At 67.9% G+C, this 57,487-nt stretch carries 48 protein-coding genes and 1 pseudogene (1 of these 49 running past the window's edge); 19 read left to right on the top strand and 30 right to left on the bottom strand.

Annotated features, from left to right (window positions below):
• Together ACIA49_RS05435 and ACIA49_RS05440 are read left to right on the top strand one after the other, a co-directional pair.
• On the top strand, positions 1-1,142 hold the 3' portion of the coding sequence (locus ACIA49_RS05435) for an MMPL family transporter (RefSeq protein WP_396375880.1). The gene continues 1,015 nt to the left of window position 1, outside the view; only the last 1,142 of its 2,157 coding nucleotides appear in the window; the start codon falls outside the window, past its left edge; the stop codon is at positions 1,140-1,142.
• 95 nt (positions 1,143-1,237) lie between these two features.
• A complete protein-coding gene (locus ACIA49_RS05440) occupies positions 1,238-1,693 on the top strand; it encodes a YdeI/OmpD-associated family protein (RefSeq protein WP_396375881.1) in 456 nt (151 codons plus the stop codon).
• On the opposite strand, the gene ACIA49_RS05445 is transcribed toward ACIA49_RS05440, so the two are convergent.
• Positions 1,655-2,128 carry an SRPBCC family protein gene (locus ACIA49_RS05445; RefSeq protein ID WP_396375882.1) on the bottom strand — a complete coding sequence of 158 codons (474 nt, stop codon included), beginning with the start codon at positions 2,126-2,128 and terminating at the stop codon, positions 1,655-1,657. The genes ACIA49_RS05440 and ACIA49_RS05445 overlap by 39 nt on opposite strands.
• Before the next feature lie 10 nt (positions 2,129-2,138).
• Complete coding sequence (locus tag ACIA49_RS05450; protein WP_396375883.1) at positions 2,139-2,579, bottom strand: hypothetical protein; 441 nt, start codon at positions 2,577-2,579, stop codon at positions 2,139-2,141.
• A gap of 246 nt (positions 2,580-2,825) precedes the next feature.
• Here ACIA49_RS05450 and ACIA49_RS05455 point away from each other — a divergent pair, with 246 nt between their 5' ends.
• Positions 2,826-4,262, top strand: a complete 1,437-nt coding sequence (locus tag ACIA49_RS05455; RefSeq protein ID WP_396375884.1) for an Nramp family divalent metal transporter — start codon at positions 2,826-2,828, stop codon at positions 4,260-4,262.
• A gap of 1,443 nt (positions 4,263-5,705) precedes the next feature.
• Here the strand turns inward: ACIA49_RS05455 and ACIA49_RS05460 are convergent.
• From ACIA49_RS05460 to ACIA49_RS05485, 6 genes and pseudogenes are all read right to left on the bottom strand, one after another.
• Positions 5,706-6,611, bottom strand: a pseudogene (locus ACIA49_RS05460) (helix-turn-helix domain-containing protein); the annotation flags it as partial.
• Positions 6,565-8,871: an ATP-binding protein gene (locus ACIA49_RS05465; RefSeq protein WP_396375885.1), complete on the bottom strand. Its 2,307-nt coding sequence runs from the start codon at positions 8,869-8,871 to the stop codon at positions 6,565-6,567. The gene ACIA49_RS05465 and the pseudogene ACIA49_RS05460, both read right to left, overlap by 47 nt.
• On the bottom strand, positions 8,864-11,164 hold the full coding sequence (locus ACIA49_RS05470; protein WP_396375886.1) for an ATP-binding protein: 2,301 nt from the start codon (positions 11,162-11,164) through the stop codon (positions 8,864-8,866). The genes ACIA49_RS05465 and ACIA49_RS05470 overlap by 8 nt, the downstream gene beginning before the upstream one ends.
• The gene (locus tag ACIA49_RS05475; protein WP_396375887.1) at positions 11,157-13,481 is read right to left on the bottom strand and encodes an ATP-binding protein; all 2,325 of its coding nucleotides are present in this window, start codon (positions 13,479-13,481) and stop codon (positions 11,157-11,159) included. The genes ACIA49_RS05470 and ACIA49_RS05475 overlap by 8 nt, the downstream gene beginning before the upstream one ends.
• On the bottom strand, positions 13,474-15,822 hold the full coding sequence (locus ACIA49_RS05480) for a helix-turn-helix domain-containing protein (RefSeq protein WP_396375888.1): 2,349 nt from the start codon (positions 15,820-15,822) through the stop codon (positions 13,474-13,476). The genes ACIA49_RS05475 and ACIA49_RS05480 overlap by 8 nt, the downstream gene beginning before the upstream one ends.
• On the bottom strand, positions 15,812-16,732 hold the full coding sequence (locus ACIA49_RS05485) for an SMP-30/gluconolactonase/LRE family protein (protein ID WP_396375889.1): 921 nt from the start codon (positions 16,730-16,732) through the stop codon (positions 15,812-15,814). Before ACIA49_RS05485 ends, ACIA49_RS05480 begins: the two co-directional genes overlap by 11 nt.
• 243 nt (positions 16,733-16,975) lie before the next feature.
• Here ACIA49_RS05485 and ACIA49_RS05490 point away from each other — a divergent pair, with 243 nt between their 5' ends.
• Complete coding sequence (locus ACIA49_RS05490) at positions 16,976-18,745, top strand: acetyl/propionyl/methylcrotonyl-CoA carboxylase subunit alpha (protein ID WP_396376036.1); 1,770 nt, start codon at positions 16,976-16,978, stop codon at positions 18,743-18,745.
• Here ACIA49_RS05490 and ACIA49_RS05495 read toward each other — a convergent pair.
• Positions 18,742-19,128, bottom strand: coding sequence for a hypothetical protein (locus tag ACIA49_RS05495; RefSeq protein WP_396375890.1), 387 nt, complete (start codon positions 19,126-19,128; stop codon positions 18,742-18,744). The genes ACIA49_RS05490 and ACIA49_RS05495 overlap by 4 nt on opposite strands.
• Before the next feature lie 151 nt (positions 19,129-19,279).
• On the opposite strand from ACIA49_RS05495, the gene ACIA49_RS05500 reads away from it, so the two are divergent.
• The gene (locus tag ACIA49_RS05500) at positions 19,280-20,629 is read left to right on the top strand and encodes a serine hydrolase domain-containing protein (protein ID WP_396375891.1); all 1,350 of its coding nucleotides are present in this window, start codon (positions 19,280-19,282) and stop codon (positions 20,627-20,629) included.
• On the opposite strand, the gene ACIA49_RS05505 is transcribed toward ACIA49_RS05500, so the two are convergent.
• Both ACIA49_RS05505 and ACIA49_RS05510 read right to left on the bottom strand, forming a co-directional pair.
• The gene (locus tag ACIA49_RS05505) at positions 20,619-21,299 is read right to left on the bottom strand and encodes a hypothetical protein (protein ID WP_396375892.1); all 681 of its coding nucleotides are present in this window, start codon (positions 21,297-21,299) and stop codon (positions 20,619-20,621) included. The genes ACIA49_RS05500 and ACIA49_RS05505 overlap by 11 nt on opposite strands.
• A 147-nt stretch (positions 21,300-21,446) precedes the next feature.
• A complete protein-coding gene (locus tag ACIA49_RS05510) occupies positions 21,447-21,605 on the bottom strand; it encodes a hypothetical protein (protein ID WP_396375893.1) in 159 nt (52 codons plus the stop codon).
• A gap of 183 nt (positions 21,606-21,788) precedes the next feature.
• Between ACIA49_RS05510 and ACIA49_RS05515 the strand changes: the two genes are divergently transcribed.
• Positions 21,789-22,655: a peptidylprolyl isomerase gene (locus tag ACIA49_RS05515; protein WP_396375894.1), complete on the top strand. Its 867-nt coding sequence runs from the start codon at positions 21,789-21,791 to the stop codon at positions 22,653-22,655.
• 75 nt (positions 22,656-22,730) lie between these two features.
• On the opposite strand, the gene ACIA49_RS05520 is transcribed toward ACIA49_RS05515, so the two are convergent.
• From ACIA49_RS05520 to ACIA49_RS05530, 3 genes are all read right to left on the bottom strand, one after another.
• Positions 22,731-23,849, bottom strand: a complete 1,119-nt coding sequence (locus ACIA49_RS05520) for a glycoside hydrolase family 76 protein (RefSeq protein WP_396375895.1) — start codon at positions 23,847-23,849, stop codon at positions 22,731-22,733.
• 111 nt (positions 23,850-23,960) lie between these two features.
• A complete protein-coding gene (locus ACIA49_RS05525; protein WP_396375896.1) occupies positions 23,961-25,181 on the bottom strand; it encodes a SpoIID/LytB domain-containing protein in 1,221 nt (406 codons plus the stop codon).
• Positions 25,178-26,728 (bottom strand): N-acetylmuramoyl-L-alanine amidase, encoded by a 1,551-nt coding sequence (locus ACIA49_RS05530; RefSeq protein WP_396375897.1) that lies wholly within the window; start codon positions 26,726-26,728, stop codon positions 25,178-25,180. Before ACIA49_RS05530 ends, ACIA49_RS05525 begins: the two co-directional genes overlap by 4 nt.
• Positions 26,729-26,891: 163 nt before the next feature.
• Here ACIA49_RS05530 and ACIA49_RS05535 point away from each other — a divergent pair, with 163 nt between their 5' ends.
• The 3 genes from ACIA49_RS05535 (at position 26,892) to ACIA49_RS05545 (ending at position 29,609) form a co-directional block, all read left to right on the top strand.
• Complete coding sequence (locus ACIA49_RS05535; RefSeq protein ID WP_396375898.1) at positions 26,892-27,746, top strand: hypothetical protein; 855 nt, start codon at positions 26,892-26,894, stop codon at positions 27,744-27,746.
• 482 nt (positions 27,747-28,228) lie between these two features.
• On the top strand, positions 28,229-28,924 hold the full coding sequence (locus ACIA49_RS05540) for a hypothetical protein (RefSeq protein ID WP_396375899.1): 696 nt from the start codon (positions 28,229-28,231) through the stop codon (positions 28,922-28,924).
• A gap of 1 nt (position 28,925) precedes the next feature.
• Positions 28,926-29,609 carry a hypothetical protein gene (locus ACIA49_RS05545; RefSeq protein ID WP_396375900.1) on the top strand — a complete coding sequence of 228 codons (684 nt, stop codon included), beginning with the start codon at positions 28,926-28,928 and terminating at the stop codon, positions 29,607-29,609.
• 41 nt (positions 29,610-29,650) lie between these two features.
• Here the strand turns inward: ACIA49_RS05545 and ACIA49_RS05550 are convergent, their stop codons facing one another.
• Positions 29,651-33,742 carry a S8 family serine peptidase gene (locus ACIA49_RS05550; RefSeq protein WP_396375901.1) on the bottom strand — a complete coding sequence of 1,364 codons (4,092 nt, stop codon included), beginning with the start codon at positions 33,740-33,742 and terminating at the stop codon, positions 29,651-29,653.
• Between the two features lie 247 nt (positions 33,743-33,989).
• Positions 33,990-35,369 (bottom strand): NAD(P)H-quinone dehydrogenase, encoded by a 1,380-nt coding sequence (locus ACIA49_RS05555; protein ID WP_396375902.1) that lies wholly within the window; start codon positions 35,367-35,369, stop codon positions 33,990-33,992.
• Positions 35,370-35,400: 31 nt separating this feature from the next.
• Here ACIA49_RS05555 and ACIA49_RS05560 point away from each other — a divergent pair, with 31 nt between their 5' ends.
• On the top strand, positions 35,401-35,862 hold the full coding sequence (locus tag ACIA49_RS05560; protein ID WP_396375903.1) for a gamma-glutamylcyclotransferase: 462 nt from the start codon (positions 35,401-35,403) through the stop codon (positions 35,860-35,862).
• Between the two features lie 120 nt (positions 35,863-35,982).
• The gene (locus tag ACIA49_RS05565) at positions 35,983-37,611 is read left to right on the top strand and encodes a phospho-sugar mutase (RefSeq protein ID WP_396375904.1); all 1,629 of its coding nucleotides are present in this window, start codon (positions 35,983-35,985) and stop codon (positions 37,609-37,611) included.
• 12 nt (positions 37,612-37,623) lie between these two features.
• On the opposite strand, the gene ACIA49_RS05570 is transcribed toward ACIA49_RS05565, so the two are convergent.
• The 4 genes from ACIA49_RS05570 to ACIA49_RS05585 form a co-directional block, all read right to left on the bottom strand.
• Positions 37,624-38,070, bottom strand: a complete 447-nt coding sequence (locus ACIA49_RS05570) for a hypothetical protein (RefSeq protein ID WP_396375905.1) — start codon at positions 38,068-38,070, stop codon at positions 37,624-37,626.
• 168 nt (positions 38,071-38,238) lie between these two features.
• The gene (locus ACIA49_RS05575) at positions 38,239-39,162 is read right to left on the bottom strand and encodes a neutral zinc metallopeptidase (protein WP_396375906.1); all 924 of its coding nucleotides are present in this window, start codon (positions 39,160-39,162) and stop codon (positions 38,239-38,241) included.
• A 123-nt stretch (positions 39,163-39,285) separates the two neighbouring features.
• Positions 39,286-40,158, bottom strand: coding sequence for an alpha/beta hydrolase (locus ACIA49_RS05580; RefSeq protein WP_396375907.1), 873 nt, complete (start codon positions 40,156-40,158; stop codon positions 39,286-39,288).
• The gene (locus ACIA49_RS05585) at positions 40,155-40,715 is read right to left on the bottom strand and encodes a PH domain-containing protein (protein WP_396375908.1); all 561 of its coding nucleotides are present in this window, start codon (positions 40,713-40,715) and stop codon (positions 40,155-40,157) included. The genes ACIA49_RS05580 and ACIA49_RS05585 overlap by 4 nt, the downstream gene beginning before the upstream one ends.
• A gap of 34 nt (positions 40,716-40,749) precedes the next feature.
• On the opposite strand from ACIA49_RS05585, the gene deoC reads away from it, so the two are divergent.
• The 3 genes from deoC to ACIA49_RS05600 are packed head-to-tail and all read left to right on the top strand — an operon-like array spanning position 40,750 to position 44,023.
• Positions 40,750-41,718, top strand: coding sequence for a deoxyribose-phosphate aldolase (deoC, locus tag ACIA49_RS05590; RefSeq protein ID WP_396375909.1), 969 nt, complete (start codon positions 40,750-40,752; stop codon positions 41,716-41,718).
• A gap of 3 nt (positions 41,719-41,721) precedes the next feature.
• On the top strand, positions 41,722-43,158 hold the full coding sequence (locus tag ACIA49_RS05595; RefSeq protein ID WP_396375910.1) for an aldehyde dehydrogenase family protein: 1,437 nt from the start codon (positions 41,722-41,724) through the stop codon (positions 43,156-43,158).
• A 19-nt stretch (positions 43,159-43,177) separates the two neighbouring features.
• Positions 43,178-44,023 (top strand): aldehyde dehydrogenase family protein, encoded by an 846-nt coding sequence (locus ACIA49_RS05600; RefSeq protein ID WP_396375912.1) that lies wholly within the window; start codon positions 43,178-43,180, stop codon positions 44,021-44,023.
• 90 nt (positions 44,024-44,113) lie between these two features.
• On the opposite strand, the gene ACIA49_RS05605 is transcribed toward ACIA49_RS05600, so the two are convergent.
• Both ACIA49_RS05605 and ACIA49_RS05610 read right to left on the bottom strand, forming a co-directional pair.
• A complete protein-coding gene (locus ACIA49_RS05605; protein WP_396375913.1) occupies positions 44,114-44,731 on the bottom strand; it encodes a hypothetical protein in 618 nt (205 codons plus the stop codon).
• A 44-nt stretch (positions 44,732-44,775) separates the two neighbouring features.
• A complete protein-coding gene (locus ACIA49_RS05610) occupies positions 44,776-45,795 on the bottom strand; it encodes a serine/threonine-protein kinase (RefSeq protein WP_396375914.1) in 1,020 nt (339 codons plus the stop codon).
• Between the two features lie 60 nt (positions 45,796-45,855).
• Between ACIA49_RS05610 and ACIA49_RS05615 the strand changes: the two genes are divergently transcribed.
• On the top strand, positions 45,856-46,392 hold the full coding sequence (locus ACIA49_RS05615) for an RNA polymerase sigma factor (RefSeq protein WP_396375915.1): 537 nt from the start codon (positions 45,856-45,858) through the stop codon (positions 46,390-46,392).
• Here ACIA49_RS05615 and ACIA49_RS05620 read toward each other — a convergent pair.
• The 4 genes from ACIA49_RS05620 to ACIA49_RS05635 are packed head-to-tail and all read right to left on the bottom strand — an operon-like array spanning position 46,379 to position 51,615.
• Positions 46,379-47,659, bottom strand: coding sequence for a S28 family serine protease (locus ACIA49_RS05620; RefSeq protein WP_396375916.1), 1,281 nt, complete (start codon positions 47,657-47,659; stop codon positions 46,379-46,381). The two genes, ACIA49_RS05615 and ACIA49_RS05620, sit on opposite strands and share 14 nt — an antisense overlap.
• Before the next feature lie 43 nt (positions 47,660-47,702).
• Complete coding sequence (pepN, locus tag ACIA49_RS05625) at positions 47,703-50,144, bottom strand: aminopeptidase N (RefSeq protein ID WP_396375917.1); 2,442 nt, start codon at positions 50,142-50,144, stop codon at positions 47,703-47,705.
• 10 nt (positions 50,145-50,154) lie between these two features.
• Complete coding sequence (locus tag ACIA49_RS05630) at positions 50,155-50,520, bottom strand: hypothetical protein (RefSeq protein ID WP_396375918.1); 366 nt, start codon at positions 50,518-50,520, stop codon at positions 50,155-50,157.
• A 9-nt stretch (positions 50,521-50,529) separates the two neighbouring features.
• A complete protein-coding gene (locus tag ACIA49_RS05635; protein ID WP_396375919.1) occupies positions 50,530-51,615 on the bottom strand; it encodes an FAD-dependent oxidoreductase in 1,086 nt (361 codons plus the stop codon).
• Positions 51,616-51,698: 83 nt separating this feature from the next.
• On the opposite strand from ACIA49_RS05635, the gene ACIA49_RS05640 reads away from it, so the two are divergent.
• Positions 51,699-52,394 carry a TetR/AcrR family transcriptional regulator gene (locus ACIA49_RS05640; protein WP_396375921.1) on the top strand — a complete coding sequence of 232 codons (696 nt, stop codon included), beginning with the start codon at positions 51,699-51,701 and terminating at the stop codon, positions 52,392-52,394.
• On the opposite strand, the gene ACIA49_RS05645 is transcribed toward ACIA49_RS05640, so the two are convergent.
• The gene (locus ACIA49_RS05645) at positions 52,391-53,266 is read right to left on the bottom strand and encodes a LysR family transcriptional regulator (RefSeq protein WP_396375922.1); all 876 of its coding nucleotides are present in this window, start codon (positions 53,264-53,266) and stop codon (positions 52,391-52,393) included. The genes ACIA49_RS05640 and ACIA49_RS05645 overlap by 4 nt on opposite strands.
• Before the next feature lie 88 nt (positions 53,267-53,354).
• Here ACIA49_RS05645 and ACIA49_RS05650 point away from each other — a divergent pair, with 88 nt between their 5' ends.
• Together ACIA49_RS05650 and ACIA49_RS05655 are read left to right on the top strand one after the other, a co-directional pair.
• Complete coding sequence (locus tag ACIA49_RS05650) at positions 53,355-54,092, top strand: sulfite exporter TauE/SafE family protein (RefSeq protein ID WP_396376037.1); 738 nt, start codon at positions 53,355-53,357, stop codon at positions 54,090-54,092.
• Positions 54,089-54,346 carry a hypothetical protein gene (locus ACIA49_RS05655; protein ID WP_396375923.1) on the top strand — a complete coding sequence of 86 codons (258 nt, stop codon included), beginning with the start codon at positions 54,089-54,091 and terminating at the stop codon, positions 54,344-54,346. Before ACIA49_RS05650 ends, ACIA49_RS05655 begins: the two co-directional genes overlap by 4 nt.
• On the opposite strand, the gene ACIA49_RS05660 is transcribed toward ACIA49_RS05655, so the two are convergent.
• Positions 54,336-55,169, bottom strand: coding sequence for an aldo/keto reductase (locus ACIA49_RS05660; RefSeq protein ID WP_396375924.1), 834 nt, complete (start codon positions 55,167-55,169; stop codon positions 54,336-54,338). The two genes, ACIA49_RS05655 and ACIA49_RS05660, sit on opposite strands and share 11 nt — an antisense overlap.
• Positions 55,170-55,247: 78 nt before the next feature.
• Here ACIA49_RS05660 and ACIA49_RS05665 point away from each other — a divergent pair, with 78 nt between their 5' ends.
• The gene (locus ACIA49_RS05665) at positions 55,248-56,309 is read left to right on the top strand and encodes a DUF5937 family protein (protein ID WP_396375925.1); all 1,062 of its coding nucleotides are present in this window, start codon (positions 55,248-55,250) and stop codon (positions 56,307-56,309) included.
• Here ACIA49_RS05665 and ACIA49_RS05670 read toward each other — a convergent pair.
• Positions 56,291-56,764 (bottom strand): YkvA family protein, encoded by a 474-nt coding sequence (locus ACIA49_RS05670; RefSeq protein WP_396375926.1) that lies wholly within the window; start codon positions 56,762-56,764, stop codon positions 56,291-56,293. The genes ACIA49_RS05665 and ACIA49_RS05670 overlap by 19 nt on opposite strands.
• A gap of 59 nt (positions 56,765-56,823) precedes the next feature.
• Positions 56,824-57,465, bottom strand: a complete 642-nt coding sequence (locus ACIA49_RS05675) for a S1C family serine protease (protein ID WP_396375927.1) — start codon at positions 57,463-57,465, stop codon at positions 56,824-56,826.
• Positions 57,466-57,487: the final 22 nt, after the last annotated feature.

The raw sequence follows: 57,487 nt of genomic DNA on the forward strand, positions 1-57,487 counted from the left end.
TGCCGGCGATCCTGCTGGCGTTCGGGCGGCGGATCTTCTGGCCGTCGATTCCGCACGTCGATCACGTGCACGCGCGCGACCAGGTCGGCGGACGCCGGCTGTGGGGTCGCGTGTCCGGGCTGGTCGGGCGGCACCCGCGCCGGGTCTGGGTGATCAGCGCGCTGGCGTTGCTGGCCTGCGGCGCGTTCCTGCCGACGTTCAAGGCGAGCGGGATCTCACAGGAAGACCTGTTCCTGAACAAGGTCGAGTCGGTCACCGGGACCGAGGAGCTGGGCAAGCACTTCGACGCAGGAGCCGGTACGCCGGTCCAGATCCTCACGCCGTCTTCCCAGGCCGATGCCGTGGTCGCGATCGCCACCAAGGTGGACGGGGTCGCGGCGGCCTCCGCGTCGGTGGCTCCCGACGTACCGCCGAAGGTTGTCGACGGCAAGGTTCTGGTTCAGGCGACGCTGAAGGTGAAGGCCGACTCGCCGGAGGCGACCAAGGTCGTCAAGCACCTGCGGACCGAGCTCGACAAGGTCAGCCCGGACGTCCTGGTCGGCGGCAACACGGCGATCAACCTCGACGTCCTCGACGCGAGCCAACGCGACCTGCGGGTGATCATCCCGACCATCCTCGCGGTCATCTTCCTCGTGCTGATGTTGTTGCTGCGCTCGGTTCTGGCCGCGATCCTGCTCGTCGTCGCCAACGTCATCTCGTTCGCCGCCACCCTCGGCGTCAGCGCCGTCTTCTTCAACCACGTCTTCGACTTCCCCGGCGCCGACCCCGCCATCCCGCTCTACGGCTTCGTCTTCCTGGTTGCCCTAGGCATCGACTACTCGATCTTCCTGATGACCCGCGTCCGGGAGGAATCGGCCGACCAAGGCACCCGCCCCGGCATCCTCACCGGCCTCGCCGTCACCGGCGGCGTCATCACCTCCGCCGGCGTCGTCCTCGCCGCCACCTTCTCGGCGTTGGCCGTCCTCCCGATCCTCTTCCTCGTCCAGACCGCGTTCCTGGTCGCCTTCGGCGTCCTCCTCGACACCACGATCGTCCGCTCCCTGCTGGTCCCTTCCCTCGCCCACGACATCGGCGCAAGAATCTGGTGGCCCAGCAAACTCTCCCGCGAGCAGGCGAACACCGGCGTACCGAAGAACGGGTAGAGGTCGGCGAAGCCCCGCACCCGGAGGCGGGGCAAGGCGGCGCGGCCCGGAATTGTGGACTACGACCTGTCCTTCGGTACGGCTAGCCTCGGGGGATGGAGACGTTTGACGGTGTGATCGTGGTGGAGGACGGGGGCGGGGCTTGGGTTGAGGTTCCGGGTGAAGTGATCGCCGGCTTGGGTGGGGGCGGCCGGATTCCGGTGCTGGCGACCTTTGACGGGGTTGAGTACCGCGGGTCGATCGCGTCCATGGGCGGGTGCATGGCGCTCGGCGTACTGAAGGGAATCCGGGCCGAGCTGGGCAAGGGCGGAGGCGACACCGTCGCCGTGACCGTTGAGCGGGACACGGCTGAGCGGACGGTCGACGTACCGGATGACTTCGCAGAAGCCTTAGCCGCTGCCGACCTGCGCAACAGCTTCGACAAGCTCAGTTACAGCCATCGCCGGGAACACGTGCAGGCGGTCCTTGACGCGAACAAGCCGGAGACCCGCGCGCGGCGGATCGCCAAGGCGTTAGAGATGCTTCTCGACCGTGCGGGCCAGAATTCCTAGCGTGGCGCGGAGGCCGGCTTCGGGGATGATCGGGAAGTTGACGCGGCCGCGGTAGCGCTCCTCGATCTGGCTCCAGTCGTAGTACGACGTCACCAGGGTACCGATGTCGCTCGGCTCGAGGCGGTAGCCGTAGAGGTGCTTGATCGGCGGCTGGATCGTGCCGGAGATGGTCCATTCGAGCTCGGCGTCCTCGGCGTACCGGGTGATGATCACCGTGACGTCGTACTTGCCCATCGGCAGATCGTTCAGCGACTCCCGATCCATGTGGACGACGAACTCGTCGCCGACGGCGCCGACCGGCTGCCCGTCGGCGGACTGCAGCATGCCGGAGCTGTCGATGGCGACGTGGCCGCGCGGATCCCGCAGTACGGCGAAGATCTCGGCGGGCGTGGCGGCGATCTCACGCTGGACTTCGAACCGCTCCTCGTTGGTCACGCCGCCGAGCCTACTTGGTGTGCTTCCGCCGGTACGCCGTCCAGTTCGTGGGCTGCAGTTCGGGCGGATCGGGAAGGAGCTCGCGGATCTTCGTGGCATCCGGACCGTAGGCAGCCTCAGGGAGACCGCCCAGAACCTCGGCATAGACAGAACGGACCACCTCAGCCTGAGCAGCCCACGAGAAGTGGTGCAGCACGCCGAAGATCGGCCGGTTCGCCTCGATCAGGACATGGGTGTAGTTCTGCACGACATGGTGATAGAACTCCAGCTGCCACCGACGGTGCCGGCGGTAGGTGCTCGCCGAGACGCGGTAGTCGACCGGATAGTCGAGAACTCCGTTGGCGAAGGCGAACGCGGTCACCTTCGTGGTGGGCACCTGTTCCTCCAGCACACGGGCCCACCGAGTGCCCTGCCCGGCGAAGTTGACCGGCCCGATCAGTAACCGCCGCATCGAGCCGGGCCGGCATCCCGGCCGCCGGTGTGTCTGTTGTCTGAACCACGGTGTCGTCTTCCGCCCCTCACAACCTCGGTCGGCCGGGCATGGGGGCGATTGCCGGCCGATCAGTGAATGAATCCGCTCACGTAAGACTCAAAACAGTCCAGACCACAAGAACGGTTGCCTGGGCCTGAGAAGTGGTTCAGGGCACTCCGCAACCGCTAACCTCCCGGAAAGAGTCGACGATGTGAGGAGCCCGGAATGGCTGACAGCACGGCGACGGACCACGGCACGTTCGCGCTGCCGACGAAGAATCTGCCCGCCCCGCAGGTCCGCGACCTGCCCGAGCCACCGAGTCAGACCTGGAAAGTCGTCGGACCCGGCATGGTCGGCGCGGGGGTGGGACTGGCCTCGGGTGAGTTCATCCTGTGGCCGTACATCTCCAGCCAGGTCGGGCTGGTGTTCCTCTGGGGCGCGCTGGTCGGGGTGGTGATCCAGTGGTTCCTGAACATGGAGATCGAGCGGTACACGCTGGCCACTGGTGAGACAGCGCTGACCGGCTTCAACCGTTTCGGCAAGCACTGGGGGCTGTTCTTCGCGATCATGACCTACTTCGCGAACATGTGGCCCGGCTGGGCGACCAGCTCGGCGTCGATGCTGACCTATCTGTTCGGCGGCGGCGATCCACGCTGGATCGCGATCGGCATCCTGCTCGCGATCGGCCTCATCCTGACCTTCGCGCCGGTCGTCTACGTGATGCTCGAGCGGCTCATCCTGGTCAAGATCCTCGCGGTCGGACTCCTCGTCGTACTGGCGCTGATCTTCGCGATCCGGGCCAAGACGTACGACGCCCTCGGCCACGCGGTCACGCATCCGCAGTTCCCCGTCGAGCAGCTCGGGTTCGCGTTGATGATGGGTGCGATCGCGTACGCCGGAGCCGGTGGCGGCCAGAATCTCGTGCAGAGCAACTGGATCCGCGACAAGGGCTTCGGCCAGGGTCTGCACGTCCCCCGCCTGACCTCACCGGTGACCGGCGAGACCGAGGCCGACCCGACGGCCAACGGCTACGTCTTCACCCCGAACGACGCCAACCTGGCCCGCTGGAAGCGCTGGTGGAAGTTCGCCAACATCGAGCAGGCCGCGACCTTCGTCGCGATCACCGTGCTGACCATCGCGTTCACCTCGATGCTCGCGCACGCCACCCTGTTCGGCGACAGCAACGTCAAGAACAACATCAGCTTCCTCAAGATCGAGGGCACCACCCTGCAGACCCTGGTCGGCGGCTGGTTCGGCTACCTGTTCTGGGCGATCGGCGCCTTCTCCCTGTTCGCCGCCGCGGCCGGCATCGTCGACTACACCTCGCGCCTGACCGCCGACATGATCAAAGCCCGCTACCTGCGGACCTCGACCGTCACCGAATCCAAACTGTACTTCGGCCTCGTCTGGGGACTCGTTGCCTTCGGCATCATCGTCCTGCTGGCCGGCCTCACCCAGCCCCTGGTCCTACTCGTCATCTCCGCCTGCACCGCCGGCACCATGATGTTCGTCTACTCCGGCCTCCTCTGGTGGATGAACTCCCGAGCCCTCCCCCGAGCCATCCGCATCACCCCGGTCCGCACCGCCGTACTGGCCTTCTCCTTCCTGGCCTTCGGCTTCCTCGCCGTCTTCACCATCATCGACCAACTCAAGAAGCTCTGAAATCTCCGGCAGCCCATAGCGCCGGCACAACTCCAACGCCAGCCGCCACTGCTCCTGAGCGGACTCGGCCTCCCCGAGTCCGCTCAGCGCCGTACCGAGAGAGTGCCTGATGCGAGCCTCGAGGTCGCCGCTGTCGCGGCCAACCATCGTCAGGGCCTCGCGCAGACTGCTCGCCGCCGCCTCGTACGACCCCAGCTCCACCTCAGCCGCGCCCAGGACGTGCAAATGGTCGGCAACCGCGAAGCGACTGGCGGAGGCTCGTACTCCGGCGAGCTCGGCCAGTATCGAGTCCCGGGCGCTCTTCGGCCGGTCACAGCGGCAGTAGGCATCGGCGATGTCGCGGGTCATCCACTTGAGCGCGCCTGGGTCGTTCGCACGAAGAAGCGCCGCGGCCTGCCTGAACTCGAGATCCTGCTCGGTAGAACGGCCCAGACGGCCGGCAAGGACTCCGAGGGTGAACCGCGCATATCCCTCGGCCGACTTGTCGGCAGCGGCGACGGCAAGCTCCAGGCCGGACTTCGCAGTGGCGCTGGCTTCCTCCAAGAATCCCAGTCGTTCCAGGAATCGGGCCAGGTCGATCAAGCTGTGCAGCCACAAATGTTCGTACCCGTGTACCCTCGACACCTCCACTGCAGCGCGCATATGGGAGGCTGCCCGCTCGAAGTCCGACATCCCCTCGTAGAACTGGGCAAGGTAGAGCCTGAGCTGGGCCACCGCATGTGGGTGGAAACCGGCTGGATCGTTCCGCAGTGCTGTGACCGCCAGCTCGCCCAGTCGTACGGCTTCGGTCGCGCGCCTGCGATCGGCCCAAAACGACGTCATACCCACCGCAAGTCCGACGATCTTGACGGTGTGAAGCCGTTTCGCCTTCATCATGCGGCCGGCCGCCGCCAGTACCTCTTCCGCCTCGGCATCCAGCCAGGCCATGGCCTCCTCGCGCCCTACCTCTTCGGCCTCAGCTAGCCATCCCTCGTCGAGCCACTCTCGCGATACCGATGCAATACGTATCCGACTCGCCCACGCCATCGCGATGTACAGCGCCACAACACGATCCTGAGCAGCCGCCCTTTCGAGTTTACTGGCCCGAGCCATTGCGAGCTCCCGCGCGTACGAGCGCACCAGGTCGTGGAACTGGTAGCGCCGCGGACTGACAGCCTCCAGCAGATGAAGGTCGACCAGGTGTTCCAGCAGCGGCTCGATCTCAGCCTCCGGACGATCCACCAACCGGGCAGCGACCTTCAAGTCCAGCTCGTTGCCTTCGTGGAGACCGAGCAAGCCGAAAATCTCGGTCGCCGCCACATCAGCTGCCGACGTGCCGTTGAGCGACAATGCGATCGACGCCCGTACGCCGTACTCCGCTTCGTCGAGCACATCCAACCGAGCCGCCTCGTCGGCCAAGCGGCTGGCGAGGTCGGTCACTGTCCAATCGGGTTCGGCCGCCAGGCGCGTGCCGGCGATGCCCAGCGCCAGCGGTAATGCTCCGCACAAGGAGACGACCTCGCGTGCTGCCGCGAGGTCGGCTTCGATCCGCTCGTGCCCGGCCGCGGAGATCAGCAACATCAGAACGTCGTCTTGTGGCAGTACGGACAGCTCCAGCGACCGTGCGCCCGGCAGTCCAACCAGCGCTCGGCGACTGGTCACGATCACCGCGCACGTCGACGCACCGGGCAGCAACGGCAGGACCTGGTCGACGGTCGCCGCGTTGTCCAGTACGACGAGGAGCCTGCGACTGGCGCATGCCGTACGGAACAGACCGACGGCCTCCTCGACAGACTCGGGTGGACGCTTCAGAGCGAAGCCGAGCTGTTGCAGAAGGGTGTTGAGTGCCTCCAGCGGAATCATTGGCTCGCCCCCGCCGAAGCCGCGCAGGTTGACGTACAGCAGCCCGTCGGCGAACCAACCCGAAAGCCCACGCGCGACGTGCACAGCGAGTGCGGTCTTCCCAGCCCCGCCCATGCCCGCGATCGCCGAGATCACCACAACCCCAGGTCCCTGTCCATCTCGAGTCAGCAACGCCGTAACAGCGGAGATCTCCTCGGCACGCCCAACGAAGCCGGGCGCGTCTGCCGGCAAGCGGTCGGGACCCGGTTTGGGGCGCGCTGCGGCGGCCTTCAGTTCGGCGTGTTCATCGTCGTTCAGGGCGAGACCCTTGGCCAGCAGGTCTACAGTCTGGCGCCACGGATACCGCCGACGGCCGGTCTCCAGTGCCTTGATGGCTTGGGTGCTGACTCCGGAGACCTCCGCCAGCCGCTCCTGCGACAGCCCGGCCGCTTTGCGGAAGCTCCGTAGTACCGGCCCGATCTCAGCCATCCAGGAGTCCTCGCACCTCGTCGGCCTGCGGCAGGCCATAGCGCTCGTACAGGTCCAGGGCGTGCCGCCATTGCGCACGCGCGGGCTCGGTCTCGCCGAGCGCGCTCAATGCTGTGCCGAGAGCGTGGCGGATCTTGGCTTCCATCTCGTCGTTGCTGCCTTGGAGCAGGTCGAGTGCTTCGGTGAGGGCGACGCGCGCCGCGTCGTACCCCGAGAGTGCAGTCTCGGCGGCCGCTAGGTGACGGAGGTGCTCGGCAATGGCGGACTTATCGCCGATACGCCTGATCTCCGGGAGGTGATCGCGGAGCCAGGTGCGGGCGGCCTCGGGACGGCCGGAGCGCAGGTAGCTGGCGCCGACTTGGGGGTGGAGGAGATGGAGCATTTGTGGATGGTCGCGGCCGAGGATGGCTGTGGCCAGGCCGAATTCGTGGTCTTGCTCCGCGAAGCGGCCGAGGCGGCCGGCCAGACTGCCCATCGCGAGGTGGGCGTCTGTCTCGAGGAACTCGTTGGCGATGCTCATCGCACCGGCCATTCCAGCTCTGACGAGCTCCACGGCTTCGTCCAGTTGGCCGAGTTGTTCCAGGTCCTGAGCGAGCGTGATCGTGCACACGAAATGGTGGTACGGATCGGTCTCCACCGGGGCCGCCGCGATCGCGCCGCGCATGAGTTCAACTGCGGTCTCGACGTCCGATCTGGCCGAATAGTGCAGGGCCACGTGGAAAGCAATTCGGCTCAGGCCGAGTTCAGAGGCGCACTTGGGGTCTTCGCTGAGCGCGGCCAGGGCGAGTTCGCCGAGCTGGGTGCCTTCCGTGTGCCGGCGACGGGCGTGCCAGAACCGCATCATGCCGCCGGCCAGAACGACCAGGGTTCCGCGGTCGGTCGTTGGCCGGGCGGCCGCGGCGAGGATCTGGTCTGCTTCCACGTCAAGCCAGCTCATGACCTCGTCGAACTCGAGGTGCTCGACGCCGGCGACCCATCGGTCGTCGAACCACGTGCGCCGCGCGCCTTCCTTGACTCGTGCTTGCCAGGCCATGGCGATGTAGAGCGCGAGCACCCGTTCGCGGGCCGCCGTGCGGTCCTCTTCGGGGGCGAGCTCTTGGGCGTAGGCGCGGACCAGGTCGTGGAACTGGTAGCGGCGGGGGCTGAGTGACTCCAGGAGGTGCAGGTCGACAAGGTGTTCGAGGAGTGGTTCGACCTCCGCCTCGGGGCGATCGACTAGGCGGGCGGCAACCTTCAGATCCAGTACGTCACCCTCAAAAAGTCCAAGCAGCCCAAAGATCTCGTACGCCGCCACGTCGCCCACCGAGGTGCCCTTCAGCGACAACGCGACAGAAGCCCGTACGCCGGACTCTGAGTCGCCGAGCAGGTCCAGGCGAGCTGACTCGTCCGCCAGCCGTCGGGCCAGGTCAGCCACCGTCCACGAAGATTCAGCCGCGAGCCGCGAACCCGCAATCCTGAGCGCCAACGGCAACGACCCGCACAGCGCCACAACTTCCAGCGCCGCCTGTGGATCGCCCTCGACTCGCTCCCGGCCAGCAGCCGAGGTGAGCAAGGCCAACGCCTCGTCCTCCGACAGGACACCGAGCGCCACCGGCCTCGCACCCGGCAGACCGACCAGAGCACGCCGACTCGTGACGATCACCGCGCAATTCGCCGTACCGGGAAGCAGCGGCATCACCTGTTCGACGGTTGCTGCGTTGTCGAGTACGACGAGCAGCTTCCGCGTCGCGCAGGCGGTTCGGAAGATGCCGGCGGCCTCTTCCGCGGACTCCGGAGGGCGTTGGAGAGCGAAGCCGAGTTGCTGAAGCAGCGTATTGAGAGCTTCCAGTGGTGTCGACGGATCGCCAGTCCCGAAACCACGCAGATTCACGTACAGCACACCGTCAGCGAACCGACCCGCCAACTGACGCGCGACGCGCACCGCCAGTGCGGTCTTGCCTACACCGCCCATGCCGGCAATGGCCGAGATCACGACCACGCCAGGCACCTGCCCACCACCAGTCAGCAGGTCGGAAACAGCGGCGATCTGCTCGGTACGACCGACGAAGTCCGCCACATCCGTCGGCAGGCGACCGGTCGAGGGCCGTGCGGCGGCGGCCTTCAACTCGGCTCGCTCGTCCGCGGTGAGCCTCAGGCCCTTGCTGAGCAGGTCGACGGTCTGCACCCACGGATAGCGGCGACGGCCGTTCTCCAGCGTGTTGATTGCACCGACACTGACCCCGGACGCTGCGGCGAGCTGCTCCTGCGACAATCCAGCCGCTGTGCGGAACTTTCGGAGTACCGGACCGAACTCAGCCATCCAGCAATCCCTGCACTTCGGCTGCCTGGGGCGATCCGCCGCGGCGGTACAGGTCCAACGCGACCAGCCACTGCTCGCGAGCGAGCTCGTCCTCGCCGAGCTCGCTCAGCGCCGTACCGAGGGCGTGGCGGATCTGGGCTTCCATCTCGTCGTTGCTGCCTTGGATGACGTCGAGTGCTTCGGTGAGGGCAGTGCGGGCCTCGTGGTGTGCGGCGAGTGCTGTTTCGGCGACGCCGAGCCAGCGGAGGTGTTCGGCGATGGCGGACTTGTCACCGGAGAGCCTGATTTCGGCCAGGTGATCGCGGAGCCAGGTTCGGGCGGATTCGGGGCGGCCTGAGCGTAGGTAGCTGGCGCCGATGTCGGGGAGGAGTAGGTGGAGGATCTCTGGGCGGCTTCGACGCAGGGCAGCGGCCGCGAGGTCGAAGGCCTCGTCCTGCTCGGCGAAGCGGCCGAGGCGGCCGGCCAGGGAGCCGATGCTGAAGCGTGCATCGCTCTCGATGATCTCGTTGCCGAGCCGGAGCGCACCCTCCAACCCGGATCGGGCCAGCTCCGCTGCCTCGTCCAGTTGGTCGAGTCGCTCCAGATCCTGCGCGAGAGTGATCGTGCACACGACGTGGTTCAACGGATCGGTATCCAGCGGTGCCGCTGCGATGGCGACCCGCAGGTGAGCTACCGCGGTCTCGGAGTCCGACCTGGCCGAGTAGTGCGCTGCCACGTGATAACTGATCCGGCTCAGCGCGAAGACCGAGGCACAGGTCGGATCGTCGCGGAGTGCGGCCAGGGCAAGTTCGCCGAGTTCTGCGCCCTCGGCGTGCCGGCGGCGGATGATCCAGTAGCGCATCATGCCGCCCGCGAGGACGACGAGGGTTCCACGGCCGGTCGTCGGTCGGCGGGCCGCGGCGAGGATCTCGGTCGCCTCGGTATCCAGCCACGCCATGACTTCGTCGTACTCCAGATGCTCGACACCGGCGACCCACTGCTCGTCGTACCAGAAGGCCTGTGAGACGCCGAGCTTCGCCCGCGCCTGCCAGGCCATCGCTACGTAGAGCGCCAGCACCCGCTCGCGGGCCGCCGCCGCACCATCATCGGGTGCGAGCTCCCGGGCGTACGTGCGCACCAGGTCGTGGAACTGGTAGCGGCGTGGGCTGGTCGACTCCAGGAGATGCAGGTCGACGAGGTGTTCCAGCAGCGGTTCGATCTCCGACTCCGGGCGATCGACCAGACGAGCAGCGACCTTCAAGTCGAGTTCATTGCCTTCGTACAGACCCAGCAGCCCGAAGATCTCCGCGGCCGCCACGTCGATGGCCGACGTACCGGCCAGTGACAGCGCGATCGACGCCCGGACGCCGTCCCCGAACAGGTCGAGACGGGCACTCTCGTCGGCCAGGCGGCGGGCCAGGTCGGTAATCGTCCAGGACGGCTCGGCGGCTAGGCGGCTGCCGGCGATTCTGATTGCCAGTGGCAACGACCCGCAGCGGGCCACGACTTCGCGGGCTGCCTGCGAGTCGGTTTCGATCCGCCCCGGTCCGGCTGCTGCGATCAGCAGCGCCAGTGCCTCGTCGTCCGGCAGGACCGCGAGCTCGAGCGATCGCGCACCCGGCAGACCGACCAGGGCGCGTCGGCTGGTGACGATGACGGCGCAGGTCGACGTACCGGGAAGCAGCGGAAGAACCTGGTCGACGCCGGCCGCGTCGTCCAGTACGACGAGCAGCTGGCGGGTGGCACACGCCGTCCGGAACAGGCCCGCGGCCTCCTCGGTGGACTCGGGTGGTCGTTGCAGGGCGAAGCCCAGTTGCTGGAGAAGCGTGTTCAGCGCCTCCAGCGGCGTCATCGGTTCACCGATGCCGAAGCCGCGAAGGTTCACGTAAAGCACACCGTCAGCGAACCGAACCGTCAGCCCCCGCGCGACGTGCACGGCCAGTGCGGTCTTCCCCACACCGCCCATTCCCGCGATCGCCGAAATCACCACCACCCCAGGCGCCTGTCCACCACCAGTCAGCAGCTCGGACACCGCAGCGATCTGCTCGACCCGACCGACGAAGTCCGCCACATCGTTCGGTAGCCGCCCCCTCGACGGCCGCGCAGCCGCAGCCTGCAGCTCAGCCCGCGCGTCCGCGTCGAGCCGCAGCCCGTCGCTCAGCAACTCGACAGTCTTCGCCCGCGGCGACCGCCGACGCCCCGCCTCCAACGTCTTGATGGCCTCAACACTGACCCCCGAGGCCTCCGCCAACTGCTCCTGCGACAACCCAGCCGCCTTACGGAACCTCCGCAGTACCGGACCGAACTCAACCATTCAGCAACTCCCTGACTTCGGCTGTCTGCGGCAGGCCGTAGCGCTGGTACAGCTCCAACGCCAGCAACCACTGCTCCCGAGCGGGCTCGGTCTCGCCGAGTCCAACCAGCGCCGAACCCAGGGCATGCCGGATGGCCGCTTCGAGCTCGCCCTGGCTATCGACAATCAAGGCAAGGGCATTCTCCAGGGTTTCCCGCGCGTCGTCGTACGCCGCCAACTCGACCTCAACAGCGCCCAGGATCTGGAGGTGATCAGCGAGGGCGAATTTCTCCCCGCTGGCGCGTACTTCGGCAAGCTCGGTGCAAAGCCAGCTGCGGGCACTCTCATTGCGTCCGCAGCGGCTGTAGACGTCCCCAATGCTGCGGATCAACCAGCTGAGGGAGGACGCGTCGTTGCTCCGCACGAGCTCGACCGCTCGAGCGAACCCACGGTCCTGCTCATCTGCCCGGCCGAGCCGTCCGTCCATGACGGCCACCGTGAAGCGCGCCCAGCCCTCAACGGTCCCGTCCCCAGTGGCCAAGGCGAGCTCCAATCCGGCCCGTGCGTGGATCAAGGCCTCGTCCAGCTGATCCAGTCGCTCGAGGAACCGCGCGAGGTCCAGCTCGCAGTACTCCAGCAATGGGTGATAGTCGTGGCCCCTGGCGACCTCGACCCCGGCACGCATGTGCGCAGCCGCCAACTCGACGTTCGACGTGATGGCGTAGTGGTGTGCCAGCCGGTATCTGATCTGTCCGATTCCGAACGGGTGGTGCGGTCCTGGCTCACTCTCCAGTACCGCCACCGCGAGTTCCAGCATTTTGACCGCTTCTGCGTTGCGCCGGCGGTCGGCCCAGAACACGGACATGCCCACCGCCAGCAACAGAATCGTCGCGGCGTCGACCGACCTCCGGATCGCCACGGCAAGAATCTCGATAGCCTCGCCATCCAGCCAAGCCAGCGCCTCGTCAGGCACGATCTCGTCGGCCTCGGCGAGCCGCCGTTCGCCAAGCCAGGCCTGGCCATTCCCACCGATGTCAGGCCACGCCCCCCAAGCCATCGTGATGTAGAGCTCCATGACGCGCTTTCGGGCAGCAGCTCGGTCAGTGGCATCGGTCCGTGTCGATGCGAGCTCGCGTGCATAAGCGCGGACCAGGTCGTGGAACTGGTAGCGGCGTGGGCTGGTCGACTCCAGGAGATGCAGGTCGACGAGGTGCTCGAGCAGCGGTTCGATCTCCGACTCCGGGCGATCGACCAGGCGAGCAGCGACCTTCAAGTCGAGTTCGTTGCCTTCGTACAGACCCAGCAGCCCGAAGATCTCCGCGGCCGCCACGTCGGCGGCCGACGTACCGGCCAGTGACAGCGCGATCGATGCCCGGACACCATCTCCGAGCAGGTCCAGGCGGGCGCCGTCATCGGCCAACCGGCGGGCCAGGTCGGCGACCGTCCAGGACGGCTCGGCGGCCAGGCGGCTGCCCGCGATTCTGATTGCCAGCGGCAACGACCCGCAGCGGGCCACGACCTCGCGCGCTGCCTGCAGGTCGGTTTCGACTCGTCGTGCTCCGGCTACCGTGGTCAGGAGCGCCAGCGCCTCGCCGTCCGGCAAGACATCGAGATCAAGCGACCCCGCGCCCGGCAGACCAACCAAGGCGCGGCGGCTGGTGACGATGACGGCACACGTTGACGTACCGGGAAGCAGGGGCAAGACCTGCTCGACGGTGGCCACGTTGTCCAGTACGACGAGCAGCCTCCGAGCGGCGCACGCCGATCGGAACAGGCCTGCGGCCTCCTCGGTGGATCCGGGTGCGCGGTGGAGGGCGAACCCGAGTTGCTGAAGCAGGGCATTCAACGCCTCCGCCGGCGTCATCGGTTCACCGGCACCGAAACCGCGCAGGTTCAGGTACAAGACGCCGTCGGCGAATCGGTCTGTCAGCTCGCGCGCGACGCGGACAGTCAAGGCGGTCTTCCCCACGCCGCCCATGCCGGCAATCGCCGAGATGACCACTACGCCCGGGGCGTGCCGATCACCGGTCAGCAGATCCGACACCGTGGCGATCTGCTCCGCGCGACCCACAAAGTCGGTCACATCTGCTGGGAATCCGTGAGCGCCGGTGATCGCCTTGGGCCGCGCAGCTGCGGCGCTCAACTCGGCGCGCTGATCAGCGTGCAACTCCAAGGCATTGGCCAGCAGATCGACCGTCTGTCGCCATGGATAACGGCGGCGACCAGTCTCCAAGGCGTTGACGGCTTGGAGACTTACGCCGGATTCGTCGGCCAGGCGCTGCTGTGACCAGCCGGTTTCCTGGCGGAGCTTTCGGAGGACCGGGCCGAAGTCAGGCATTGGTGCTCAGGAGGTCGTGGAGCTTACTGGCTTGGGGGGAGCCGTGGCGGGTTAGGAGGTCTAGGGCGGATTGCCATTGGGTGGTGGCTTCGGTGGGGCGGGCGGCGGCGAGGAGGACGTGGCCGAGGCGTTCGCGGACGCGGGCCTCGGCTTGCCAGGTTCCTTGGACTACTTGGAGGGAGGCGCGGAGGTGGTGTTCGGCGAGGTCGAGGTGGTCGCGGGCCAGCTCGACGCGGCCGAGGCCTTCGAGGGCTTCGGCGACGGCGAACTCGTCGCCGTCCTCCAGTGCCGCGGTCCGGGCTTCTTCGAGGTACGACGAGGCTTCGTCGAGCCGGCCGGTTTCGCGATAGGACAGGCCGGCGAGGCAGAGCAGCCAGTAGCGCTCGTGGGGCGTGCCCAGGCGTCGCATCAGTTCGACGGCGCGGTCGAGCTCGCGGTCCTGGGTGGCGGTGTCGCCTTGTTTGCCTGCGGCCAGGCCGAGGATGAGGCGGCCTTCGGCTTCGGCAACCTCGTCGCCGCTGCGGAGGGCGACGGCGACGCCGCGGGAGGCGGAGGCGATTGCTTCGTCGAGGCGGCCGAGATCGACGAGGTAGTGGCCGAGGAAGACCTCGGCCTCGATGTAGGCGCGGTCGTACGAGCGGATCTTGGGCGCCGCCAGCGCCATGGTCATGTAGTCGACCGCTCGTTGGTGCAAACCGGCTGAGGCGCACTGCTGGGCGACCTCGAAGGGCAACAGGGCGGCGGCGAACGGATCGGCGAGTGACTCCGGTACGCCGAGCGCCAGCGTGCCCAGCAGCACACCGTCGGAGTGCCGCCGGCGGACGTAGCAGTACGGCAACAGCCCCAGTACGACGCGCGCCAGCACCGCGCGAGACGCGGTCGCGGTAGCACGTCGTACGGCGCCGATGGTCTCGTCGATCTCCTCGTCGAACCACGCGAAGATCTCGTCGAGGGTGAACTGCTCCGCGCCGGCCGTCCAGCTGTCGTCGTACCAGGCCTGGGAGAGGTCGTCGGCGAACCGGGCCATCCGGGTGCGCCAGCCCATCGCGAGGCACAGCTGGAGGACTCGCAGTTGTGCGGCCTCACGGGCCGGGGCGTCGGTCAGGGCGGCGGTCGTCTCCTTGACGTAGCTGCGGACGAGGTCGTGCATGCGGTACCGATGCGGGCCGACGGACTCGATCAGGTACAGATCGACCAGGCGCTCCAACCGGCGGCTCACGTCGTCGACGGGTAGGTCGAGCAGCGCCGCGGCGACGCGCACGTTGAGTTCGTCGCCCTCGTGCAGTCCGAGAAGCTTGAACGCGGCAACGGCGTCGGTGTCGCGCTCGGTCGCCGCGGCCAGGGAGAACTCGATGCTCGCCCGTACGTCGCGGTCAGCGGTCGCCAGCTCGTCCAACCGGTTCCGGCTGGTCTCCAATCGCCGTACCAGGTCGGCGACCGCCCAGGTGGGTTCGTCCGCGAGCCGGGCGCCGGCCAGGTGGAGGGCGAGCGGAAGGCCACCGCACAACCGGACGATCGCCAGTGCGTTGACCGGATCGCGCGCGATCCGGTCGTCGCCGGAGATCTGGGTCAGCATCTCGATGCCGTCCTGATCCGGCAGGACGTCGAGCATCACGTGGACGACACCGGGCAGCGCGGTCATCGCCCGGCGGCTGGTGATCAGCACCGCGCAAGTCGATGCCCCCGGCAACAATGGTGCCACCTGGGCGGCATCGGCCGCGTTGTCGAGAACCACCAGGACGCGACGACCGGACAGCGCCGACCGATAGCGAGAGGCGGCTTCGTGAGCGTCGCCTGGATCATCCGGACCCTGTACGCCGAGGCTGTCCATCAACCGGCTGAGAGCCTCCGACACCGTCATCGGCCGACCCGGTCCGAAGCCACCGAGGTTGAGGTACAGCTGGCCATCGGGGTATCGATCGGCCACCAGGTGGGCCATGTGGATAGCCAAAGCGGTCTTGCCGACACCGCCCATCCCACCGATGGCGGAGGTCACCACGACACCTGGTCGCGACTCCTGCGCGGTGAAGGTCTTCTCGAGCTCAGCCACCTGGTCCTCGCGGCCGACGAAGGCATAGACGTCGTCCGGGAGCTCACGCGGGATGGTGACCCGAGCCTTCGTCCGGGCGCCGGCCGTGACGAGCTCCAATCGCTGCTGCGAGGTCAGCCGCAGCCCGTCGGCCAGGCGCTCGAGCGTGCCCGACCGCGGATGCCGGCGACGGCCGGACTCCAGGGTCTTGATCGCTTCGACGCTCACACCAGATGAAGCCGCCAATCGCTCCTGCGACAGACCAGCGGCCTTGCGGAACTTCCGCAGTACTGGGCCGAACTCAGTGGTCATAAGGCTGGGTGGCGCCGTTGACCGTGGTGAAGAGGGAGTAGATGGACGTGGTGGCGGTGATGAAGAGCCGGTTGCGCTTGGCGCCGCCGAAGGTCAGGTTGGAGACGGTCTCGGGGACGTGCAGCTTGCCGAGCAGGGTGCCGTCCGGGTGATAGACGTGTACGCCGTCCGCCGCCGAGGCCCAGACACGGCCGGCGGTGTCGATCCGGATCCCGTCGAAGGCGCCGTTCCCGCACTCGGCGAAGACCTCACCACCGCTGATCCGGTCGCCGTCCACCTGGAACACCCGCATATGCGCGCGCTCGGTATCGGTGATGTAGAGCAGCGACTCGTCGGGCGAGAAGGCCAGTCCGTTCGGCCCGTCGAAGTCATCGGCAACCCGGGTCAGGGCACCATCCGAAGACACTCGATAGACATGACAACCACCCGTCTCGATCTCCCCGGCGTACCCCTCGTAGTCGCTCTGGATCCCGTACGACGGGTCCGTGAACCAGACCGAGCCGTCGCGCTTGACCACGACGTCGTTCGGGCTGTTGAACCGGTGGCCCTCATAGGAGTCGGCCAGCACGCTGATCCGGCCGTTGTGCTCGGTCCGGGTGACCCGGCGGTTGCCGTGCTCACAGCTGACCAGGCGCCCCTCCTGGTCGAGGGTGTGACCGTTCGTGTTCCCGGCCGGCGTCCGGAAGGCGGAGACCTGGTACGACGTCTCGTCCCAGCGCAGGATGCGGTCGTTCGGGATGTCGCTCCAGAGCAGATACCGCCCGGCCGGTGAGTAGACCGGGCCCTCGACCCACCGCCCACCCGTCCACAGCCGCTCCAGGTGGTTGTCACCCCGGATCCCGCCGAACCGGTCGTCGAACTTCTCCCACTCCGCCGGTACGGTCCCCGCCAACGGTTCAAGGATGGTCATCCGCACACACTCCCAGGTCGAGGCTCCGGGGGAAGCCTATTCTCCGGCGGACCGCCAGCACCGTCCAACCTCCGCGCGACACACCCGGCCACGCTCAGCGCGGCGGCGATCCAGGCCGCCGAACCCGGTTGGTGGGTGGTGCAGGTCCGCGGACTGTGACGAACAACCTCCCCCAGGTCCAGAGTTTGGACTCTAGAGTGGCCCCAGGCTTGGAAGGAGTCGTCTGTGTCCGAGAGCAAGCAGATCACCAAGGTGCTGGTCGCCAACCGGGGCGAGATCGCGGTCCGGGTCGTCCGGGCGGCGGCCGACGCCGGGCTGGGCAGTGTCGCCGTGTACGCCGACCAGGACCGGGACGCGCTGTTCGTCCGGCTGGCCGACGAGGCGTACGCGCTGGACGGGTCGACCCCGGCCGACTCCTACCTGAACATCGCCAAGATCCTGGAACTGGCCGCCCGCTCCGGCGCGGACGCGGTGCACCCGGGGTACGGCTTCCTGGCCGAGAACGCCGAGTTCGCCCAGGCCGTCATCGACGCCGGGCTGATCTGGATCGGCCCGCCGCCGTCCGCGATCGACTCGCTCGGTGACAAGGTCAAGGCGCGGCACATCGCCGAGAAGGTCGGCGCGCCGCAGGTCCCCGGAACGCCGAACCCGGTGGCCGGCGCCGACGAGGTGGTCGCGTTCGCCCAGGAATACGGCCTGCCGATCGCGATCAAGGCGGCGTACGGCGGTGGCGGCCGCGGCATGAAGGTCGCCCGCACCCTGGAGGAGGTCCCGGAGCTGTTCGAGTCCGCGACCCGCGAGGCGGTCAGCGCGTTCGGTCGCGGCGAGTGCTTCGTCGAGCGCTACCTGGACAAGCCGCGGCACGTCGAGACCCAGTGCCTGGCCGATGCCCACGGCAACGTCGTGGTCGTCTCCACCCGGGACTGCTCGCTGCAGCGCCGCTACCAGAAGCTGGTCGAGGAGGCCCCCGCGCCGTTCCTCACCTCCGAGCAAATGGAAACGCTCTACACGTCGTCGAAGGCGATCCTGCGCGAGGCCGGGTACGTCGGCGCCGGGACCTGCGAGTTCCTGGTCGGCCAGGACGGACTGATCTCGTTCCTCGAGGTGAACACCCGCCTGCAGGTCGAGCACCCGGTGAGTGAAGAGGTCACCGGCCTCGACCTGGTCCGCGAGATGTTCCGGATCGCCAACGGTAAAGAGCTCGGGTACGACGACCCTGCCGTGAGCGGTCACTCGATCGAGTTCCGGATCAACGCCGAGGACGGCGGCCGCGGCTTCCTGCCCGCGCCCGGCACCCTGACCAAGTGGAAGCCCCCGAGCGGCCCGGGCGTCCGGATCGACGGCGGGTACGACGAGGGCGAGACCGTCCCCGGCGCCTTCGACTCGCTGGTCGCCAAGCTGATCGTCACCGGCCGCGACCGCACCCAGGCGCTCGAGCGGTCCCGCCGGGCGCTGCGTGAGTTCGTCGTCGAGGGCATGCCGACCGTGATCCCGTTCCACACCGCGGTCGTCTCGGACCCGGCGTACGTGGGCGACGACGGCTTCACCGTGCACACCCGCTGGATCGAGACCGAGTACGACAACCAGCTCACGCCGTACGACGGCCCGACCGCCGACGCGCCTGAGGACGCGGAGCGGGAGAAGGTCACCGTCGAGGTCGGCGGCAAGCGGCTCGAGGTCGCCCTGCCGGCCGGGTTCGGGGTCTCCGCCGGCGGTGCTGCCGCGGGCGCCGGCGCCGGCGCGAAGAAGAAGCCGGCCCGTCGGGCCGGCGGTTCGGGCAAGTCCGCGGCCGCCTCGGGTGACTCGCTGACGTCGCCGATGCAGGGCACGATCGTGAAGCTGGCCGTCGAGGAAGGCGCGACGGTCGCCGCCGGCGATCTGATCGTCGTCCTCGAGGCGATGAAGATGGAGCAGCCGCTGAACGCGCACAAGGCCGGCACCGTGACCGGCCTCACCGCCGAGGTCGGCGCCACCGTGTCGGCCGGCGCCGTCCTCTGCGAGATCAAGGACTAGTAGCTCAGGGTGCCCTTGACGACATAGCCACCGTTGCCGGTCACCGGTGAGAGCAGGACGATGAAGCACTCGCCCTTCTCGACGCCGGTGGCCAGCGTGTGGCTCGGGGCCTTCTTGGTGAAGTTCTGGACGTCGCCCAGGTCGGCTCCTTCACACCGCTCGACGAAGACCTTGGTGTTCTTCTCCAGGGTGGTCAGGTTCAGCTTGATGTCGCCGCCGGTGGCCACGTAGGTGCCACCGGTCGACCAGGCCTTGCTGTTGACCGTGACGAGGTGCTGGTAGGGCTGCGTCGTCTTCGCCTGGACCGGCGCCGCGTGCGCCGCCATCGGAACCACGGCCAGCGCTGCCACGCCCAGTGCCGCCCCGATCATTCGAACCTTCATGGTGAGCTCCCTTGGTATGGATACCGAGTATCTAGATACCCAGTATGCACAGCAGAGGGTCACCAGTCTTCCTCGTTTTCGTACTTGAACGGTGTTCAGATTCGAGTTATCGTTCACTGAACGGTGTTCAAGTCGAGGAAAGGTGAGGACGATGGAACTGCAGGAGTTCGTGGCCGCCAAGGCCGCCGAGCTGGGCGTGCCGGGCGCGGCGGTCGGCGTACTGATCGACGGCCAGGAGGTGTTCGCCGGCCACGGCGTGACGCGGATCGGCGGTGCCGAGGCGATCGACCGGGACACGCTCTTCCACATCGCGTCGGTCTCGAAGACCTTCACCGCGACCGCGCTGATGCGGCTCGTTGCCGAGGGCAAGGTCGAGCTCGATGCCCCGGTACGGCGTTATGTCCCGGACCTGCACCTGGTCGACGAGGACGTGGCTGAGCGGATCACGGTCCTGCAGCTGCTGAACCACACAGCCGGACTGGACTGGGGTGTGGCGGGTAGCTTCGACCTGACGCTGGCTGGGTTCGTCGAGAAGCTGGCCGAACTGCCGCTCATCGCCGAGCCGGGCGCACGGTCGTCGTACAGCCAGGCCGGGTTCAACCTGGCCGGCCGGATCATCGAGACCGTGACCGGCCTGCCGTACGAGAAGGCGATGACCCAGCTACTCTTCGAGCCGCTCGGTCTGACGAACACGGTCTTCGATCTGGACGACGTGATGATGCGGAAGTTTGCCGTCGGCTACAACCCGGACGAGCACGGCGTTCTCCAGCCGGCGACGCCCTGGAAGGCCTGGGCGGCCGGTGACCACGGCAACAATCCGGGCGGCGGCGTGGTGTCGACCGTGAGCGATCTGTTGCGGTGGGCAAGGTTCCACCTGGGCAGTGGTGACGGGCTGATGTCGGCCGCCGTACTGCACAGCATGCGCGACGAGACCATCGCGCTGCGGGCCAGCTCGCTCGGCGACGGACTGGGCGTCGGCTGGTTCCGGAAGACCATCGACGGGGTACTGACGATCGGCCACGGCGGTTCGGGAAACGGACAGTACGCCGACCTCCTCGTCGTACCGGCTGCTGGTTTTGCCGTTGTCTCGTTGACGAACTCCGGACCTGAGGGCTATCAACTCAACCAGGCCGTACTCCGATGGGCGCTCGAGCACTACCTCGGCCTGGTCGAGCGTGCGACTGAACCACTCCCGTACGACGATGCTCGCGCCCGCGAGTTGGCCGGTCGCTACCAGAACGAAGCGATGAACGTGGACTTCGTTGCCGACGGCACCGGAATCACCATCGCCGTCGAGATCAAACCGGAACTCCGGGCCGGCACCGACGCCGAGATGCCGCCGGACCTCGCGGCCGCGTCACTCGAACTCCTGCCGGACGACGAGTTCATCGTCACGGGTGGCGCGCTGGCGGGCCAGCGCGGCTACTTCACCCGCGGCACCGACGGCCGGATCACCGGCGGTGACCTGGCCGGCCGCCTCTTCGCCCGCGCTACCGCGTGACGTTCGCCGAGTAGGCATACCAAACCGTGGCCGACGACGCGACGTACGCGCGATACGCCCGGCTGCGGTTGGTGGTGATGGTGTAGGTCGCAGCGCCGGCCGAGTTCGGCACGACGTACCCAAGATCCTTCCAGGTCGAGGAACCCGGGTCCTTGGACTGGAAGAGCACCCGCCCGTGATGCCGCACGAACCCGTTGGTCTTGGCGCTGTAGTACGTCGGCCGCGCGGTCAACGTGGTCTTGGTCCCGACCCGACCAGCCGTCAACTTCACCGCCGCGCCGTACTTGGTCAGCGATTTGGCGGACCGCAACTCGGCGACCTTCCGCCCTTTCTCATCCTGCGCGTACCCATCGGGGTTCCACTGCATCGTCCGCCCCGAGTACGTCCCCTCAAGCGCGATCGAACACTCCGGATAGTGGTAGGTGCACGTCACCGATGCCGATGATCCGGGCAGTCCCTCCGCCTGGCCGATCCATCGGGCCTGGAACGTCGTCTTCGGGCATCCCGCACCCCACCCGAACGACACCAAGCTGTACTGACTGCTGATCGTCAGCTTCGCCGGCACCTCGAACCGGCACACCGGCGTCGCCGCCTGCGCCGTCGTCGCCTGCACCCCCACGACCCCCGAAGCAACCACGCCAATCGCCAACGCCAACGCACGACCCCGCATGAACCCTCCCCAGCCCGAACGAATCGCCGCAGCCTACCGGTCCACACCTCGACCACACATCACCTCGCTTATAGTCACCGGGTTCGGTGAGGGTGAGGAGCGGCACCGAAGATCGTCGCGCTGCTCGACGAGTTCGCCGTACCGGGATCACACCTGCAGGTCGCCGGACTCGACGAGGTCCGGCTGGGCGAATACAGCAGCCTTACAGCCGGTACGACGTACTGTGACCCGACGAACCGGGCAGAGCTCGAAGCGCTCGAGGCGGCCCGGCTCCGCGGGGAGACGGCGATCGGGTACCGGACGCATGCCGAATTCCACCAGTCCCCCGCCTACGGGGTGGTGCTGAATCCGGCTCCGGCCGCGGCGCTGACGCTCGGCGTGGCGGATCGGGTGATCGTGCTGGCTGATCACAGTTCAGGTGATTTAACAGACAGTTCTCAGGTTGAAGCTGTAAGTTCCCTGCAGACATCACGGTGAGGGAGGGTTTGCATGTCCAAGAGGACCCACGAGCAGCAGCTCGCGGCGCGGAAGGCCAAACGGCAGGCCGAGCGGCAGGCTGAGCGCGCGCGGCAGCGGCGGAATCTGGCCATCACGGTCACCGCGGTGGTCGCGGTCGTCGCCGTCCTGGTCGGAGTCTTCGTGATCTTCGGTCCGAAGGGCAACGACACCCCGGTCGCCGGGGACACGCCGTCGGTGGACGCGTCGGCCGGTCCGGACAACAAGCCGAAGAGCATCCCGACCGCGCTGGCCGCCGCGCCGAAGCGGGCGACCGCACTGCCCGCCGAGGTCAGCTGCAGCTACAAGAAGGGCGCGGAGCCGGCCAGCAAGAAGGTGAACCCGCCGGCCGACGGCAAGACCAAGGCGTCCGGTACGTCGAAGGTCAGCCTGAACACCTCGGTTGGTGACCTCCAGGTCACCCTGGACAGCGCGCTGGCCCCCTGCACGGTGAAGAACTTCCTGAGCCTCGTCGGCCAGAAGTACTTCGACAACACCTCCTGCCACCGCCTGACCGTCGGCGAGGGCCTGCAGGTCCTCCAGTGCGGCGACCCGAGCGGCAGCGGCAGCGGTGGCCCCGGCTACAGCTTCGCCGACGAGGTCTACCCGACCCTGAAGTACGGCCGCGGCATCCTCGCCATGGCCAACTCCGGCCCGAACACCAACGGCAGCCAGTTCTTCATCGTGTACGGCGACGCGTCCGGCCTCGGCCCGCAGTACACCGCCTTCGGCACCCTCGACGAGCCGAGCCTCAAACTCATCGACAAGGTCGCCCAAGCCGGCGTCAAGCCCCAGAACGGCCCCACCGACGGAGCCCCCATCACCCCCGTCAAGATCAACACCGCCACCGCAGCAGCCTGACCCGAACACCACCGCGCCGCCCGTCATCACGACGGGCGGCGCGCTGCGTTCTACCCCTTCGTCCGACCCACTTCGTCAGGCGAGGAGGTGGTATTTGGAGCGGGGCCAGGCGAGGAGGGCGTGGACCTGGGTGATGCCGGACTGTTGGAGGAGTTCGACGGTGCCCTCGCGGAACTTGTAGAGGTTGGTGGCGGGGTCGCGGGTGGTGTTCCAGTTGTCGTCGGCGTAGGCCTGCATGGCTTTGCGGTAGCGGGAGTCCGGGGCCACCGAGTCCAGGATCAGCAGGTTCTTGAACCAGATGGAGTTGAAGGCGGCGCCGTTCTTCGCCAGGATCTCGCGGGTGTTGTAGAAGGCGAGTGAGGCGTTCGCGACGGACTTGGCGTCCCGCAGGTAGCGGTGATCGCCGGTTGCCTTGTACAACAAGACGCCGGCCCCGAGCATCACGCCCTGGTTGTAGCTCCACTGCGTCTTCTCGATGTTGCCGGCCAGGTCGATGTGGTCCCAGTAGAGACCGTTCGGCGCGAGCATGCAGTCCTGCGCCCACTGGTACATCCGCTTGGCCCAGGTCAGGTACGACCGGTCCCGCGTCAGCAGGTACAGGTGCGCACCGAGCTCGGCACCCGGTCCGTTCGAGACCGTGTTCCGGTCCTGGCTCCACGGCGCCTGGGTCCAGTAGACGCCACCGGCGCACGGATGCGCGGGATCGGTGTCCCACCCGTGCACGACCAGCGCGAAGATGTCCTTGGCCCGGGCGAGCGACGTACGGTCGCCGGTGCGTTGGTAGTTCTGGATCAGGTTCAGCCCGATCCATTCGTTGTCGTCGTAGAACTTGTCGCCGCCACCTCCGAGCGGCGGGCGCACGTAGGAGTCGTACCCCTTCGGCGTCGTCGTCGCATTCCAGTACGACGCGTAGGCGTCGAGCCGTCGTTGTGCCTCGGCCGACGCCTTGCGGCCGGACCCCGGGATCCCGGCGATGTCCTCGGCCGCGATCACGGCCTGCGAGTACGGCCAGACGTACGAGTACGGGTTGGTCTGCTGGTTCGGGTACTCCTCGCGCAGCAGCCCCTGCCCCGCGTCGAAGTACTTGTTGATCGCGTCGTACGACGCCTTGGCGCGCGCCGCCGGACTGGTCACGGCGCTGGCGCCCGACGTCGACAGCGACCCCACGACCGCGACCGCCACCAGGCCGGCCACGATCCGAGTTGATATACCCAATTTCCTGCGCATCGACCGGCTCCTCTGTGGGCGGTGACGGATGACATCGATGTCATGTTCTAACCGTCGCAGGGAGATCTCGTCAATGGCTCAGCGACCGAGCCTCTTGTCCGGCGCAGTTGACATATCAAGTGGCGCCACCGGGAACGCGATCCACGCCGACTTCAGATGCAGCCGTCCACGCAACTGATCAGCGCTGAGTTCACGCCGCCCTTTCGACCCGACCGCCTCGACCCGCGCCGCGCGTCCACCGCTCGGCCCGACACCGGTCCGAGTGATCACCCGGAGCGAGCGGAGCGTCCCGACGTCGAACACCGCCTGGATCTCGGCCGTCTTCCGCGTCACCGTCCACGTGACGTTCGGATTCCCGTTGCCGGGATAAGCATCCCAGCTGTCCACCTTCATCACCTGGTACGGGACCTGACCGGCCGCGGTCGCCCCGCCGTTCGACGACGAGAACTCGGCGATGATCGGCTTGCCCTTGTAGAGCCGCACCTGACCGGCCGTCGCGGTGATCGCCGCGTTCGTCGCGCTCTTCTCGTCCTCGTAGCCGCCATAGACCTGGCAGGCGATCGTGTCGCAGAGATCGTAGGCACGCTTGGCACTACGACCCCGATGGAACACCGAATAGGTGCGCGCAGCAACCGCCTGCGCCTGCAGCGCGGCCGGACGCCAACTGGACAAGGCTTCTCGCGGTACGACGCCCCGGAGGTAGTACTCGAGGGAGACCACGTTCACCGTGTCGAGATGCTTGCCCGGGACATCGATCGCCCGCAGTCCGCCGCGATACCGCCGTACCGCACCGGACGGCAGGATGAGGCTCGTCAGCACGGGACCCTCGAACTGCGACATCGAGGTGAACGTCTTCCAGAGTGTCCACTTGCGGGTCTTGGTGTTGTACGAACTGACCTTCGTGCCGTGCTCGCCGTTCGGATCGATCGACCACTGGTTCCTGGTCGATGCCGTGGGCAACGTAGAGAGCTTGTCCTTGGCCAGGTCGCGAACCCGGAGATTCCTGACCGCGGCCACCCGGATACCGTCGGTCGTGTCGGCGCTGATCCGGACCCGGATCCGGCCGGTCGCCTTCCCTACCGTCGTGCCCGGGTAATAGAAGTCGAGGATCTGCTTCGCCGACTTCCCGGCCAGCGCGGCGCCCTGAGCGCCGTACTGGGACATGCCGCGACCGTGGCCGAAGCCGCGGCCGCTGATCGAGGTGTTCGTGCCGGCGGTCGGCTCGAACTCCCGGGCCTCAGCGGTCGCGCTGATCACGGTGGATGCGATGACGACGGCGGCGATGGCCCGCTTCTTCATGAGGCACTCCGGTATTGGACGAGGACGCTACGGGTGTGCGCGTGATAGGTCAGCCAGCCGCGTTGGTACTTCTGCCGCAGGCCGCCCTTCACCTTGTAGATATCGGTCATCGGCAGGCCGAGCCGGGAACGCTCCGCGCCGATCGCGACGTACTTGCGGTAGATCATGCCGGTCACCGGGCGGACGCCGTACGGCTTGGTCCAGTAGAAGCCGCCGTCGCGGAACGACTGCACGCGCGTCCCGCCGACCCGGCCGTTGTGGACCTCGGATGTCGGCAGGCCGAGACCGGTGTCGGGACCGAGGCGGCGGTAGCGCTGCCGGAAGACGCCCGCTGTCGAGTGTGCGCCGGTGGAGACGGAGTAGAAGATGTCGCGGGTGGCGAACTGCGTCGTCCAGCCGGTGCGCGTTCGGTGTTCACCCCAGAACGGTTGCCCGAGGCTCCGAAATCCGATCGTCTTCGCGAATCGGTAGATCGGGGTGGAGACCGTGCCACCCATCAGTTTCAGCACTCGTTGCTTCAGCCAAGGAAGCTTGGCGTACAGCTGCTTTCCTGGGCAGTCGGTCGCCTTGGTGTCGCGGTGACCGGAGATGGTGTTCACCCGGTGCCGGGCGAGCACGATACTCGAGGTCGGCGAACGGTAGTTGGCGTCGAGCTTCCACGCGATCACCCGAGCCGTTGCCTCTAGCATCGAAGCGGGTGGCGCGGCCTTGTCGAAGTTGCCGATCAGCGAGACGCCGAACGAGTTGCTGTTGAACGACTCCGTGTGCGCGCCGAGGACGGGCAGCTGGGCGCCGCCGTACCGGCCCTCGAACGCGCGACCGAAGCGGTCGACGAGGAAGTTGTAGCCGATGTCGCACCAGCCGCGGCCCTTCACGTGGTACGCGTACGTCGCGCGCAGCATCGCCGGGACCTGCGCGCGGGTGTAGCCGTTGCGATCGGCGGTGTGGTGGACGAACGCGGCCAGCACGGTCTTCGTGTACTTGGGCTTCGTGCAGCCCTTGTTGACCGCGCGCAGCCGTTCGTCGGCACCCCAGCGCTTGCGGCTCCAGACGTTCGGCATCGGGTACGGCGTTCTGCTCGCGGCCGGCTCGATGTCTTGGGTGGCTGGCGATTCGGCGCTGTCGCCGGGGAGCACGCCGGGCTGGATCAGAGTGACCTTCGCACCCTTGATCGTCGTACCGGCGGCATCGGTCGCAGTGGCTTGGATGCCGCTCGCGTCGCCGACCCACAGCGGTTCGGTACCGGGGTTGCCCTCCGGGGTGTCGGGGCCGTGGCCGTCCTCGACCTGCAGGGGCTGCCAGTCGGTCCACTTGTCGCCCTGCTTGATCCGGACCTTGGCGCGAACGTTCCGTACGCCGCTCGGCCAGGTGACACCGACCATTGCGAACGGCGTGGTCTCGGCGGCCACCGACGGCCCGGTGATCGCGATCTCCTGGTACGTCGCCTCGGCCGGATCGTCGGCGTACCGATCAGGTGCGAGCAGGTGTGGCGTGACCAGCGAGAGGCCGGTCACCGAGAGCGTGAGAAGTCGGAGGGTCTTGCTCATCGAACAGCCTTCCAACGCAGGGCAATGCGGTCGCTGGGCGGCGGTAATCGATTATGCGCGCTGCGTGACGGCAATCCGGGGATTGGGTCACCCTGCGTGGCGTGCCGGGTTGGCGAGGTTCGGTAGGCTCGCCGTAAAGCCCCCATTTTTGAAGAGGCCCGACATGGAATACATCCTGATCATCGCTGTCGTGGTGATCGCGGTGCTGGCATATCGCTCGTACCGTCGGACCCAGCTGCAGTCCAAGAAGCAGCACGAGATCACCGCGGCCGAGCTCGAGTCGGTCAAGCGGACCGCCGACGAGGACATCACCCGGTTCGGCGAGGAGCTGCAGGACCTCGATCTGGAGATGGTCGGCAAGGACCTCGGCGACGGCGCGCGGCAGGACTACCAGCGCGCGCTCGACTCCTACGAGTCGGCCAAGCAGGCCGTCGCGCAGGTCACCGAGGCCGAGCAGATCAAGCACGTCATCGAGATCCTCGAGGACGGCCGCTACGCCTCGGCCTGCGTCCGCGCCCGGGTGAACGGCGAGGCCCTGCCGCAGCGTCGTCCGTCCTGCTTCTTCAACCCCCAGCACGGCCCCTCGGTCGTCGACGTGATGTGGTCGCCGCCCGGCGGCGCACCCCGTGAGGTTCCCGCCTGCGCCGCCGACGCCGAGCGCGTCCGCGCCGGCGCCGAGCCTGACGTCCGCAAGGTCATGGTCGGCCCGCAGCGCGTCCCGTACTGGGAGGCCGGCCCGGCCTACTCGCCGTACGCCCAAGGCATGTTCGGCGCCCTCGGCGGCGTCATGACCGGCATGTTCCTCGGCACCATGCTCGGCGGCATGTTCGCCGGCGGCGGCTACGGCGACTTCGCCGGCGGCGACATGGGTGGCGACTTCGGCGGTGGTGACTTCGGCGGGGGCGACATGACCAACGAAGGCATGGAAGGCCTCGGCGGCAGCGAAGGCGGCGACTCCGGTGGCTGGGACTTCGGCGACTTCGGCGGCGGCGGCGACTTCGGCGGCGGCGACTTCTAACCCGTCTGCTCTCAGAGCCCCGGCAACCACCACGGTTGCCGGGGTTTTCCTTTCCCCAGCCGTCATCCCCGGCCAGCCTCCCCCGTGAACATTTGAGGGGATCTCCCCTGAAGTTGTCCCTTCTCCCCTCGAAATCTCAGCGGAGAAGGGACAACCTCAACGGATATCCAGTGAAATTTGCTGGTGGGTGGAGTTGGGCCCAGCCGCCGCGCGGTCCTTCGTGGGCGATCGGCCAGCCCAGCAGGCGCTCGTAAAACCTGGCCAGTTCGCGGGCGCGTCCTGGTTCTGCTGAGATCGTGACTGCTCCGACCTGCATCCGTGGTCGCTCCATGCGGTGACCTTACGCACGGTTCTGACCCACCTCAATGGGCCGCACTTTGCATCAACGTGCAACGGGATTCGACAGACAGCAGCAACACCCGAGCGGTATTCTCCGCCTGCGCGGCCGTGGGGTGACGGTCGCCTTTCCCAAGGAGAACCTCATGCGTTACCGCACGCTGCTGCTGGCCGCCAGCGTCCTCGCTTCCGGCCTGGTGATCGGCCCGATCACTGCCGAGGCTGCACCGCAGGCGATCACCGCTCACTGCTCGTGGATGCTTCCGGCCAATCTGACGCTGCGTGCGCCGCGCCAGGACATCTGGGTCAAGAAGGGCCCCGACTGCCCGAAGACCGCGAACTCGGCGATGTGGATGGGCCGGACCCCGGCCGGCACTTCCGTCTACGGCGCGGGGTTCGGCGTCGACGGAGGCGGCTGGATGGACATCGCCTCCACCGCGCCCTGCGGTCAGACACTGATCTGGACCGGCTGGGAGGACGGTTACGCGCACGACGCGAACAACCGGCCGGTGGCGGTCCTGCGCTCCGCGAAGACGCTGACCAAATGCGGCGCCGCCGTCCAGGTCAGCGGTGTCCGGAAGGGCACCAAGACGACGCTCTTCGCGCGTGCGACCTACTACAACGAGAAGACCGGCAAGTTCGCTCGTCACCACGGCCGCGTGCTCTTCCAGAAGCGCGACCTCGGCTCCAGCACGTGGACCGATCTCGGGTGGGCGTACCCGAACGCGACCACCGGCGCCGCGTCGTACGCGATCACCACCAACCGCAGCCGCGACTACCGCGTCTTCGTCCCCTCCGGCAAGACCGTGACGTACGCCTACTCGGCAACGAAGAGAGTTTGAGATGAACAAACGAAGCATCGCGGTCGCCATCGCGGTCATCGCGTCAGGGGTTGTTGTCGGCCAGCAGTCCGCCGGTGCTGCGCCACAGGCGTTGCCGACGTGCACTTTGCCGGTGCCGGCCAAGCTGGTCATCAACTCGCCGGACAGTTACCTCTACAGTCTCAAGCTCGGCGGCGGCTGCCCCAAGACGGTCCAGGACACGACCTGGTGGGCGGTGCGCCCGGACGGCACCTACAACTTCGGCGTCGGTGGGCCCTGGGACAGCGTCACCATCTGGATCAACCGGACGCCGATCGGAGTCACCACCCGGTGGACGCCGGAAGGCTACGGTCGCGACAGTGCCGGCCACAACGTCGCCCGGCTGCTGCCCGCCACCTCGACGACGAAATGCGCAGCGGCCATCGGACTGACCGGCGTGCGGAGCGGCACGAAGACCACCGTTTACGCGCGAGCCAGCTACTACAACACCAAGACCAACGCGTTCACGCGCCACCACGGCCGCGTTCTCTTCCAGAAGCGTGACGTGGGCTCCAGCACCTGGACCGATCTCGGGTGGGCCTACCCGAACGCGAAGACCGGTGCGGCGTCGTTCACGATCACCACCAATCGCAGCCGCGACTACCGCGTCTATGTGCCGTCCAGCAGTACCGTCTGGTACGCCTACTCCGCCACCAAGCGGGTATGAAAAAGCCCCGGGCCTTTAGGGGCCCGGGGCAACCTTTCGGATTATCTGGTGATCTTGATGGGGACCGACAAGGCTGAGGGAGCCGTGGTCGGGCCTAGGAGGAGTTCGCCGGTGTAGGTCTGGCCCGGCGTCATGGGCTTGTTGTAGGTGACGTGCAGGGTGACTGGGGTGTTGGCGGCGACCGGGCCGGTCGGGAGGCCGGAGACGGTCAGGTCGTTGCCTTGGACGGCGTTGACGTTGAAGGTGAAGGACGGCGTACCGGCGACGGCGAAGCCGTGCACCCAGATCTGGTAGTTGCCGTCGGGCGGGCTGACCAGGTCGACCGACTCGTTCGCCGTACCGCCGGCGGAGGAGGCGACGATCTCGGACGGCGAGAAGACGCCGTCGTTGTTGGCGTCGCGGAGGACGTAGAGGTCGAGGTCGTTGCCGGCCATCGCGGTGCTGACGCTCAAGCGGGAGGCGTGGTTCAGGGTGATGTTCCGCTTGAAGGTCGACGAGGCCGGGTCGTCCGGGTTGTCCTGGTGAGCGGTTTCGGTCGTCGTACTGGGCTGGCTGAGACCGAAGGCCGAGGCCTTCAGGCCGTCCAGCGCGACGCTCGACTCGAACTTCACGTCGAACCCACCGCTGTCCGAGGTCGCGGTCTGTACGACGGATGCCGGGGCCACCGATGCGCTACCGACGTCGACCTTGAACGGGGCGTTGAACTTGTCGCCCTGCCAGCTAACCTGGTGCAGCGCGAACGCCTGCAGGCCTTCCTGCGCCGGTGCGGTGACCACGTCGGCCGGTCCCCCGGTCGCCGTGTCGAAGCGCCAGACACCAGCGCGCACGTTGGTGTTCGGACTCTTCCCGACCGTGTTCAGTGTGTACGGCGCTCCGAACACCGAGTCGGGCAGCACCGCGAAGTGGTTCTGCGATCTCCCCATGATCAACGTGTCGAGGTCGGTCGCCGGGCCGGCGTCCTTCCATGACGTGTTGACCAGGAACTTGGTGCCCTCGGTCGGTGTCTTGGGCACGTCCAGGTAGAAGAACCGCCAGTCACCGGATTCGGCTCGCCAGGTCCAGTCGTTGGCGCCGAACACGGACCCGTTGTTGTAGGTGTAGTTCTGTTGCGCCCGGGCCACGTCCTCACCACCGAAGGTGGTTGCCCCGGTCAACTTCCCCGAGGCGTCCTGCGCCGCCTTCGCCGCGACCGCGACCGAGACCGGCACGACCATCGAGTCCGAGCCACGGTTGAGGACGACAGCGCCCGAGTACATCCCGTACGGCGTCTTCGCCGGCACCTTGATCGACGCCGTGAACGAACCGGTGGTGTATCGCGGTGTGCTGATCCACTTCCAGTCGCTGTTCTTGTACCAGTCGATCGAGATCGTGAAGTGGGTCACCGGGATCGACGCGTTCTTCGCGGAGTGCTGCAGGCCCAGGAACAGGCCGTCGGCCATCCGTGCCGCCGGGTCGCGCACCAGGGACTGCAGAGCGTTCGCCCCGGCCCGGTGGTACATGAACCGGCCGTACTCGCCCTGCTCCATCTCGGACTTTGCGAAGTCGAGGTCCAGGAAGCCGTCGATGTTCGAGCTGGTCGTCTTGTCGGTGTGGTTGACGACGCCGTTGTGGTCCTTGTCGGTCCACAGCTTGCCGTCGTGGTTGACGTCGGTCCAGTTGTACGTGAGCAACCGCCACGCCTGGTCCTCGGTGAGGTTCTTGTCACCGTCGAACTCGTCGCGCGGATACTCGACCTTGATCAGCATCAGGTCCGCATCACGATGCTTCTTCACCCGCGAGGTGAGGTCGAGCAGATAGTCCGGAGCGTTGAAGTTCCCCGTACTCTCCTGCTTCAGATCCTTGCTGGTAAAGGAGAACGTGTCGTTCGCCGTCCGGACGAGCTGCCGGTCGCTGACCTGCCAGACGCCCGGACCCTTCACCGTGAACTTCTGCGAGTCCGTCCCGCCCGGTGCGATCACGTTCGCGAACGCCGGGTACTCCGTCCCGCGGTAGTCACCGACCCGCCAGTCGGACGGCGACACCACGGCCCGGCGACCGAAGGCACTCGCCACGGCCTTGCCGGCGTCGATCGACCCCGAGCCCTGCACGTTGGCGTCGTACCCGAGGTCCTTCGACGAGGTCTTCAGGATGTCCTTGGCGGTCTTGTAGAAGCCGGCCGGCAGGTTGGTGCCGTGCGCCTTCTCGTAGGCCTGGTAGATCAGCGCGGTCGCGCCGGCTGCCACCGGGGTCGAGCGGCTGGTGCCACCCCACGTGGTCCAGGCGTCCCGTCCGTCGAGGATCGTGTTCAGCGTCGCGTCACCCGGCGCATAGGCGCCGTCGGCAACGACATCGACGCCGTTGGCACCGTTCGACTGGAAGCCGCGGTTCGACCACTCGACCACGTCGTTGTCCTCGATCTGCTTGGTGCGCACGATCGAGTCCCAACCGGTCGCACCGAACTGCGTGGACGCACCGACCGCGATACCGGCGGTCGGCGACGAGCCCGTCGTACCGAATCCCGGGGCTCCGTTACCGGTCGAGAACAGCGGCGTCGTCTTCTGGCCGTTGTGGATGACGTCGGCTTCCTGGCTGGCCGCGTCCCAGCCGTCGTTGTCGACGGTGGACTGGCCGTAGGAGTTCGATGTGACGTCGACGCCCTGACGGGTGGACAGCAGGTACCCGAACTGGGTGGAGAAGTCGAAGCCCATGTAGATGTCGCCGAACGGCGCCAGCTTGGCGTGCGGCGCGCCACCGAGGACGGCACCGGCGTACTTGCCACCGGGGATGTCCTTGAAGACGGGCGCCTTGCCGTTGATCACGGCCTGCCCGACGATGTTCGACGCGGTCAGCGTGCCGTGCCCCTCGATCTGCGGATCGAAGTCACCCGTCCACGCCAGCAGCTTGCCCGGCCCGTACGACGTGTCGTGGACCCCGAACGCGTCGAGGCCACCGGGGATCTCGGTCTTGCCGTCGGAGACGTAGTACAGCAGGCCGCCGGACAGGTCGGTGTAGCCGTCGCCGTTCATGTCCCGGTACGACGCCGGCGAAGCCTTGGTCACCGGCTTCTCGTCAGCGAACGAGTGGTCGTCGTCCAGGTCGACGTAGACCGTGTCGTAGACACCAGCCGTGTGCGGGTCGGTGACCAGGTACGCCGGACGCTCGCCGTACAGCTGCAGCAGGTAGTCGTCGGGGTGGCTGCCGAGCAGCACCTTGCCGGACTTGCTCCAGGACGCCGGGAAGTCGTACGTGTGCTGGTTGGTACCGGTCGGCGCGGCGAAGTTCCGCGACGGACCGGTCTTGGTCGCCAAGTCGACCGCGCAGGCGCTGCCGGACTTGGCGCAGGTCGCCTCGGTGCTCGACGTGTACCACGACAGGCCCTGCTCGACCTGGTCCGGAGCGAACAGCCACTGCTGGACGCCGTACGGGTCGAAGGCCTTCGGCCAGCCGTTCCACCCCGCCTTGGTCCCGGTCTGACCAGTCCAGGTCTGCCAGGTGTTCAGCAGGTCCGGGTGGCCGAAGTCCGTACCACCATCGAGGACTCCGACGGTGATGCCCTGACCGGTGATGCCGGCGTTCCAGGCCCCGGTGAAGTCGTGGGTCTTGGCGTCCAGCAGGTTCTGCTTGCGCAGCTTCTCGAAGTTCGAGCCGCGCGGCGCAGGCGCCTGGTCGTACGGCACCTCGCTCGTCGTCAGCTTGGCCCGGGCGGCCTGCTTCTCGGCCTGCGTCGGAGCCTTGTGCAGTTCCGGGTCGGGGTCGCTCAGCGGCTGCCCGGTCTTCCCGAGCTCCACCGGCCGCACCGACACCACGCCCTTCGCGGCGGCCAGCTTGGGCAGGGCCTGCACCGGGATCGACCCGAGCACGATCCCGTTGTCACCGGACCCGGCCACGTGCACGTTGTCCAGCACGGCCTCGGCCGCGGCCGGATCGCCTTGCACGGTCGCGAACACCGGCACCGCCGCGGTCTCACCCTTCTTGACCTTGGCCTCGAGCTTCGGATCCAGCTTCGCCAGTAACGCGTCGGCCGCCGTCTTCACCTGCAACGGACCAGCCGGCGGATCAGCCTGGGTGGCAGCCCGTACCGGCGCCGACACCGACGCCAGGACCAGAGCCGCCACCGCCGTCGCGGCAGCACCACGCGACACACGTCGTCTCATGCATTCCCCTCCGGACACGCGAGCGATCCCCCGACCATTCACCAGGAATGTAAGCCCGCCCGGACCCGCGCAAAAGCGATTGGGTGCAGCCGATTCGTGCAGTTTCCGCGCAGCGGTAACTATTCGTGTCCAATACAAATAACCCCGCGACGACCCGCCGCCGATTTCTCCCGGAACGCCGCCGAAGACCCCGATCACGCAGAGTCAGCGCCGTGAACGAAGGTTTACCCCTGTTTTTCTTCCAGGATCAGCTCCGCAGGTGCAGGCGGCGAGCCGCCTCGGCGATGGAGCCGGTGACGGAGGGGTAGACGGTGAAGGAGGCGGCGACCTGGTCGACCGTGAGGCGGGCGGCGACGGCCAGGGCGATGGGGTGGATGAGCTCGGAGGCGCGCGGTGCCACCACCACGCCGCCGACGATGATTCCGGTGTTCGGCAGGCAGAAGAGCTTCACGAAACCGTCGCGAACGCCCTGCATCTTGGCGCGGGCGTTGTCGGACAGCGGCACCTTGACGACCATCGCCGTACTGCCACCGGCGTCGACCGTCGCCTGGGTGAGGCCGACCGTGGCGATCTCTGGCGCGGTGAAGACGTTGGCCGAGACGGTGGACTGGTCCAGCGGGGCGACGGCGTCGCCGAGGGCGTGGGCCATCGCGATCCGGCCCTGCATGGCGGCCACCGAGGCCAGCATCAGTACGCCGGTGCAGTCGCCGGCCGCGTAGACGCCGCGGGCCGTGGTCCGGGAGACCCGGTCGACCTGGACGAAGCCGCCGTCGGTCAGCGACACGCCCGACTCGATCAAGCCCATTTCGTCGGTATTCGGCAGCGAACCGACCGCCAGCAGAGCGTGCGAACCCTCGACCGTCCGGCCGTCGGTCAGGGTGACGACGACACCGTCGCCGACCCGCTTGACCGACTCGGCCCGGGACTTGCTCAGCACGGTCAGGCCACGCCGCTTGAAGACGTCCTCCAGTACGGCGGCCGCATCCGCGTCCTCACCCGGGAGAACCCGATCGCGGGACGAGACCAGGACCACGTCGCTACCGAGAGCGTCGTACGCGCTGGCGAACTCCGCACCGGTGACACCGGACCCGACGACGATCAGCCGCTCGGGCAGGTGGTCGAGCTCGTAGACCTGCTCCCAGGTCAGGATCCGCTCGCCGTCCGGCTCGGAGCCCTTGAGCACGCGAGGCCTTGCACCAGTGGCGATCAGGACCACGTCGGCGGGCAGCCGCTCGTCGCCGACCACCACCGTCTCCGGCCCGTCGAGCCGGCCGCGACCCTTCACGATCCGGATCTTGTCGGAGTCGAGCCGCCGCTCGATGCCCTCCGACTGGGCCGTCGCCAGCGCCTTGACCCGCCGGTTCACGACCGCCAGATCGACCCGGACGGAGTTGGCCGGGTCGTCGTCGCCGTCGTCGACCCGGAGGCCGAGCTCACCCGCCTCCTCCACCTCGGTCATCACCTCGGCGGTGGCGATCAGCGTCTTGCTCGGAACACAGTCGGTCAGGACCGCGGAACCGCCGATTCCGTCGGAATCGACGACCGTCACCTCCGCTCCCAATTGGGCGGCCGCACTCGCCGCTTCGTACCCACCTGGACCGCCACCGATGATCACAACTCGCGCCACGAGAGGCCATTGTTCCGTATCCTGATTTCTCGTGACCCTGTACGCCGCGTTTGCGTCGAATCTGGACCCGAACCTGATGGCCGAGCGGTGCCCGTACTCGCCGCTGCGCGGGACCGGCTGGATCGCCGGCTGGCGCCTGACCTTCGGCGGCGAGGAGCTCGGCTGGGAGGGCTCGATGGCGACCGTCGTCGAGGACCCGTCCGACCCCGCCAACCAGGTCTTCGTGGCGCTCTACGACGTCCACCCCAAGGACATCGAGCGCCTGGACGAGTGGGAGTGGATCGACCAGGGCGTCTACCGCAAGATCCAGGTCCGGGTGCAGACCCTGGACGGCGAGCAGCTGGCCTGGATGTACGTCCTGAACGCCTACGAGGGCGGTCTCCCCTCGGCGCGCTACCTCGGCATCCTCGCCGAGGCCGCCGAAGCCGCCGGTGCCCCCGACGACTACGTCGCCGAGCTCCGCTCCCGCCCCTGCCAGTCCTCCGGGCATTAGGCGGACCGCCCCCACTCACCAACCTCCGATCGCCGACGGCGCCTACGCTCAGCCGGGCGCCGACACGGGGGCTCCGCGTGAGTTGGTGAGTGTCAGCGGTCCGCCCGTTAATCTGCCTTGGTGACCGATGAGCTGCGTGCCGCCGCCGAAGCCTGGCTGAGCGAAGACCCTGACCCCGACACCCGCGCCGAGCTGCAGGCGCTGCTGGCGGCGGGTGACACCGTTGAGCTGGCGGACCGGTTCGCCGGGACGCTGGAGTTCGGTACGGCGGGCCTGCGGGGAGCCGTTGGTGCCGGGCCGAACCGGATGAACCGGGTCGTGGTGATCCGCGCCGCGGCCGGGCTGGCGGCGTACCTGAAGGCGAACGGGCTGACCGACGGCCCGGTCCTGATCGGGTACGACGCCCGGCACAAGTCCGATGTGTTCGCACAGGACACGGCCGCCGTGGTCCGTGGCGCCGGGCTGGACGCCGTACTGCTGGACCGGCACACGCCGACCCCGGTGATCGCGTTCGGGATCCGCCACCTCAAGGCGGTCGCGGGTGTCGTCGTGACGGCCTCGCACAACCCGCCGCAGGACAACGGCTACAAGGTGTACCTCGGCGACGGTTCGCAGATCGTGCCGCCCGCGGACGCCGAGATCGCGGCCGCCATCGCCGCGGTCGGCCCGCTGGAGTCCGTGCCGCGCGGCGACGACTGGCAGACGGCCGGCGACGACCTCCTGAACGCCTACCTGGACCGCATTGCCGAGCTGGTCCCGGCTGACGCACCTCGCGAGCTGAACGTGGCTTACACGCCCCTCCACGGTGTCGGCCGGATCCTGGCCGAGGACGCGGTCGCGCGGGCCGGGTTCGCCGTACCGTCGGTGGTCGCCTCCCAGGCCGATCCCGACCCGGACTTCCCGACCGTGAGCTTCCCCAACCCGGAAGAGCCCGGCGCGATCGACGCAGCTCTGGAGCTGGCGCGCGAGATCAACGCCGACATCGCCGTCGCGAACGACCCCGACGCGGATCGCTGTGCGGTCGCCATACCGGGTCCTGATGGCTGGCGGATGCTGCGCGGCGACGAACTGGGCGCGTTGCTCGGCGAGTTCCTGCTCTCCAGCAGCCCGAACGGGGTCGCTGCCTGCTCAATCGTTTCGTCGTCGTTGCTCGGCAAGATCGCGACGGCCTACGGCGTCCGGTACGTCGAGACGCTGACCGGCTTCAAGTGGATCGGCCGGGTACCGGAGTTGGTCTTCGGCTACGAGGAGGCGCTCGGGTACTGCGTCGACCCGACGGCGGTGAAGGACAAGGACGGCGTCTCGACGCTGGTCCGGGTGCTGGAGATGGCGGCCCGGGCGAAGGCCGAGGGGCGAACGCTGCTCGACCTGCTCGACGATCTCGCCAACAAGTACGGACTGCACGCCACCGACCAGCTGTCGATGCGGGTCGAGGACCTGAGCCTCATCCAGACCGCGATGGCGAACCTGCGCGCCACTCCCCCGACCACGCTGGGCACGCACAGCGTCGTACAGACCGATGATCTGGCGGCAGGTTCGGAGGCGCTGCCGCCGACGGACGGCCTTCGGTACACGTTGTCCGAAGGCGCCCGTGTCGTCGTGCGTCCGTCCGGCACCGAGCCGAAGCTCAAGTGCTACCTCGAGGTCGTCATCCCGGTACAGAACGGGGATGTCGCCGCGGCGCGAGTCGCCGCGGCCAAGGACCTCGAGGGAATCAAGCAGGCACTCTCCACGGCCTTGGGGCTGTAGGAGAAGGAACTCTCAGTGCGCCGCGGCGGCTTCGGCCTGCTCGGTGCGCAGGGAGGCCTGCAGCGACGAGTGCAGGATGCGCAGGGTGCTGGTCGACTGCATCAGCGCGTCCCGCTCGTCGGGGTTCCGACTCGCCAGGCTGGTGATGTCGTTGATGGCCGCGTCGATCCGGCTGATCCGGTCGGCGACCGAACCCTCCTGGCTGCTGGCCCGGCGGATCGCCTCGGACGTGACCGTCCAGACGTCCTCCTTGTCGTTGGTCCGCCGCGACATGTCGACCATCTGGCTCAGTGCGGCCAGGTCGCTGCCGATCTGGGTCCGCTCCGCCGGATCGGCGATCCCGGCGGTCGCCTGGCGCAGCCGGGTGACATGCCCGGACAGCTCCGACCAGGTGGCCCGACCGCTCTTGATCTTGTCCAGCACCTTCGCGTACTCGGTGTTGAACTCGTCGTAGTTCACTGTCCTTGACTCCTGCCGTTCGACCGTTCGACTCAGAACTGTAGGGCGTGCGGATCCGAAACAAGTAACCACACGATCGCAGATCGTGTGGTTGTCGCCAAAACGCAACAGCCGCCTGGTACGGCAACGCGTACCAGGCGGCTGAGTTACGTACGAATCAGTCGGAACTTACGACACCCGCGACGGCGCCGATTCGTAGGTGTTGCAGCGGGCCGCGGTCGTGGTCGAGCTGGTCGCGTAGAAACCGTGCTCCGACCACCAGCCGTGGTTGGCCATCGAGCCGTGGTCACGCGGGTAGCCCTTCTGGTCACCCGAGTGCTGCACCAGCCAGCGCCACTCGTTGTAGAGCGCGCCGGTCATCGGGTAGAAGCGCCGGTTCGCACCGATGTACGCCGACCCCAGGCAGGAGGCCTGCAGCTCCCGGCGACGGTTCTCCTCCAGCTTGGCGGCGTTGGTCTTCATCGCCCGCTGGCGCCACCAGGACGCGTCCATGATGCCGGTCTGCTCCTGGATGTGATGGCCGTACTCGTGCGCCATCGTGTTGGTCGCGTAGACCCGCGCGTACGTCGAGTTCTGCTTCCACAGGCTGACGACGACGTTCGCCGGGAAGTAGATGTTGTTCTCGCAGTAGAAGGCCCGCGTCAGCGTGATGGTGCCGCACAGGGTCTTGGCGGTCTTGGCGGTGGTGATGTGCAGCTTCGGCGCCGCCGTGGACTTCGCGCCGGCCGCCTTCAGGATCGGCTTCCAGGCGGCGTACAGGCACTTGTAGACCTGGTTGCTGTACTGCGTCACACCGGCCACCGTGCGCATGGAGACGTTGACCTCCTTGCACCGCGAGGCCGGGATCGGGCCGGTCTTGTAGAGCTTGTTGTAGCGAACGATCTGCAGCGCCGACGAACCGGTGTAGCCGGCCTTCGCCGTGGGCGCGGTGCCCTGGACGTCGGCCGCCGAGCCGGCGGACTCGCCGACGACCGGGGCCGGACGGACGTCGGCCGGTGCGGCCTGCACGTTGACCGGGGCAACGATCGCCAGGCCGGTCAGCGCAGCGACGCCGGCCAGACCACGGCGGGTGGTACGGGAGAGGTTGACCATGTGCTCCACTCTCGAAGTTCAGGGGACTGTCGGTGCCCATCCTGGGCTGACCGGGGGTTCATCCACCGGCCGGGACACGAACTCCGACGTCGGCAATCGGCTCCCAGTTCCCCCGAGTTCTCGTCAGCTCCGGAGTCGTCCACCGAGAAAGGCCAGCTGCGCCGGTAGCATCCGCCGCCAGTATCCCTGAGTGTGCGCGCCGGCCTGTTGCCCACCCGCCGCCCGCAGTTCGGTCCGGAGGTCGGCGGCCGCCGACGCGAACGGGTCGTCCCGTCCGCAATCGATGCGCACGGCAACATCTTGGAGCCCGGCCGGGCGGCCGAAGAGCTGATTGTTCTCGAAGTCTTCCCGGCTGTCGAAGGCGCCCGGGGCGACGTCCTTGTAGTCCCGCCAGACCGCTGGGCTGAGCGCGCCGACCGCGACCGCACGACTGCCCGGCCGGCCCGCGAACAACAGGGCGCCGTACCCGCCCATCGACCAGCCGAGAACGCCGTACCGGGCAGTGTCGAGACCGCGGTTCGCCAGCAGGGGAAGGAATTCCTGGTCGAGCATGAACCCGGGATCCTCGGCGGTCACCCGGCGATGCCAGTAGCTGTCCGACCCGCCGTCCACGGTCGCCAGCGCGAACGGCGGCGACCCGGCCTGTACGGCGGCAGTCAGGTACCGGTCGATCCCGAGATCACGAACCGCCGATGTGTGATCACCACCACGTCCATGCAACACCAGTACGACGGGCAACGGGTCGGAGGGCTGATGGCCAGCTGGGTAGATGATCGAGTACCCGACCGTCGTACGGCGGCCGAGCGAGTTGAACCTGCCCGACACCACCGGTCCAGCCGGTACGTCGGGCACCACGCCATCCGGACCCATCAGTCCGAGAGCCTCATGCACCCGGCCGCGTCCGGGGATCACCCCGGTCTCGAGTCCGACGACTCCCGCCGTACCGGCGACTCCTGCGACCACGCCGGTGCGCAGGAGCGCACGACGCGAGATCAACGGAGCAGTGCGGCGACGATCGCGATGACCGCCAGTACGGCGATCGCCGTCAACTCGGGACGGGCCCAGTTCGTCTTGACCGCACCACCGTCGACTGCGCCGTACTGGTCCATGTGCGCCTCGATCCGGCCGACGACGATGTCGGCGCGGGACAACGAGCTGTCCGCCGAGAGCTTGCGACCACCGACGCGCTGCTTGCGCAGGTCACGCATCACCAGTTGCACACCCGGTGCGCGGAAGCGGCCGGCGTCGGTGTGGACCCGGAGGATGTCAGCGACATCGGCTCCGCTGACCTGGTTCCACGGGATCACCCGATCGCGCAGGTGATTACGCAGCACGATGGTCTCCGGGCTGAGCGTGACCGACGGACGGACCAGGCCGCAGTACGCGAGCACCATCAGGATCGCGATCACGCTGCCGACCATGATTCCGGAGGCGGTGCGCCACTCCAGCACGATGTCCAGCAGTCCGACCACTCCGATGGCGATCACGATCCACCCGGAGATCCGGTTGGAGGTGGACAAGTACTGCTCGGTCTCGGTGTCGTTCGACTTCACCCGCACAACGTAACCGGTTGTCCGGATCAGCACTATGCTGGCGAGGGTGACCACTACCGACAGCGGCGTCGACAGTCTGGCCGACGTGACCTCGTCCGAGGACCGGCTGCGCCGGTTCCTGCTCGGTCTGCCGGGCGTCGACCAGGTCGGCGCCGAGGCCCGGGCCGCCACGCTGAGCACCCGCTCGATCAAGACCACGGCCAAGGCCTACGCGCTGGACCTGGCGATCCAGATGATCGACCTGACCACTCTGGAAGGCTCGGACACCCCGGGCAAGGTGCGCGCCCTGTGCGCCAAGGCCAAGCGGCCGGATCCGGCCGACCCGACCGCGCCCCAGGTGGCCGCGGTCTGTGTGTACCCGGACCTGGTGGCGACGGCGAAGTTCGAGCTGCGCGGGACCGGCATCAACGTGGCGAGTGTGGCCACCGCCTTCCCCAGTGGACGTTCGAGCCTGGCGATCAAGGTGCAGGACACCAAGGACGCGGTCGCGGCCGGGGCCGACGAGGTCGACATGGTGATCGACCGCGGGGCCTTCCTGTCCGGGCGGTACGGCCTGGTCTTCGACGAGATCGCCGCGATCCGCGAGGCCGCGGGTGACGCACATCTCAAGGTGATCCTGGAGACCGGCGAGCTGGTCACCTACGACAACGTCCGACGCGCGTCGTGGCTGGCGATGCTGGCCGGCGCCGACTTCATCAAGACCTCCACCGGCAAGGTCTCACCGGCGGCCACGCTGCCGGTGACCCTGGTGATGCTGGAGGCGGTCCGCGACTACCACGAGTCGACCGGCCTGCACATCGGCGTCAAACCGGCCGGCGGCATCCGGACCGCGAAGGACGCGATCAAGTACCTGGTCACGGTCAACGAGACCGCCGGACCCGACTGGCTGGACCCGGAGCTGTTCCGCTTCGGCGCCTCCAGCCTGCTGAACGACCTGCTGATGCAACGCACCAAGCTGGCCACCGGTCATTACCCCGGCCCCGACTACTTCACGCTGGACTGAGGCATGAGCAGATTCGAGTACGCACCGGCCCCGGAATCGCGGGCCATCGTCGACATCAAGTCGTCGTACGGGCTCTTCGTCAACGGCGCCTTCGTCGAGGCGACGGACGGTAAGCCGTTCAAGACCGTGAGCCCGGCCTCGGAAGAGGTGCTGGCCGAGGTCAGCGAAGCCGGACCGGCCGACGTCGACAAGGCCGTTCGCGCGGCCCGGAAGGCGTTCGAGAAGGTCTGGGGCCCGATGGCCGGCCGCGACCGCGCGAAGTACCTGTACCGGATCGCGCGGTTGGTCCAGGAGCGGGCGCGTGAGCTCGCCGTACTGGAGTCGCTCGACAACGGGAAGCCGATCCGCGAGTCGCGCGACGTCGACATCCCGTTGGTGGCGGCGCACTTCTTCTACTACGCCGGTTGGGCCGACAAGCTCGAGTACGCCGGTGCCGGTGACGACCCGCAGCCGTGGGGTGTCGCTGGTCAGGTCATCCCGTGGAACTTCCCGCTGCTCATGCTGGCCTGGAAGATCGCTCCCGCGCTGGCCGCCGGCAACACCGTCGTACTGAAGCCGGCCGAGACGACGCCGCTGACCGCGCTGGCCTTCGCGGAGATCTGCCGGCAGGCGGATCTGCCACCGGGGGTGGTCAACATCGTCACCGGCGCGGGCCGCACTGGTCAGGCTCTGGTCGAGCACCCCGATGTGAACAAGGTCGCCTTCACCGGCTCGACCGCCGTCGGCCGCGCGATCGCGAAGTCCGTCGCGGGCACCGACAAGGCGGTCACGCTGGAGCTCGGTGGCAAGGCGGCGAACATCGTCTTCGAGGACGCGCCGATCGACCAGACCATCGAAGGCATCGTCAACGGCATCTTCTTCAACCAGGGCCACGTCTGCTGCGCGGGTTCGCGGCTGCTCGTCCAGGAGAGCGTGTACGACGAGGTGCTCGCGCGACTGAAGCGCCGGATGAGCACGCTGCGCGTCGGTGACCCGCTCGACAAGAACACCGACATCGGCGCGATCAACTCCGCGGCGCAGCTGGCCAAGATCCGTGAGCTGTCCCAGATCGGCGAGGACGAGGGGTCCGAGCGCTGGTCGCCGGAGTGTGAGCTGCCGGCGCAGGGCTTCTGGTTCCCGCCGACCGTCTTCACCGGGGTCTCCCAGGCCCACCGGATCGCCCGCGAGGAGATCTTCGGGCCGGTGCTGTCGGTGCTGACCTTCCGCACCCCGGCCGAGGCCGTCGAGAAGGCGAACAACACGCCGTTCGGGCTGTCGGCCGGGATCTGGACCGAGAAGGGTTCCCGGATCCTCTGGATGGCCAACCAGCTGCGCGCCGGCGTGGTCTGGGCCAACACGTTCAACCGCTTCGACCCGACCTCGCCGTTCGGCGGCTACAAGGAGTCGGGTTACGGCCGCGAGGGCGGCCGGCACGGCCTGGAGGCTTACCTTGCCCACTAAAGACGGTGCTCGCCTCGAGGTGCGCAAAACCTACAAGCTCTACATCGGCGGCGCCTTCCCGCGCAGCGAATCCGGCCGCGCGTACGCGGTCACCAACACCAAGGGCAAGTTCCTGGCGAACGCGTCGCAGGCGTCCCGCAAGGACGCCCGGGACGCGGTGGTCGCGGCCCGGAAGGCGTTCGGCGGCTGGTCCGGCAAGACGGCGTACAACCGTGGTCAGGTGCTGTACCGGATCGCCGAGGTGATGGAGGGGCGGCACGAGCAGTTCAGCTCCGAGGTCGCCGCCTCCGAAGGCCTGTCGATCTCCAAGGCCCGCGCGGTCGTGGACGCCTCCATCGACCGCTGGGTCTGGTACGCCGGCTGGGCCGACAAGCTCGCCCAGGTGGTCGGCTCCAGCAACCCGGTGGCCGGCCCCTACTTCGACTTCTCGTTGCCTGAGGCAACCGGTGTCGTCGCCGTGCTGGCCCCGCAGGACTCCAGCCTGCTCGGCCTGACCTCGGTGATCGCCCCCGCGATCGTCTCCGGCAACACGGTCGTCGCGGTCTCGTCGTACGAGCGTCCCTTGCCTGCCGTGACCTTGGGCGAGGTGATGGCAACCTCCGACCTCCCCGGTGGCGTCGTCAACCTCCTCACCGGCTCCGCCTCCGAGATCGGCCCCTGGCTGGCCTCGCACATGGACGTCAACGCCATCGATCTGTGCGGTATCGAGAGCCCGGACGAAGCCCGTGACCTCGAAGCAGCCGCCGCCGAGAACCTCAAGCGTGTACGCCGTCCCGCCCTCGAGGACTGGTCGGAATCCCCCGGCCTCTCCCGCCTCACCCAGTACCTCGAACTCAAAACCGTCTGGCACCCCATCGGCGTCTGACCCCCATAACGTCCGAAGAACCGGAGACCCGCCCTCCGGTCCTTCGGACGTTAGCTATGTGCGCGCGCCCTGGCCGGTACGCCGGGTGGGTCAGCGGATGGCGGTTCGGGTGAGGGCGGGGTTCGGGTTGGGGTAACAGTTCACCGGGGAGTTGATGGTGATGAACTTCCACTTGATCTTCGCGGTCAGCGTGAGGCCGGGGTTGTCGTAGGACGTGCCTTGGAGTTTCGTCTCGACGACGGCGCCTCGGCGACCGGCTTTGAGGCGGACGGTGAGCGTCGGGAGCTGGTAGGCGGCGCCGCCGGGGATGGGGCCGGCGACGGTGATGACTACCGTGCGACCGTCGCGGCGGACTGACGGGGTCGAGTTGAGGCCGGAGCCGCCGGTGAGGGCGGCGCTCACGTACGACGTGTTGGCGGGGATCGGGACGCGGAGAGCGAGGTCGCGAACCTCTTTCAGCGTGAAGCCTTTGACCTCGCCGGGGAGTTGACCGGGCTTGAGGTCGACGGTGATCGAGAACCGGTGGTTCGGCTTGATGGTCGCGGGCGCTTTCGCATCGACGCCTTGGCGGAGCGACAGCAGGTGCTTGCCGAACTTGGTGTCGGCCCGGCAGGCATAGCTCGCGACGGGTTGGGCTGCCGCGGGGAGGCCGAAGGTCAACGGCAGAACGGCGACACCGAGAATCAGAAGATTGCGGTGAGTAGCCATATCGCTACCCTAAGCATCCAAACGACTGCTTGGGGACCCTCGTCTCACTGGCCGAACAGGTACCAGCCGCCGGCACCGGCCGCGACGAACACGACCGGCAGCGCCGCTGCGAACCACAGCCACGCGCGACGGCGGCGACGCCGTACAGGTGGGTTGGTCGCGACTGTGGTCGAGACCTCGTCGTCGGTGATGCTGGTGCGCTCCTGGGCGCGCAGCGGCGCCTCCTGCTCCAGCCGGTACGCCTCGGCCTCGAGCCGCTCGGCGAGCAGCTCGGCCCGCTCCCACCGGTCGGTCGGGTTGTAGGCCAGCGCTCGCGCGAAGATGTCGTCCAGCCCACCGACCGCGTCGTGCAGCAGCGGCTGCAGCGTTCCGGGCAGCAGATCCGGGTCGCGGTTGAGCACGTCAGGAATCGAGGCGACGGCGTACGGCGGATGTCCGGTCAGCAGCGCATACGTCACCGCGCCGATCGCGTAGATGTCCGCGCGCTCGTCGAACCCGCCGTCCCCGCGCCCCTGCTCAGGAGCCATGTACGACGGCGTACCGACTGCCTGCGTGAGCCCGGAGGCCTCCGCTGCTCGCTTGGCCAGCCCGAGGTCAGCCAGCACGATCCGGTGCGTACCGCCGCCGGATTCGATGCCCACGTTCTCCCGGAGCAGCAGGTTCGCCGGAGTGACGTCGCGGTGTACGACGCCCTCGTTGTGCAGCGCCGCGACCGCCCGGGCCAGGTCCGCGCCCCACCACAGCGCGTCGACCGGATCCAGCGTGCCCTGCCGCAGCAGGTCGCCCAGCGTGCCACCACCGACGTAGTCCATGACGAAGTACGGACGCCCGTCCGGAAGCCGGCCGAGGTCGAAGACCCGGACCACGCGATCGCTCGCGATCCGCCGCATCAGCCGCGCCTCGGACAGGAACCGCTCCCGTACGTCGGCGCGCGAGGCCCAGTTGTCGGCGAGGACCTTGACCGCGACGTCCACGTCGAGGTCGTCGTCATACCCTCGCCAGACCGTCGCGAACGCGCCCGCGCCGATCTGGTCCTGCAGCCGGTACCGTCCGATGACATCCATCGCGAGCTATTGTCGTCCACGTCGGGTCCCACCGGCGACAACCACACTCTCTGGGGGAGTATGAACGAGGAGCTGGAAGCGCTCGCGGCGCGGACTCTGCACGACGAGTCGCACATGCCCGAGTTGCTGCAGGCGATCCGGCCGCTGGTGCAGCGCCGGGTGGCGAAGTTCCTCCCGTACCGCGAGGACGCCGAGGAGGCGGTCCAGGACACCCTGCTCCAGGTGGTGAACAAGCTGCACACGTTCAAGGGCACCGGCAGCTTCGCCGGCTGGGTGACGATCGTGGCCACCAACCAGGCCCGCCAGACCTACCGCTCACTCAAGCGGCGCGCCGTCGAGCAGACCGCCGAGTACATGCCGGAGGCGGTCGACCCGCGCACCACCTCGGTCATCGCCGGCTCCCGTCTCGACCTGCTCGAGGCCCTCGAACACCTCGAGTCCAGCCATCCGCAACTCGTCCAGCCGCTGGTCCTGCGCGACCTCGGCGCCCTCTCCTACGCCGAGATCGCCGACGAACTCGACGTACCGCTGGGCACCATCAAGGCCCGCATCCACCAAGCCCGCAAAGCCGTCGCCGAACGCCTTACCGTGCGCTGACCCAGCTCCGCAGAAAGTCGGTCGCAGCCGTCCGCTGAGCCGTCGGCAGGTTGGCGATCGTTGCGTTGTGATTGCCATCCGGTACGACGTACGTGTGGCAGTCGTGTGGACACGGCGCGAACTGCTCTGCGGACCAGGGATCGTTGGCGCCGTAGATGTAGAGCATGCGAGTCGCTGAGGTCCGCGCCCAGTGGTCGATGTCGGGCATGGCGTTCGCGTCATGTTTGGGCGGGTTCTTCAGGGTCGCAGGGGCGGCGCTGGCTTCGGGGTAGTGCAGAAGACCCTTGAGCCAGGTGGTGCCGGTGGAAGTGTCGGGCCAGTTCAGTTGGGCGGCTGCTTGGTAGAAGTAGGCCTGGTACGGCGCGACGCCGGCATCCGAGTACGACGACCAGTCGACGATCTGACCGATGAACGTGAAGAGCTGCTGGTCGGTCGCGGACCGGCCAGGGACCAGCAGGCAGCTGGACTGGGTGCGGTACTGCCAGAACTTGAACGGGGTGTCGAGGACGGCGGCTTCGAAGGCGCGATCAGCTGAGCCGTAGGCCTGGACGTAGGTCAGGTTGAGCTGAGTGAGCTTCGGGAGCAGGGTCGCGCGGCGGTAGAGGGCATTGCGCTGGAGAGTGCGGAGGGCTTCGTTGCAGGCGGGATCCGTGCCTGCCTGCTGGATGAAGTCGACGTACGAGTCCTGCTCGTTGACGGTGTCCTGTGGCGCGACGTAGGCGATCGTGGCGTCGACGTCGGCCGGATAGAAACGGCGATGGTAGACCGAGGTCATTCCGCCCTTACTCGCGCCGGTCGAGAGCCACTTAGCGCCGTACAAGGGTTTGAAGGCTTCGACGATGCGGTGGTGGCCGGTGGCGGCCTGCCAGATGTCGAGCTTGGTCCAGTCCTTGCTCGCCGGGGTCGAGCGGCCGAAGAACCGCTGCTCGACGTTCAGTTGGTTGCCGTCGACCAAGCGGGTGGGCTCGGCGGCGTTGGCACCCACCGCGCCGGTGTAGCCGGTGGTCTGCAGCACGGTCGGACGGTCGAATCCCTTGTGCCACAAGGTGATTCGTTGCTCGAACTGCTCACCGCCGGTCGCGTGGTGATCAGTGGGTTGGGAGTACCAGAGCACGAAGAACGGCTTGCCGTTGAGCAGCTGGCCGCTCTCGATCCGGAGCCCGGCGATCGTCTCCAGCCGGGCCCGGACCGCAGCGACCGAGTCGAGGGCCGCCGCGGGAGTCACGGGAAGTACGACGAGCACCAGAAGCAGGCGGAACCATCGCATTCGGTGACCCCTCGAGCGCTAGCCGACACTCTGAGTGACCAGATTAGCTGTATCGGCGACGAACCTCCACTGCCCTCCGCAGCTCGTCGAGGTAGTTCGCGACCGCCCGCCGGATCCCGGACGTCACCGTCGAGTCCTTGGTCAGCGCCTCGGCCCTGCCGATCAGATCGGCGTCGATCGCATACTTCGGCACGATCCGGTTCGCGGTCAGCATCAGCACCATCCCGGCCCGGAAATCCCCGGTCCCGGCGATGTCGGTGAAGAACCTCGCCACGTACGGCGCGGTGGCCGCCTCCTGCACGGGATGCCAGAAACCCTCTGCCGTGGCGAGCAGTTCCCGGACGCCGATCTCGGGGTCGGTCATGATCCGCGCCCAGGCCGCCTCCTTGCCATCGGCAAGCGCCGCCCGACACCGCGCGGCATGCGTGACACCTTCGGAGGATTGGTCTCGCGCCAGCTCAGTATCGATCTCCGCCGCGCCAAACGCATCAAGCCGCACCAGCTGAAGCACGATCGCCCAGCGCAGATCCTGCCCGACCTCCAAGCCGCTGGGCGTCCGCTCGCCGGCCAACCAGCCTTTCAGCAGGTCCGCGTCGTTCGTCGTCGCGACAAGACCGCGGGCGGTGGCGAGCTGCAGGCTGCTCCCTGGCTCGACGGTCACCAGCTTGGCTTCCAGCGCCTCCGCGACCGCGCCGCGACTCTCGTCGTACGGGAGGTAGCCACCGAGAACCCGGTCCAACAACCAGCGAACGAGCGACTCGACGGCGACGTCGCTGTCCTCGGACCCGACAGTGGCGACGAAGAGGTCGAGGGCCTGGCGCGGATCGAGGTCGCCGTTCATCGTCGCGTCCCGGACCGCGTTCCAGATCACCGCGCGCGTCGTACTGTCCGCGATCTTCGGCAGTACGGCGGGCAGGTTGGCCAGTGTGGTCGCGTCGAGCCGGATCCTCACCCAGGTGTCGTCCTGCGCGTCCGGAACGATCACCGCGAGTTCGTTGCTCAGCGCAACTTCCGCCGTGTCGCCGTCCAGCACCAGTTCGACGATCGTCGGCGTACCGGCGTCGTCGTACCCACCGACAGTCAGCGTGTGCGGCCGGCGTGACTCGTCCGGGCTCTGCCGATGCAGCACGACACCGGTCGCCGTGCGCTCGGCGGTGAGTGTGTCCAGACCGGAGGTTCGCAGCCACTGCTCGGACCAGTTCGCGAGGCCCTCTGCCCCGGCCTCGGTGAGCTTGGCGATGAACTCGGCCAGGTCCGCGTTGCCGTACTCATGCGCCGCGAGGTGCGCGTTGACACCCTTGAGGAACACGTCGTCGCCGAGGTACTTCGCCAACTGCTTGAGCACCGCCGCACCCTTGGCATACGAGATGCCGTCGAAGTCGTCGAGCGACTGCCGCGCGTCCTTCAGGCTGTCCGGCGCGACCGGGTGCGTCGAGCTGCTCTGGTCGGTCTGCATCCCCCACCACTTGCGCACGAAGGCGAAGTCCGTCCAGTTGCCCCGGTACGCCGTTGCGTCCTCGGCCACGCGGTGCGCCATGTACTCGGCGAACGACTCGTTCAGCCACATGTCGTTCCACCACTTCATGGTGACCAGGTCGCCGAACCACATGTGCGCCATCTCGTGCACCAGAACGCGCGACCGGGTACTGCGCTCGGCCTCGGTCGTCTGGGCCCGGAACAGGAAGTCGTCGGAGACCGTGACGCAGCCCGGGTTCTCCATCGCGCCGAGGTTGAAGTCGGGGACGAACACCTGCCAGTACTCGCCGAACATGTACCGCTGCGCGAACATCCGGTGGTACGCGTCGAACGCATCTCGCGTGCTCCGGAACAGGTCCTCCGCATCCGCCTCCAGCGGCTCCTTCAACGACTGCCGGCACGCCAGTCCGAGCGGGATCCCGTCGTACTCGCTGCGGATCAGGTGGAACGGCCCGGCGGCGATCGCGACGAAGTAGGTCGACAGCGGCTTGGTCTCAGCCAACGCCCACTGCCCTGGCGCTGTCTGCGAGGCGGCACCGTTCCCGAGCACCACCCAGTCCTCGGGGCACTTCACCGTCACCGTGTACGGCGCTTTGAGATCGGGCTGGTCGAAACACGGGTAGTACCGAGGCGCCGACTCCAACGACGACATGCCATAGGTGTAGACGCGCCCATCGGCCGCATCGACCGACCGAACCAGCCCCTCGCCGTCGACGGAGTACTTCTGGACGGCGTGGATCACCAGTTCGTTCTCAGCCTCCAGCCCCTCCAGTGGGAAGCGACCATCGGCGAGCGACTCCGGATCGAGCGACCGACCGTTCAGCTCGACCGAGAGCAGCCGCTCCGGCTTCACATCCACCCAGCTCGTCTCGCCGGCCGCCGTGAACCTGATCCGGCTGGTCACCTCGAAGGTGTCGCCGGGATCGGTCAGATCGAACGCGACCAGGTACGACCCCACGGTCAGGTCCGCGGCCCGCTGCCGGGCTTCTTCCACTGTCAGAGCACGCATGCCCTGCACGCTATCCGACTGACCGGGCAACAAGCTGAGCCAACGCCCGCACCTCCTCGTCGGTCGTCTCGGCGCTGATCCGCGCCAGCACCTCCGCATCCTCAGGCTGACCAACACTGGCCAGGACATTCAACGCACTGAGGTGGTCGAAACCCGCGCGAATCTCTCCGCCTCCCTCGACCGGCGGGCCGCCCAGGATCCGCAGCGCAACCTGCCGCGTCTCGTCGGCAAGCTCGCCGAGCGGATTGCCCCCACTCACCTGCGTGTACGACGCCGCTACCTGGTACATGTTCAGTGCTCGGCACACCATGGCGATGTTGCTGCTGTGCAGCAACGCCTGGAAGGCCTGCAGAGGAATGGCTTCGCCCGCGTCCATGCCCGCACGCTAACCGAGTGGTTCGCCCTGGAAGAACCTCAGCACCTTCTGCGCCGCGTCCGGCCCGGTCAGTAGGTCGGCGGCCGCAGCCGACATCTTCGCCGTCTTGGCCGCGCGGGCCAGCATGGCCGGCTCATACAGGCGGACCGCGGCCTCCAGGTCCTGCGGATGAGCTGCGATCGCGCGTGCGAGGTCAGCCGCATCCAGCATGGCAAGGTTCGCACCTTCACCGACCGGCGGCAGCAAATGCGCCGCGTCACCGAGCAGCGTGACACCACGCCGATGCACCCAACTGAAGTCCATCGGCAGCACGTTGATCGGGCGCACCGCGAACGGCGCGTCACAGGCCGCGAGCAGGCGATGGAACTGCGGCGCCCAGTCGGCGGGCAGCCCGACCGCCACGCCTATCTCGGGAGGCTTCGGTAGCGACATGCTGACGTCGATGGAGCCGTCGCCCTTGCGCTGTGCGGCCAGGTGCCGGTCCGGCCCGAAGACCCAATAGTTGCCGCGACCGACCATCGCGGCGAGCTCGGGCTGGGATCGATCGGCGTCGGCAATGGAGCTCTGGACCAGCGTGTGGCCGCCATACGAGGGCCGGATGTCGGACAGCAGCAGTCGAACCCGGGAGTTCGCGCCGTCCGCCCCGACCAGCAGGTCGCACTCGACGGAATCACCATCGACGAAATGGACGACGTACCGGTCGTCGACCTGCTCCGCGTGGCTGAAGACGCGACCCCAGCGAACGGAGTCGACGGGGATCGAGTCCAGCAGCAGGTCACGCAGGTCGGAGCGATCGATCTCCGGCCGAGCCATCGGTGCGTCGTCCGGGGTGGTCTCCTCGAGCAGCATCGTGCCCGTGTGATCGAGGAGCCGTTGGTCCTGGCCCTCACGGCGGGCGAATCGGAGGAACTCCTGCTCGAGACCGGCCTCTCGCAGGGCCGCCTGCCCGGTCTGCTCGTGCAGGTCGAGCGAGCTGCCCTGCACCCGCGCCTCCCGCGACACATCTCGCTCGTAGACGACGGCCTCGATACCGCGCATATGTAAGACCCGAGCCAGCGTGAGGCCACCCGGTCCACCACCAACGATCACAATCACGAGAACCCCTCATCAAAGAGCGCCTTCGATACGGTGTATCAATTTATACACCGTATCGATCGGTACGGTGTAAAGTCCACTTCGTGGTGGACCTGATCTGGGAGCGAGCCGAACCGCCCGAGCGGCGGGTACCGGGCCGCCTGAGCCGAGTGGCGATCGTGAACGCGGCGCTCACGCTCGCCGATGCCGACGGGCTGGAGGCCGTGTCGGTGCGGAACGTCGCCGGCGCGCTCGATGTCGGCCCGATGCGGCTCTACCGGTACGTCGACACCAAGGACGAACTGCTCGATCTTCTGGTCGACGCCGTGTACGCCGAGATTCCGCCCGCGACCGGGTCCACGTGGTCCGAGGTCCTGCGATCGATCGCCCACGGCACCCGGGACGCAGCTCTGCAGCACCCGTGGTTCGCCGAGCTGCTCGGCCGCCGCCCGCAGTTCGGCCCAGCCGCGCTCGCGCGCACCGAGGCTTCCTTGACGGCTCTACGGGCCACCGGACTCGAGGATGTCGACCTCCTGATGGGATCCCTCGGAGCGCTCAACTCTTACGTGAGTGGCGCTGTCCGCAAGGAGCTCACCGAGCGTCGAGCCGAGGAGGCCACCGGTCTCAACGAGCGGGAGTACCAGCACCTGACCGGCCCCTACCTCACTCGCATGTTCGCCACCGGGAACTACCCCAGCCTGGAGCGCAGCGTCCGCGACGCCCGCCACCTGAGTCCGGCCGAGTCGTTCGAGCTAGGCCTCGATCTCCTCATCGACGGCATCGCACGGCGCCTCGGCTAGCGACCGGCCGCCGCGCGGAGATGCTCGGCCAGGAGGAAGGCCGGCTGCGGGGCGTTGGCGGCGTAGCAGAGTAGATGGGCGCGGATGGACCATGAGTCCTGCAGCGGGCAGATGTCGATCGAGGTGAACGCGTCGACGGCTCGGCGCGGGACGATGGCGAGACCTGCGCCAGCCGTTGCGAGGGTGATCAGCGTGTGGAGGGTCGGCACGAGGGTCCGATAGCGCGGTACGGGTGCGTGTGGACCGAGGCGCTCTTCCATCCACAGCGTCAGTGGGGAGACGCGGTCGAGCGCGACCAGCGGGTGCTCGGCAACCTCGGCGTACGCGATCGAGGTTCGTCCCGCGAGGACACCGCCGGCCTGGCCGATCACGACGAGCGAGTCGTCGGCGAGCGGTTCGGTCCGGAGCGGGGTCGGTTCGTCGTCGAGGATCACGCCGAGATCGGCCTCTCCGGCGGCAAGGATCTTGACGCTCCGGACGGTACGGCGTTCCTTCACGTTGACGTCGTACTCCGGATGATCGCGGAGGAATGTGGCCAGCGCGGCCGGGACGAGCTGGTGCATCGCCGACCCACCGGCGACCAGGCGAACCGGCTCGGTCCCAGAGACGGCGTACGACGCGACCGCGCTGTCCAGGCGGGTGGTCTCGGCCAGCACCTCGCGGGCGTGCCGAGCCAAGGTGGCGCCGGCAGGAGTCAGGCGGACGCCTCGGCGCTCGCGGATCAGCAGCGGTACGCCGGCCTGCGCTTCCAGAGCTCTGACCCGCGCGCTGGCTGAAGGCAGGCTGAGGTGCATTGCCCGCGCGCCGCCGGTGATCGAGCCCTCGGCAGCGACCTGCGTGAACAGGCGAAGGTCATCCAGGTCGTACCGCATGGATTCAGCCTACGCCTCAGCCTTAGGCTGACTACGGGGATCGCGCATTGTGGACTCCCGATCCAGGCCTGATCCTCGAAGAGTGCTGATGATCCTGCTGGCCGGTATCGCTGCCGGCGCCCTGAACGCCGTGGGCGGCGGCGGGAGCTTCGTCGCACTCTCCGCCTTGGTCGCGGGCGGCATGCCACCGGTGATGGCCAACGCGACCTCGACGGTCGCGCTGCTCCCGGGCAACGCGACCAGCGCCTGGGTCTATCGGCGCCAGGTGACCGTGTTCGAGCAGGTGTCGACGCTGCGGCTGACGCTGGCCAGCGTGCTCGGCGGCGCACTGGGCGCCGGCTTGCTGTTGTGGTTGCCCTCGGCATCTTTCGATCTGGCGCTGCCATGGCTGCTCGCCTTCGCGACGCTGATCCTCGCGTTCGGCAAGCGGTTGAACCGCGCGATCAACCTCGGCACTCCAGGACCGGCGGTCATCCTGGCCGGGCAGTTCCTGCTCTCGATCTACGGTGGCTACTTCGGCGGCGCCGTCGGCGTGATGATGCTGGCCTTCTGGACCGCCACCACCTCCCTCGACACCGCTCGCGGTACGCCGTTGCGAGTCATCCAGGTCGGCGCTGTGTTCCTGACGGCGGCGGTCATCTTCGTGTTCGCCGCCGATGTGCTCGACGAGCCCCGGCACCTGATCTCCATGCTGTGCGGCGCGATCATCGGCGGCTACCTGGGAGCCCACGCAGTACGGCGGCTCCCCCACGTCGTACTGCGGACCCTGGTCCTGGTCATCGCGGTCGCGATGACCGTCCTGTTCTTCGTGCGAGCATTCGGATGAACAGGGCCCAGTTGGCGATGGCCTACCAAGCCTGCGAGGTCTCAGACCTGGCTCGCTCGGCGGCCGAACTGGACGACCCGGAGGCGGCGCTGGCCCAAGCCGAGCTCGTGCTGTCCGCGGCGCGCGAGCTGGTGAACGCGGCAACCCGCTTGGCGTGCCGGACTTCCGACGTACCGACTGATCCTCTGCAGTTGTTCGCCTATCAGCATCCCGACGAGGCCGCGGGCGACGTCGAAGACTGGCTCAGGGGTTGAGGGCCTCCAGCCGGGCGAGGTGTTCGGGGGTCAGATCGAGTGCGGCAGCCGCGACGTTCTCCTCAAGGTGCTTGAGCGAGCTCGTGCCGGGGATCGGAACGACCACAGGTGAGCGGTGCAAGAGCCAGGCAAGCGAGAGCTGCGCGGCGGTCGCGTCGAGTTCCTGCGCGATCGCAGCCAACTCCGGTGATCCGGCGTGCTCACCGTTCGCGATCGGGACGAACGGGACGAACGCGATGCCCTCGGTCGTGCAGTAGTCGAGCACGTCCTCGTGTTCGCGATCGGTCACGTTGTAGCGATTCTGCACGCTCACGACGTCGAGTGTCGCGCGCGCCTCGCGGAGCTGATCGACGGTGACCTCGGAGAGGCCGAGACGGCGTACCTTGCCTTCGGCAACCAGTTCGGCCAGCGCGCCGAATTGATCGGCGGCCGGGACTGTCGGGTCGATCCGGTGCAGCTGGAGCAAGTCGATCTGGTCGATCTTCAGCCTGCGCAGGCTCAGTTCGGCGGCCTGCTTCAGGTACTCCGGGCGCCCGCACGGTGTCCATTCGCCCGGCGACGGCCGGGTGCGGCCGACCTTGGTCGCGATGACGACGTCGCCGTACGGGTGCAGGGCCTCGGCGAGCAGGTCCTCGTTGGCGCCCAGTCCGTACGAATCGGCGGTGTCGATGAAGTCGACGCCGAGCTCGACGGCACGGCGGGCAACCCGGATCGCCTCGGTCCGGTCGGTGTCCGGGCGGTAGTAGCCGGAGATGCGCATGGCGCCGAAGCCGAGCCGGTTGACATCCAGGTCGCCGATCTTCAGACGAGGTTGGGTGGGCATGGGATTCCTTTCGCTGGGTCGATGCGGCCAGCTTCGGCCCTGGCGTCCGGGTGGTTGAAGTGATTTAGTCTGAGCTAAATGCTGACGATCACCTTCACAGTTCCCGACCTGGCCCGGATGCGGCTGGCGGTCTCGCCGTTGTGGGAGGTCGTCGCGAGTGTGCGGCTGCTGAGAACGCGGCGGCCGCACCAGTTCCACGGCCGGTGGGCGCGGACCGCACGGGAACGGATCGCCGGGACCGAGCTGGGCCTGCTGTTCGATCTGATCGATCCGGACGTCTGGTACCTCGCGGACTTCCTGACTCCGCCGCCACAGAGTCCGTTACCGGAGCTGGAAGGTGAGCTCGGGGCGCTGCGGCGGGTGTCGCCCGACCAGGTGCGCGCGGACCTCGACGTACTGGCTTATGCACGGCGACATCCCCTGGGGTCACTCACTGAGGTTCAGCTGCCGCGACGGCTGCGCCCTCCGGCGCCGGGCGATCTGCCGTCGCAGGCAGTGGCCGACCTGTACGCCGACCCTGCTGCGGGGATCACGCGGTTGGCCGATCAGATCAGCGCGTACTGGGAGTTGGCGATCGCGCCGCACTGGGGACGGATCCGGGCGCTGCTCGACAGCGACGTGATGTATCGCGGGCGTCAGCTCGGGCAGGCCGGACCAGCCGGGTTGTTCGCAGACCTCGCCGACACCGTGCGGTGGCGCGACGGAACCTTGTTCATCCGGCACCGCAGGTTCCAGGGCGCCCGGCAGCTGGCGGGCGAGGGGTTCTTGCTGATCCCGTCCGCGTTCGTCTGGCCGACGGTGCACTCGAGCACGATCCCGCCGTGGCAGCCGACCTTGACCTACCCGGCGCGCGGCGTCGCCACGCTGTGGGACGACTCCGCGCAGGCCACACCGGCCGGTCTGGCCGCCGTACTGGGGAACTCCCGGGCCGCCTTGCTCTGCCTGCTGGACGCACCGCGGTCGACGACGGACTTGGCTCGGCGTACTGCGATGACGGCAGGCGGGGTGTCCCAGCACCTGAGCGCGCTACGGTCCGGTGGTTTGGTGACGGCACACCGAGCGGGGCGCGTCGTGCTGTATGCGCGAACGGCGGTGGCCGAAGCCTTGCTGGAGTCGGCTGGTCAGTCGAGTGGGCGCTGACGGATCTCTTGGCGTTCGTGGTTGATGTAGAGGCCGGCGGCGGTCGAGACGCTGGTCAGCAGCCAGACCAGGACGCCGGCGTCGTCGGTGACACCGATGACTGGGAGCAGGTCCGGCAGGATGTCGATCGGCGAGACCAGATAGACCAGCGCGAACACCCACAACGCCATCCGGCTCTTCGGCAGCTCGCCGTACGTCCCCTGCCGGGCGGCCCGGATCAGCCGCGGTAACGCCCGCGCCCGCTCGATCACATCGCCGACCGGCACCGGCTCGCCCTTGGCGATCTTCCGCGCCCGGACCTTCCGCTTCCGGAGGAAGCCGAACACCGATGCCCCGGCCCCGATCACCAGCAAGGCCACGCCCACCACTGGCGCCGGCAGACCGATGACGTCGGCGTCCCGGAACACCAACGTGCCCAGCCCGATCAGCGCCAGCAACCCACCGAAATACACCATCCCTCAACTGTAGTGGGCGGACGCTGCCAATACGGTGTTCTCGACACTGAGACAGCGTTTCAGTCGATCAGGCCTCGGACGATGGTGGTCATGCGGTCGACGGGGATGGCGAAGCCGATGCCGATGCTGCCGGAGCGGGAGCTGCCGAGGGTGGCGATGGCGGTGTTGACGCCGACGACCTGACCGGCGGCGTTGACGAGGGGGCCGCCGGAGTTGCCCGGGTTGATGGCGGCGTCGGTCTGGATGGCGGACTGGCGGGTGTTGTTGTCACCGAAGCGGGCCTGGCGGTCGACGGCGCTGACGATGCCGGCGGTGACGGTTCCTTCCAGGCCTAGTGGTGAACCGACGGCCAGGACCGGGTCGCCGACATGCAGCTGTGCGGACCGGCCGAGCGTGAGCGCGCGCAGTCCCGACGCGTCGGCGGTCGAGACCTGGAGGACGGCGAGATCGTTGTTCGCGTCGACGCCGAGAACGTCCGCGTCGACCTGGCGGCCGCTCGACAGGACCAGTGATACATCGCTCGCTCCTTCCACCACATGGGCGTTGGTGACCACGTGCCCCTGCGGGTCGATCGCAAATCCGGAGCCGGTGGCCTGGCCTGCGCGCACCGACACCACACCCGGCAGCACGCTCGCCGCTGCCGCCGAGATCGACCCCTGCGGCGCCCCGCCCGCTGGAGCCGCCGCCTGCGGCAACTCCACTCCGCTCTCCCGACCACCTGTG

Origin of the sequence: Kribbella sp. NPDC051587 (assembly GCF_044453945.1) — a bacterium.
Lineage (GTDB): Bacteria > Actinomycetota > Actinomycetes > Propionibacteriales > Kribbellaceae > Kribbella.

Bases quoted from the DNA above. Each gene is read 5' to 3' on its own strand.
- ACIA49_RS05440 (WP_396375881.1), top strand. From the start codon at position 1,238: ATGGAGACGTTTGACGGTGTGATCGTGGTGGAGGACGGGGGCGGGGCT.
- ACIA49_RS05450 (WP_396375883.1), bottom strand. From the start codon at position 2,579: ATGCGGCGGTTACTGATCGGGCCGGTCAACTTCGCCGGGCAGGGCACT.
- ACIA49_RS05455 (WP_396375884.1), top strand. From the start codon at position 2,826: ATGGCTGACAGCACGGCGACGGACCACGGCACGTTCGCGCTGCCGACG.
- ACIA49_RS05465 (WP_396375885.1), bottom strand. From the start codon at position 8,871: ATGGCTGAGTTCGGTCCGGTACTCCGAAAGTTCCGCACAGCGGCTGGA.
- ACIA49_RS05470 (WP_396375886.1), bottom strand. From the start codon at position 11,164: ATGGTTGAGTTCGGTCCGGTACTGCGGAGGTTCCGTAAGGCGGCTGGG.
- ACIA49_RS05475 (WP_396375887.1), bottom strand. From the start codon at position 13,481: ATGCCTGACTTCGGCCCGGTCCTCCGAAAGCTCCGCCAGGAAACCGGC.
- ACIA49_RS05480 (WP_396375888.1), bottom strand. From the start codon at position 15,822: ATGACCACTGAGTTCGGCCCAGTACTGCGGAAGTTCCGCAAGGCCGCT.
- ACIA49_RS05485 (WP_396375889.1), bottom strand. From the start codon at position 16,732: ATGACCATCCTTGAACCGTTGGCGGGGACCGTACCGGCGGAGTGGGAG.
- ACIA49_RS05495 (WP_396375890.1), bottom strand. From the start codon at position 19,128: ATGAAGGTTCGAATGATCGGGGCGGCACTGGGCGTGGCAGCGCTGGCC.
- ACIA49_RS05500 (WP_396375891.1), top strand. From the start codon at position 19,280: ATGGAACTGCAGGAGTTCGTGGCCGCCAAGGCCGCCGAGCTGGGCGTG.
- ACIA49_RS05505 (WP_396375892.1), bottom strand. From the start codon at position 21,299: ATGCGGGGTCGTGCGTTGGCGTTGGCGATTGGCGTGGTTGCTTCGGGG.
- ACIA49_RS05510 (WP_396375893.1), bottom strand. From the start codon at position 21,605: ATGCGTCCGGTACCCGATCGCCGTCTCCCCGCGGAGCCGGGCCGCCTC.
- ACIA49_RS05515 (WP_396375894.1), top strand. From the start codon at position 21,789: ATGTCCAAGAGGACCCACGAGCAGCAGCTCGCGGCGCGGAAGGCCAAA.
- ACIA49_RS05525 (WP_396375896.1), bottom strand. From the start codon at position 25,181: ATGAAGAAGCGGGCCATCGCCGCCGTCGTCATCGCATCCACCGTGATC.
- ACIA49_RS05530 (WP_396375897.1), bottom strand. From the start codon at position 26,728: ATGAGCAAGACCCTCCGACTTCTCACGCTCTCGGTGACCGGCCTCTCG.
- ACIA49_RS05535 (WP_396375898.1), top strand. From the start codon at position 26,892: ATGGAATACATCCTGATCATCGCTGTCGTGGTGATCGCGGTGCTGGCA.
- ACIA49_RS05540 (WP_396375899.1), top strand. From the start codon at position 28,229: ATGCGTTACCGCACGCTGCTGCTGGCCGCCAGCGTCCTCGCTTCCGGC.
- ACIA49_RS05545 (WP_396375900.1), top strand. From the start codon at position 28,926: ATGAACAAACGAAGCATCGCGGTCGCCATCGCGGTCATCGCGTCAGGG.
- ACIA49_RS05550 (WP_396375901.1), bottom strand. From the start codon at position 33,742: ATGAGACGACGTGTGTCGCGTGGTGCTGCCGCGACGGCGGTGGCGGCT.
- ACIA49_RS05575 (WP_396375906.1), bottom strand. From the start codon at position 39,162: ATGGTCAACCTCTCCCGTACCACCCGCCGTGGTCTGGCCGGCGTCGCT.
- deoC (WP_396375909.1), top strand. From the start codon at position 40,750: ATGCTGGCGAGGGTGACCACTACCGACAGCGGCGTCGACAGTCTGGCC.
- ACIA49_RS05595 (WP_396375910.1), top strand. From the start codon at position 41,722: ATGAGCAGATTCGAGTACGCACCGGCCCCGGAATCGCGGGCCATCGTC.
- ACIA49_RS05605 (WP_396375913.1), bottom strand. From the start codon at position 44,731: ATGGCTACTCACCGCAATCTTCTGATTCTCGGTGTCGCCGTTCTGCCG.
- ACIA49_RS05610 (WP_396375914.1), bottom strand. From the start codon at position 45,795: ATGGATGTCATCGGACGGTACCGGCTGCAGGACCAGATCGGCGCGGGC.
- ACIA49_RS05615 (WP_396375915.1), top strand. From the start codon at position 45,856: ATGAACGAGGAGCTGGAAGCGCTCGCGGCGCGGACTCTGCACGACGAG.
- ACIA49_RS05620 (WP_396375916.1), bottom strand. From the start codon at position 47,659: ATGCGATGGTTCCGCCTGCTTCTGGTGCTCGTCGTACTTCCCGTGACT.
- pepN (WP_396375917.1), bottom strand. From the start codon at position 50,144: ATGCGTGCTCTGACAGTGGAAGAAGCCCGGCAGCGGGCCGCGGACCTG.
- ACIA49_RS05630 (WP_396375918.1), bottom strand. From the start codon at position 50,520: ATGGACGCGGGCGAAGCCATTCCTCTGCAGGCCTTCCAGGCGTTGCTG.
- ACIA49_RS05645 (WP_396375922.1), bottom strand. From the start codon at position 53,266: ATGCGGTACGACCTGGATGACCTTCGCCTGTTCACGCAGGTCGCTGCC.
- ACIA49_RS05650 (WP_396376037.1), top strand. From the start codon at position 53,355: ATGATCCTGCTGGCCGGTATCGCTGCCGGCGCCCTGAACGCCGTGGGC.
- ACIA49_RS05655 (WP_396375923.1), top strand. From the start codon at position 54,089: ATGAACAGGGCCCAGTTGGCGATGGCCTACCAAGCCTGCGAGGTCTCA.
- ACIA49_RS05660 (WP_396375924.1), bottom strand. From the start codon at position 55,169: ATGCCCACCCAACCTCGTCTGAAGATCGGCGACCTGGATGTCAACCGG.
- ACIA49_RS05665 (WP_396375925.1), top strand. From the start codon at position 55,248: ATGCTGACGATCACCTTCACAGTTCCCGACCTGGCCCGGATGCGGCTG.
- ACIA49_RS05670 (WP_396375926.1), bottom strand. From the start codon at position 56,764: ATGGTGTATTTCGGTGGGTTGCTGGCGCTGATCGGGCTGGGCACGTTG.